Annotated in this window: 51 protein-coding genes and 1 pseudogene (2 of these 52 cut by a window edge); all 52 read right to left on the bottom strand. The window is 42.2% G+C overall.

Features of this window, described 5'->3' with window-relative positions; all coding sequences use genetic code 11:
* On the bottom strand, positions 1 to 365 hold the 5' end (the start) of the coding sequence (locus tag Selli1_RS01795; RefSeq protein ID WP_117576643.1) for a sensor histidine kinase. It extends 931 nt beyond the left edge of the window; only the first 365 of its 1,296 coding nucleotides appear in the window; its start codon is at positions 363 to 365; the stop codon falls past the left edge of the window.
* The gene (locus Selli1_RS01790) at positions 362 to 1,099 is read right to left on the bottom strand and encodes a LytR/AlgR family response regulator transcription factor (protein WP_281872163.1); all 738 of its coding nucleotides are present in this window, start codon (positions 1,097 to 1,099) and stop codon (positions 362 to 364) included. Before Selli1_RS01790 ends, Selli1_RS01795 begins: the two co-directional genes overlap by 4 nt.
* An 88-nt stretch (positions 1,100 to 1,187) precedes the next feature.
* Positions 1,188 to 1,427: a helix-turn-helix domain-containing protein gene (locus Selli1_RS01785; RefSeq protein WP_008688092.1), complete on the bottom strand. Its 240-nt coding sequence runs from the start codon at positions 1,425 to 1,427 to the stop codon at positions 1,188 to 1,190.
* A gap of 284 nt (positions 1,428 to 1,711) precedes the next feature.
* Complete coding sequence (locus Selli1_RS01780; protein ID WP_024728263.1) at positions 1,712 to 1,918, bottom strand: PIN domain-containing protein; 207 nt, start codon at positions 1,916 to 1,918, stop codon at positions 1,712 to 1,714.
* 27 nt (positions 1,919 to 1,945) lie between these two features.
* Positions 1,946 to 4,705 carry a YodL domain-containing protein gene (locus tag Selli1_RS01775; RefSeq protein ID WP_281872162.1) on the bottom strand — a complete coding sequence of 920 codons (2,760 nt, stop codon included), beginning with the start codon at positions 4,703 to 4,705 and terminating at the stop codon, positions 1,946 to 1,948.
* An 80-nt stretch (positions 4,706 to 4,785) separates the two neighbouring features.
* A complete protein-coding gene (locus tag Selli1_RS18750) occupies positions 4,786 to 12,468 on the bottom strand; it encodes a helicase-like domain-containing protein (protein ID WP_281872161.1) in 7,683 nt (2,560 codons plus the stop codon).
* A gap of 68 nt (positions 12,469 to 12,536) precedes the next feature.
* On the bottom strand, positions 12,537 to 13,625 hold the full coding sequence (locus Selli1_RS01765) for a DUF5688 family protein (RefSeq protein WP_118018855.1): 1,089 nt from the start codon (positions 13,623 to 13,625) through the stop codon (positions 12,537 to 12,539).
* 6 nt (positions 13,626 to 13,631) lie between these two features.
* Positions 13,632 to 13,772 carry a hypothetical protein gene (locus Selli1_RS01760; RefSeq protein ID WP_166460071.1) on the bottom strand — a complete coding sequence of 47 codons (141 nt, stop codon included), beginning with the start codon at positions 13,770 to 13,772 and terminating at the stop codon, positions 13,632 to 13,634.
* Between the two features lie 88 nt (positions 13,773 to 13,860).
* Positions 13,861 to 20,154 (bottom strand): SpaA isopeptide-forming pilin-related protein, encoded by a 6,294-nt coding sequence (locus tag Selli1_RS01755; RefSeq protein ID WP_281872160.1) that lies wholly within the window; start codon positions 20,152 to 20,154, stop codon positions 13,861 to 13,863.
* 68 nt (positions 20,155 to 20,222) lie between these two features.
* Entirely contained in the window at positions 20,223 to 22,295 is a 2,073-nt protein-coding gene (locus Selli1_RS01750; protein ID WP_012744292.1) for a DNA topoisomerase 3, read from the bottom strand.
* Positions 22,296 to 23,726, bottom strand: a complete 1,431-nt coding sequence (locus Selli1_RS01745; RefSeq protein WP_023922641.1) for a CD1107 family mobile element protein — start codon at positions 23,724 to 23,726, stop codon at positions 22,296 to 22,298.
* A complete protein-coding gene (locus tag Selli1_RS01740; RefSeq protein ID WP_023922642.1) occupies positions 23,680 to 23,982 on the bottom strand; it encodes a DUF4315 family protein in 303 nt (100 codons plus the stop codon). The genes Selli1_RS01745 and Selli1_RS01740 overlap by 47 nt, the downstream gene beginning before the upstream one ends.
* Before the next feature lie 42 nt (positions 23,983 to 24,024).
* Positions 24,025 to 26,826, bottom strand: a complete 2,802-nt coding sequence (locus tag Selli1_RS01735; RefSeq protein WP_117910154.1) for a CD1108 family mobile element protein — start codon at positions 26,824 to 26,826, stop codon at positions 24,025 to 24,027.
* An 18-nt stretch (positions 26,827 to 26,844) separates the two neighbouring features.
* Complete coding sequence (locus Selli1_RS01730) at positions 26,845 to 26,955, bottom strand: hypothetical protein (RefSeq protein WP_008688066.1); 111 nt, start codon at positions 26,953 to 26,955, stop codon at positions 26,845 to 26,847.
* 16 nt (positions 26,956 to 26,971) lie between these two features.
* Positions 26,972 to 29,428 (bottom strand): VirB4-like conjugal transfer ATPase, CD1110 family, encoded by a 2,457-nt coding sequence (locus tag Selli1_RS01725; RefSeq protein WP_281872159.1) that lies wholly within the window; start codon positions 29,426 to 29,428, stop codon positions 26,972 to 26,974.
* Positions 29,310 to 29,774, bottom strand: coding sequence for a PrgI family protein (locus Selli1_RS01720; protein WP_227165427.1), 465 nt, complete (start codon positions 29,772 to 29,774; stop codon positions 29,310 to 29,312). Before Selli1_RS01720 ends, Selli1_RS01725 begins: the two co-directional genes overlap by 119 nt.
* A 23-nt stretch (positions 29,775 to 29,797) precedes the next feature.
* Positions 29,798 to 30,667, bottom strand: a complete 870-nt coding sequence (locus tag Selli1_RS01715; RefSeq protein WP_118383792.1) for a VirB6/TrbL-like conjugal transfer protein, CD1112 family — start codon at positions 30,665 to 30,667, stop codon at positions 29,798 to 29,800.
* Between the two features lie 12 nt (positions 30,668 to 30,679).
* A complete protein-coding gene (locus tag Selli1_RS01710; RefSeq protein WP_255626455.1) occupies positions 30,680 to 30,751 on the bottom strand; it encodes a hypothetical protein in 72 nt (23 codons plus the stop codon).
* Positions 30,752 to 30,835: 84 nt separating this feature from the next.
* The gene (locus tag Selli1_RS01705; protein WP_117557740.1) at positions 30,836 to 32,539 is read right to left on the bottom strand and encodes a recombinase family protein; all 1,704 of its coding nucleotides are present in this window, start codon (positions 32,537 to 32,539) and stop codon (positions 30,836 to 30,838) included.
* Between the two features lie 26 nt (positions 32,540 to 32,565).
* Positions 32,566 to 32,748 (bottom strand): hypothetical protein, encoded by a 183-nt coding sequence (locus tag Selli1_RS01700; RefSeq protein ID WP_281872157.1) that lies wholly within the window; start codon positions 32,746 to 32,748, stop codon positions 32,566 to 32,568.
* A gap of 205 nt (positions 32,749 to 32,953) precedes the next feature.
* On the bottom strand, positions 32,954 to 34,828 hold the full coding sequence (locus Selli1_RS01695) for an AAA family ATPase (RefSeq protein WP_281872156.1): 1,875 nt from the start codon (positions 34,826 to 34,828) through the stop codon (positions 32,954 to 32,956).
* 38 nt (positions 34,829 to 34,866) lie between these two features.
* Positions 34,867 to 36,594, bottom strand: a complete 1,728-nt coding sequence (gene mobQ / locus Selli1_RS01690) for a MobQ family relaxase (RefSeq protein ID WP_281872155.1) — start codon at positions 36,592 to 36,594, stop codon at positions 34,867 to 34,869.
* Positions 36,594 to 36,959, bottom strand: coding sequence for a DUF3847 domain-containing protein (locus tag Selli1_RS01685; RefSeq protein WP_281872154.1), 366 nt, complete (start codon positions 36,957 to 36,959; stop codon positions 36,594 to 36,596). Before Selli1_RS01685 ends, mobQ begins: the two co-directional genes overlap by 1 nt.
* 190 nt (positions 36,960 to 37,149) lie before the next feature.
* Positions 37,150 to 37,392, bottom strand: coding sequence for a hypothetical protein (locus Selli1_RS01680; protein ID WP_055158449.1), 243 nt, complete (start codon positions 37,390 to 37,392; stop codon positions 37,150 to 37,152).
* Positions 37,380 to 37,946 carry a DUF3990 domain-containing protein gene (locus Selli1_RS01675; RefSeq protein WP_118700264.1) on the bottom strand — a complete coding sequence of 189 codons (567 nt, stop codon included), beginning with the start codon at positions 37,944 to 37,946 and terminating at the stop codon, positions 37,380 to 37,382. Before Selli1_RS01675 ends, Selli1_RS01680 begins: the two co-directional genes overlap by 13 nt.
* On the bottom strand, positions 37,939 to 38,163 hold the full coding sequence (locus Selli1_RS01670) for a DUF3791 domain-containing protein (protein ID WP_015553412.1): 225 nt from the start codon (positions 38,161 to 38,163) through the stop codon (positions 37,939 to 37,941). Before Selli1_RS01670 ends, Selli1_RS01675 begins: the two co-directional genes overlap by 8 nt.
* A gap of 52 nt (positions 38,164 to 38,215) precedes the next feature.
* Complete coding sequence (locus tag Selli1_RS01665) at positions 38,216 to 38,428, bottom strand: glycine zipper domain-containing protein (RefSeq protein ID WP_118050420.1); 213 nt, start codon at positions 38,426 to 38,428, stop codon at positions 38,216 to 38,218.
* Positions 38,429 to 38,476: 48 nt separating this feature from the next.
* On the bottom strand, positions 38,477 to 39,058 hold the full coding sequence (locus tag Selli1_RS01660) for a helix-turn-helix domain-containing protein (protein ID WP_118050421.1): 582 nt from the start codon (positions 39,056 to 39,058) through the stop codon (positions 38,477 to 38,479).
* A gap of 124 nt (positions 39,059 to 39,182) precedes the next feature.
* Positions 39,183 to 39,998: an alpha/beta fold hydrolase gene (locus Selli1_RS01655; protein ID WP_118050422.1), complete on the bottom strand. Its 816-nt coding sequence runs from the start codon at positions 39,996 to 39,998 to the stop codon at positions 39,183 to 39,185.
* 270 nt (positions 39,999 to 40,268) lie between these two features.
* A complete protein-coding gene (locus Selli1_RS01650) occupies positions 40,269 to 43,070 on the bottom strand; it encodes a DNA methyltransferase (RefSeq protein ID WP_281872153.1) in 2,802 nt (933 codons plus the stop codon).
* Positions 43,071 to 43,085: 15 nt separating this feature from the next.
* Positions 43,086 to 43,292 carry a helix-turn-helix domain-containing protein gene (locus Selli1_RS01645; RefSeq protein WP_005341250.1) on the bottom strand — a complete coding sequence of 69 codons (207 nt, stop codon included), beginning with the start codon at positions 43,290 to 43,292 and terminating at the stop codon, positions 43,086 to 43,088.
* Between the two features lie 145 nt (positions 43,293 to 43,437).
* A complete protein-coding gene (locus Selli1_RS01640; RefSeq protein ID WP_281872151.1) occupies positions 43,438 to 43,848 on the bottom strand; it encodes a single-stranded DNA-binding protein in 411 nt (136 codons plus the stop codon).
* Positions 43,849 to 43,871: 23 nt separating this feature from the next.
* On the bottom strand, positions 43,872 to 44,171 hold the full coding sequence (locus Selli1_RS01635; protein ID WP_281872150.1) for a hypothetical protein: 300 nt from the start codon (positions 44,169 to 44,171) through the stop codon (positions 43,872 to 43,874).
* 687 nt (positions 44,172 to 44,858) lie between these two features.
* Positions 44,859 to 45,140, bottom strand: coding sequence for a hypothetical protein (locus tag Selli1_RS01630; protein ID WP_270245971.1), 282 nt, complete (start codon positions 45,138 to 45,140; stop codon positions 44,859 to 44,861).
* 14 nt (positions 45,141 to 45,154) lie between these two features.
* Positions 45,155 to 45,502, bottom strand: a complete 348-nt coding sequence (locus Selli1_RS01625; protein WP_281872149.1) for a TnpV protein — start codon at positions 45,500 to 45,502, stop codon at positions 45,155 to 45,157.
* Positions 45,503 to 45,576: 74 nt separating this feature from the next.
* Positions 45,577 to 45,753 carry a Maff2 family mobile element protein gene (locus Selli1_RS01620; RefSeq protein WP_430393042.1) on the bottom strand — a complete coding sequence of 59 codons (177 nt, stop codon included), beginning with the start codon at positions 45,751 to 45,753 and terminating at the stop codon, positions 45,577 to 45,579.
* Positions 45,754 to 45,861: 108 nt separating this feature from the next.
* Positions 45,862 to 47,748 (bottom strand): VirD4-like conjugal transfer protein, CD1115 family, encoded by a 1,887-nt coding sequence (locus Selli1_RS01615; RefSeq protein ID WP_281872148.1) that lies wholly within the window; start codon positions 47,746 to 47,748, stop codon positions 45,862 to 45,864.
* Positions 47,745 to 48,236, bottom strand: coding sequence for a PcfB family protein (locus Selli1_RS01610; RefSeq protein WP_024720793.1), 492 nt, complete (start codon positions 48,234 to 48,236; stop codon positions 47,745 to 47,747). Before Selli1_RS01610 ends, Selli1_RS01615 begins: the two co-directional genes overlap by 4 nt.
* Positions 48,237 to 48,318: 82 nt before the next feature.
* Positions 48,319 to 49,113, bottom strand: a complete 795-nt coding sequence (locus tag Selli1_RS01605; RefSeq protein WP_281872147.1) for an ATP-binding protein — start codon at positions 49,111 to 49,113, stop codon at positions 48,319 to 48,321.
* Complete coding sequence (locus tag Selli1_RS01600; protein ID WP_055156955.1) at positions 49,113 to 49,931, bottom strand: replication initiator protein A; 819 nt, start codon at positions 49,929 to 49,931, stop codon at positions 49,113 to 49,115. The genes Selli1_RS01605 and Selli1_RS01600 overlap by 1 nt, the downstream gene beginning before the upstream one ends.
* Positions 49,932 to 49,940: 9 nt before the next feature.
* Positions 49,941 to 50,819, bottom strand: coding sequence for a replication initiator protein A (locus Selli1_RS01595; protein ID WP_024728267.1), 879 nt, complete (start codon positions 50,817 to 50,819; stop codon positions 49,941 to 49,943).
* Positions 50,812 to 51,204: a hypothetical protein gene (locus Selli1_RS01590; protein ID WP_008688048.1), complete on the bottom strand. Its 393-nt coding sequence runs from the start codon at positions 51,202 to 51,204 to the stop codon at positions 50,812 to 50,814. Before Selli1_RS01590 ends, Selli1_RS01595 begins: the two co-directional genes overlap by 8 nt.
* 13 nt (positions 51,205 to 51,217) lie before the next feature.
* Entirely contained in the window at positions 51,218 to 51,616 is a 399-nt protein-coding gene (locus tag Selli1_RS01585; protein WP_005344165.1) for a single-stranded DNA-binding protein, read from the bottom strand.
* Between the two features lie 13 nt (positions 51,617 to 51,629).
* Positions 51,630 to 52,028, bottom strand: a complete 399-nt coding sequence (locus Selli1_RS01580) for a hypothetical protein (protein ID WP_008688044.1) — start codon at positions 52,026 to 52,028, stop codon at positions 51,630 to 51,632.
* A 131-nt stretch (positions 52,029 to 52,159) separates the two neighbouring features.
* Entirely contained in the window at positions 52,160 to 52,471 is a 312-nt protein-coding gene (locus Selli1_RS01575; protein WP_008688043.1) for a DUF6050 family protein, read from the bottom strand.
* Between the two features lie 112 nt (positions 52,472 to 52,583).
* Positions 52,584 to 53,513, bottom strand: a complete 930-nt coding sequence (locus Selli1_RS01570; RefSeq protein ID WP_008688042.1) for a ParB/RepB/Spo0J family partition protein — start codon at positions 53,511 to 53,513, stop codon at positions 52,584 to 52,586.
* A complete protein-coding gene (locus Selli1_RS01565; protein ID WP_117457753.1) occupies positions 53,494 to 54,288 on the bottom strand; it encodes a ParA family protein in 795 nt (264 codons plus the stop codon). The genes Selli1_RS01570 and Selli1_RS01565 overlap by 20 nt, the downstream gene beginning before the upstream one ends.
* 2 nt (positions 54,289 to 54,290) lie before the next feature.
* Positions 54,291 to 55,037: a hypothetical protein gene (locus Selli1_RS01560; RefSeq protein WP_008688040.1), complete on the bottom strand. Its 747-nt coding sequence runs from the start codon at positions 55,035 to 55,037 to the stop codon at positions 54,291 to 54,293.
* A 206-nt stretch (positions 55,038 to 55,243) separates the two neighbouring features.
* A pseudogene (locus tag Selli1_RS01555) lies at positions 55,244 to 55,474 on the bottom strand (sigma-70 family RNA polymerase sigma factor); the annotation flags it as partial.
* Positions 55,453 to 55,911 (bottom strand): anti-sigma F factor, encoded by a 459-nt coding sequence (gene spoIIAB, locus Selli1_RS01550; protein WP_138373325.1) that lies wholly within the window; start codon positions 55,909 to 55,911, stop codon positions 55,453 to 55,455. The gene spoIIAB and the pseudogene Selli1_RS01555, both read right to left, overlap by 22 nt.
* Positions 55,908 to 56,222 carry an STAS domain-containing protein gene (locus Selli1_RS01545; protein WP_087167746.1) on the bottom strand — a complete coding sequence of 105 codons (315 nt, stop codon included), beginning with the start codon at positions 56,220 to 56,222 and terminating at the stop codon, positions 55,908 to 55,910. Before Selli1_RS01545 ends, spoIIAB begins: the two co-directional genes overlap by 4 nt.
* 137 nt (positions 56,223 to 56,359) lie before the next feature.
* A protein-coding gene (locus Selli1_RS01540) for a tetratricopeptide repeat protein (protein ID WP_281872146.1) crosses the window boundary here: on the bottom strand, positions 56,360 to 57,671 show its 3' portion. 32 nt of this gene lie beyond the right edge of the window; the window shows 1,312 of its 1,344 coding nt (coding positions 33–1,344); its start codon lies off the right edge, out of view; its stop codon occupies positions 56,360 to 56,362.

Genomic DNA, 57,671 nt, shown 5'->3' with positions numbered 1-57,671 from the left:
AATGTCTTTTCTGTTTCAGTCCTGAAGCCCTCGGACGCACCAGTCACGCCATATGCATTCGTAAGTGCCGCAAAGAGAAATTCGGGAATAATTGCCAGCACATAATAGCAGCATACCGTAACCAGCTTCTTCCATATATTTCCCCGGAACACAACCATAGACGCAATCATATAGATTACCGGAATCATTACCATATTAAGTATTGAGGATTCCAGGCGGTTGGTTCCGAACATTGCCAGTGCTGCGATACAATATACGAGAAATTTTTCCCAGAATCTTTCTCTTCTGTATGGGAGTATGTTCTTTTCCAAGTCCTCCAACAGATACATCTGAAGAAGACAAATCAAATAATCTCTTATTATCATACCATGCCGTTCCTTTCCCCAAGAAATGTTATCAGTGCGTCGGCAAACTGTCCTTTTCTCGACCTCGAAACATTCGACTGGATTCCAAACGGCAGCAACGCAACGTTCTTTTCCAATCCTTCCACTTTTGCCAAATTCACAATATAGCTGTTGTGTGCATACTCAAATCCCCTTCCGGCCAGACACTCATACAGATCACTTAAAGATTCCTTGCAATGCATCTCTTCTATCTTTCCCTGTCTGGCAATGTATATCGTACAGCCCCTTTTCGCCAGACAGATATATAAAATGTCTTCCGTATGGATGCGCATTATCCTTCCCGCCGATGTAACTGTCACGGAAGAATCTCCACAGCACAATTTCACTTTTAATAAAATCATAGGTATTTCCTTTTTCAGACTTCTGTCATGCAGATCCTTCATGATGTACCGGAACGGTTGTCCAACATTAATGCTGTCAGGAGTCGGTTCAAAACAGCCGGAGCAGAACACCAATATCGCTGCTTCATTATATTCCCTCAGCTTCAGTACTGTTTTATTTCCATCCAATCCAGGCATACGCATATCCATAAAAATCAGATCATGCAAAATATCCGCATCTTCCAATAATTCTTTTCCTGATTCATATTCATAAAACCGTATCTCATTCGAAGACAGAATCCCTTCCGTTTCTATGACCGTCTTTATTTTCTCCCTGTATTCTTTATCATCGTCGCAAATTGCTATTTTACACATATTCATCCTCCAGTGTTAGTTTCTTCTAACCCTTTCCCATAAAAAAACCATCTTGCAGAATCTGAATCCTAAGATTATTTGCCTGTTCCTATAACTCCGGTTCCAAATCTGCAAAGATGGGATCTTCAAAAAATTCCTGTATTGTAATATCCAATCCATCGCATATCTTTTTAATTGTAACTACGCCAGCATTCCTGCTTTGTCCATACAAAATATTTTTCAGTGTTGAAGGCGGGACGCCTGAGCGCACCGCCGCTTCATTCACTGTGATATCTTTCTGCTTAATCAGATCGTTTAACCGATATATGACCGCTGTTTTTATATCCACGGTATCGACCACCTTTTTTTCTTCTATTTTATATAAATCGGCTTTAAAAGGTCGCCCATATATAGTCTTTTTGATCTATGCACGATATTTTTTTAACAGTTTTTCTTATTCTAGCAGAAATCCGCTAAATTTCTATATTTTATTAGATACATGAAACCCTGTGAGAACATTTCTGATCCTACGCAGGGTTTTCCACTTTGTTATAAAACTTTTATATTTTGCAGTATGCTGGATCGGAGTTATCATTCAACTTTCCTTCTGCTGCCGATTGTAAAAACATATTTTTACGAATAAATATTCAGCAGTTCTTCCGGAGAAAGCAGTGTAATCCAAAAGGAAAGAAAATCCTTTTTATTCCTTGTCACAATCGCATCACACTGATTCTCCTTCGTACAAGTTGCAAGTAGGCAGTCTTCAAAATCAGATACTCTCTGCAAATAAGCAGGCAGCACATCTTCGTTCGTCACTGTCAGCACTTTTGCTATGTCCAAAACGGAGCCAAGTGCCTTTCTATAAATTTATACCGTTCTTACATCCCGATCAGCTCCTCTCTCCAGCTCATCTTTTCCCTGCTTTTCTTGGATTTTTCTCTTATTGATTTCCAGTCGTTCATGAATAGATGGCTTCTTTGCCTTCGTAGTTGCTTTATTCTTTTCTGTTTGCATACTCGAAACTACCTTTTTCACAGCTTTGTCATTATCCCCTTTTGTCACATTCGCTGCTCTTGACGCTTCTACTCTGCTGTCCTGCTTTTCTGCAACCTGCCGTTCCTGCTTTTCCTGCACACTTTTTTCTTCCAGACTGCAAAAGCTCTGCAAATATGGCAGCACATGGTTCTGCATATCGGTCAGATCTTCCATACACTTCTGAAACTCTTCATTTCCCTTGTTTTTCAGATAACCAATCCAGCTTTCATCCGTAAGTTTCAGTTCATTTTGGAGTTTCAGCTGACTTAAAATACCGCCATTTCCTGTTCCAATATCTATTTTCCCTTTGAAATGTTGCATCATTTTATCGCCTTTTTCCGCATAATATATAGTAAAAAACATCTGGGCTGTTACCATCGGCTCATCCGTCCTCGGATTACGGTCTGCGTACCATTCCTTATCCTTCTGTGCAGTACGGGAATCCAGATCTGAGAGCTTCTGACAGCGTGGTTCCATCAGCTCTCGCTTTTCACAGTAATTCACATACACCATCGGCTCTGTTTCTTTGGATATATCTGGTTCGTAGGATTTCAGCCGTTCCAGCAAAACACCTGCCCACACGGACTGCTCACAGTCTTCTTCAATCACATCCTTCAGAAAGGAAATATAAGAACCAACATTTCCACTTTGCAGATCCAGCATGACTTCCTGTATGGTATCCTGCCCTGGCTCTACATGGTCCCGATAGTCATACGGATCGAAGTCTTCCGCAATCTCATCCAATGCTGCTGCCAGTTCTTCTGTTGTCATTTTTTTCGGATACATTGCCTCACGCACATCCTGAATCGGGATATATTTATAATCAGGCAATGCTTTATGAATCTTCTCCAAACCTTCACGCACCACCGGCTGATCTTTTAAAAACCGCACATTATCCAAGAAGTCGCCGTGTATCGTTGTTCCCATTACAATTAACAGTTCTGTTTCATCAAACAAGCTATCCTCCGGATCACGATAAATAATCCCCATTCCACTGCCTTTATAAGCGTTTTCCGGATCTTCTCTGTACTTCTCATAGATTGCTGCGATTTCTTTCACATCTGTGCTTTTCTCATAAGCTCCCATATCATGAATTTCATCACATTCTGCAGCATAATATTCCAGATAAGCTTCTTTCTTAGGCGGCATATTATTGAGTACATTATCAATCATGTTATAATTGGCCTCTTCCAGTTCCTCCACCTTTGCCAATGGCTTATATTCGCCCTGGCTTTTCTGAATCTCTGCCATTACAACTTCATCCATTTCTTCTACTTTCTCCATCAACCGATCATAATCTCCACGGATGCGTTCTCCAGTCCAGCCTTCGTCTTCCAAAAGTTCCTCCGCCGCTTCTTCAATAGAAATTTCATCATTCTCATAAACGCCACCATCCATCAAGCGGAAATCTTCATCGTAAAAGGAATAATCATATCCTTCTTCTGTTCTCTGAATAGCAAAGTAACGTTCTCCTACCTCATATGCCAGTTCACTAAGGACCTGTTCTTCCAGATTCAGGAAGGAATCCAGCTGTTCAAAACTGATACTGTCTACAAAATGGGCAGTTACCTTTTCCCCGTCATTCAGAACTACGATATCACTGACAGACAGGGAGTGACCACGGAAGTCTTCCGGTCTGTCAATGTTGAACCTTTCAAAAATATCATCCAGTGACATATTTCCCAGTAATTCTCCAACATAGACCAGCTTATAATCTTCTTTTTTTATCTGCATACCATGACTTTCAATAAAGCGAATGTTCATAAATGCATAGTTTTCGCCCGGTGAATCATCCCGGATCTGATAAATTCCAAATGTCTTTCTTGTTCCTAACAACAGGTTTGCTTCTTTCAATGACTGAATCTGTGGATATTTCTGCATTTCCCATTCTAGATTACGGAAACGCTCCAGTTCTGTCATAGACATCTGATAATGCTCTGGTCCTCGTTCAATTTCCATGCGTTCCGTGACATACATCGGTGATGAAAAATTAGTGATCAGATAGATATCTGCTCCGGCATCGTATAATTTCAGTGCTTCTTCCTGCTCAATGACACTCATAGACTCCTGAAATGCTCCTAAATTTTCTTCTGCATAATCTAGGTTGTTATCCTTTATCCGTTCCCACATCTGCAATTCCATTCCAAACAAACCGTCGTGTGCCTGTATCATTTCTTTACTCGCATATTCACCTTTACTGCCATCACTTCCAAGGCAATAAATCTTAGAACCCATTCTGTGATAATCCAAGGCTGCTTCTTTTCTAAGTGGCACCATATCTTCTGCTGTATATCCATAGTCACGTAATTCCAGCTTACCTATGGTTGGATCCAGCAGTTCCTGAATATCCATTCTTGCGTCATCCAGCAAATCCTCTACACCTTCTTGATCTGCCTGACTCACTGCATCTGCCAGATTTCTTACCAAATTCCTAACTTTCTCTTCCTCGCCGATCAGATTCGCATATTCAAAAATCTGTTCTTTTACATCTGTTGAAAATTCTATATCTCTACGCTCTGCCTGAGCAATCCGTTCCTGCGTATATTCCTGCATTTTCTGCGTTTCTTTTCCTGTTATCATATTTCTCGCCATTCAAATTCCTCCTGTGTTCTAAAAAATGGCATAACAGGCAGAACCTTCTTCTACCAAATTATGCCATCTTTCCTGTTTATTTATTCCAGACCGAAGTCCCGTTTTCTGTTTTCCTTGCCAGTTTCACTTTCCCGCTGACTCTTTTCTTTATAAATCTGCAGTTTTTCATGGATAGAACCACGTGTCGGTCTTTCTTCTTTCTCATCTGATTCAGACACCTCTGTTTCTGCATCTTCCCGTTCATCCATATTGAGCAATGCATTTAATTCTGACAGTCGCTCCAGTTTCTGGTTCAACTCCTCTTCTTTTGGAAATAGCTTTCCAACCTCTTCTTTTGCATTTGCAAGCTGTTCATATACTGTTTCCAGTCTTTGTTGTGCTTCTGAAAGCTTCTCCGGATAACTGTCCAACAGATTGTTGATACGAGTAATATTTCCAAGTGCATCTGCTCCAAGATGAACTTTCGAGACAGCCTCATGTTTGACAGATAGAATAAATTCTTTACTCCATCCATCAAACTGAATCCTCATATTGAATCCCTGATAGTTTCCGATATCCATCGCAGCATCTACAGTTTTAATATCTTTACATACCGCCAGAAGTGCTGCTCCTGCCTCTTTCTTTTCTGTGAACACTTTGCCACCAATCTCCATAGTAAACAGCTCTGGATCTGTGCTTTTATGCTCAGAATAATGAGCGATATCTGCCTTGTAGCTGTCAATGATTTCTGTCAGTTTTGCAATCTGTTGTGGAAAATTCCTTGCAATATCATCTTCCAGGCGGTACTGGTTATTCATGTGGTTGGCTTTTAAAAGCTTTAATTTTGCCACATCAACATCCAATGCCATCTTCTCTTTTACTGCTGGATTTCCGGTTGCAAGAGCTTTGACCTCTGCATAGGAAAGTGCCGCTTCGTCCACATCTTCACAGCTTCGCACAGGTGCTTTACTGGTCATAATCTGAGAAATGAATTTCTGCTTGTTCTCAATCAACTGCCACATGTAGCTGTCAAATGTGGATTCTGTTACATATCGGAAGATATGAACCTTTTTATTATGATTTCCCTGGCGGATAATACGCCCTTCTCTCTGTTCCAAGTCAGATGGTTTCCAACCAATATCCAGATGATGCAACGCAATCAGACGATCCTGCACATTGGTCCCGGCACCCATCTTTGCTGTTGAGCCAATCAAAAAACGAACCTGCCCGGATTTCACTTTTCCAAACAGCTCCGTCTTCTTTGCTTCTGTATTTGCATCATGAATAAAAGCAATCTCTTTTTCCGGCACTCCTTTTTCCATCAGTTTCCGTTTCAGGTCATCGTAGACATTAAAACTGCCATCGCCTTTCGGTGTGCTCAAGTCACAGAAAATCAATTGTGCAGATTTCTGTGCTGCTGTGTCTTTCCAGATCTCATAGCTTTTCTCTGCACAAACTGATATTTTGCTTTCCGGATTGTCTGGCAATAATTCGTTCACCAAACGCTGATCCAAAGCTAATTTTCTTCCATCATTGGTGATTTTCAGCATATTATCAACCGAGGCATCTACCCCTCCGTTTCTGACAACTTCTGCACGTTCCCCCAGACTTTCTACGATTTCTTTCTGCTGTTCCGTTGGTTTCAGCACCACTGTTTCATATTCTGCTTCCGGCACAGGAAGTTTTAACTGATCGGAAGTCTTGATATCTGCAATCTCCTTAAACATATTCATCAGTTCCGGAATATTATAAAACCGTGCAAATCTTGATTTTGCACGATAACCTGTTCCTTCCGGTGAAAGCTCAATGCTGGTGACTACCTCGCCAAAGGTGGAGGCCCAGGAATCAAACAATCCAAGTCCCATATTTTGCAATTTACTGTTCTGCAGATACCGTTGCATAACATACAATTCCGTCATACTATTGCTGATCGGTGTGCCCGTAGCAAAGGTAATGCCTTTCCCTCCGGTAATCTCGTCCAGATACTGACATTTATTGAACATATCCGCCGACTTCTGTGCTTCATTCTGTGCAATTCCGGCTACATTTCTCATTTTTGTATAAAGAAATGCGTTTTTATAACTGTGTGCTTCATCTACATATAAATGATCCACTCCCAGTTCTTCAAACGTAACTACCTGATCTTTTTTCTCTTTCTGATTCAGTTTCTCCAGCCTTGTCTGCAATGTTTTTCTTGTCTTTTCAATCTGTTTGACGGTATAACGTCCACCATCCTGTTCATACCTTGCACTCTGGATTGCCATTTCCAGATCATCAATCTGCCTCTGAAGCATGGCTTCCTGTTTCTCATCAGAGATTGGAATACGCTCAAACTGGGAATGACCAATAATAACAGCATCGTAATTTCCCATAGCGATTCTGGCACAGAACTTCTTTCGATTTGCCGGTTCAAAATCCTTTTTCGTTGCTACCAGAATGTTCGCCCCTGGATATAGCTGCAGGAACTCAGCTCCCCACTGCTCTGTCAGATGGTTCGGAACTACAAAAAGATTTTTCTGAGATAATCCCAGACGTTTGCTCTCCATTGCCGCCGCTACCATTTCATAGGTCTTCCCAGCACCTACCACATGAGCAAGAAGCACATTATCACCATATAGCTGATGTGCGACTGCATTTTTCTGATGCGGTCGAAGTTCTATTTCCGGATTCATCCCTGGGAAAGTCAGATGACTTCCATCGTATTCACGGGGGCGGATACTATTGAAACGTTCATTGTACACGCTTACCAGCCTTTCTCTCCTCTGCTGATCCTTAAAAATCCAATCTTGGAATGCAGCCTTCAAGGCATCCTGCTTTTGTGATGCCAACATAGTTTCTTTTTTATTCAAAACTCGCACTTCATCCCCATTGTCATTTACAACTTTATCATAGATTCTAACATCTTTTAGATTCAAGGTTTCTTCCAAAATCCGGTAGGCATTTGCTCTCTCCGTTCCATACGTTGCATAGGCAAACGCATTTCTTGGACTGTCGGCGTTCTTTCCTGTAATCCTCCACTCACCATTTACCTCAGAGAATTTTACCTGTATTTCCTTCTGTGCAAGATACCTCGGCGTATGAAGCAGTTCCACCATAAAATCCTGATAATCCGAAGGTTCAATCCAGGTGGCTCCAATACGCACTTCAATCTCCGACGCTTCCAGATCTCTTGGCTGAACTGCCTCCAATGCACGCACATTCGGTGTGAATTCCGGATGATTCTCTGCAAAAGTTCTCGCTGTATTTAATTTATCTCTGACGTTTCCAGACAGATATTCATCTCCGCTTTCCCACTGGTCTGTCAGTGGATTTTTGAAGATAACTCCAACCAGCTCTTCTGTGATTTTCTCTTCGGTCTTTCCGGTCAACTGTGCCATATATGGGAGATCTACTTTAGCCTTTTCATTTAGGGACAAAGCAAGTGCTTCTGTGGCTGTCTCCACACTTGTCACAGCGACCGCCTTTTTAATAGTTCGTTTGGTGAACATGTCTGCTTTCCGCTTCAATGTTCCATCTTCATTCAAGTCTTCCAGGGAACACAGCAGACAATAAGAAGAGTCATCAGAAAATGCACGTTTGTTAGCATTACTTCCAATAACTCCATACTTTGCTGTGTAGGTATCATACACCTGATTCAGTTTTTTCTGCTGTTTCTGGATTTCTTCGTCTGTGACAAATTCTTCCATCTGCATGGCGATCAGTTCACGAACGGTATCACGGATTGCAACCATGCCTTTTACACGTTCTGCAGTGGCTGCGGGCATTTTCACCTGATTCATCAAAGAATTGACACGGTAATACACCTGATCATCTACCACTGTATAGCTGTAATTTCGAACATTCGGATCTGCCGGAATACTCTCTGGCATCTCATCCAGTTCTGCCTCTATATCTACTGCCGCTACCATGCTTCCCTTGATGTGTTTTACAGCTTCTTGTAACTGTAATTCCAGATCAGCTCCTTCCATTGGAGCACAGGTTGTTTCCATACCATACGGACCGGACACTTCTTTCATCTCACCAAGAATCAATCCCGGATGCTGAACAAAATACTTGTTAATGGTAATCCCATTTGCATCACTCTCCAAATTCACCCAGTCTGGCATCTCTTTTGTGAAACTCTCACGCTTCTGGAAAAACAAAATATCAGCACTGACTTCTGTTCCTGCATTTGCCTTAAAAGCTGTGTTCGGCAGTCGGATTGCCCCCAGCAGGTCTGCACGCTCTGCCAAATATTTCCGGACTTCCGGTGATGCCTTGTCCATAGTTCCCTTTGTTGTGATCAACGCAGCTACACCACCTGGACGTAACTGATCTATAGTCTTGGCAAGAAAGTAATCATGAATCATAAAATTGTAGCGGTCATATTGACGGTCATTGACCTTATATGCACCGAATGGCACATTTCCGATTGTCACGTCAAAGAAATCATTGGGATAATCCGTCTTCTCAAAGCCTTTGATCTGGATATTGGCATCTGGATAGAGAAGTTTAGCAATTCTGCCACTGATGCTGTCCAGTTCCACTCCATAGAGTTTGGACTGGTTTAGATTCTCTGGAAGCTTTCCAAAGAAGTTCCCGACTCCCATAGATGGCTCCAGGATATTTCCCTTTGTAAATCCCAGATTCTCCAACACCTGATACATACTTTCAATCACAATCGGCTGTGTATAATGAGCATTTAATGTGGAAGCTCTGGCTGCAGCATATTCTTCCGGTGTAAGGACGGTCTTTAATTCCAGATATTCTGTCTCCCATGCAGATTTTGTCTCATCAAATGCATCTGCAAGACCTCCCCAGCCGACGTACCTGGATAAGATTTCCTGTTCCTCTGGTGTCGCATTGCGGTTCTCATCCTCACATTTTTTTAACAGCTGAATAGCCATAATATTGGCTCGGAATTTCTCCTTCGGTGTTCCCTGTCCAAGTTCATCATCTGTGATATGGAAGTTCGTTGCTGGAATCAGTTCTGCTATTCCGTTAATCTCTTCCAATGATTCTTTTTCTTCCGATACCTCAACTTCTCCCGACAGTTCTTTTTCTTTTTTATCATAATCTGTCCACACACGTTTAGAAATAGCAGTAAAATAGGAAGACTCTTCCTCCATGATTTCTTCCTTGATTTCCCGTAATTTATCTAAGGTATCCGCATTTACAGTTTTGTTGTGATAATGATAATAAAGTACTTCTTGTCCGAGTTTTACATCCAGACGTTCCAATTCTTGTGTTGACATTCGATTCCAAATATCATCTTTTTCCGTATGAATCGTGAAACCTTCTCCATCATCATGATATTCTAATGTGTATTGAAGTCGATTCGCTTCTCCCTTAACTTTGCAATCAAAATCGTGGATTTTTGTTCTGGTACCAGACATATATTCTGAATCAACTAATCGCAAATCAGTTATATCTTCCGCTGTCAAAGTATCCTGCTCCAGCTGTTCTCCTAACATCTGCTGTGCTTCTTCCAAATCTGCCAGTCTTTGTGCTTCCTGTCGTTCTTCGTACTTTTCCATTTCTTCCGGTGACAAATAATCATCTGTGCGGATTAACTGGCGAACACGTTCTGCAACCTTGTTCCACTTTAATAAAACTTCTACCTCTGGACTGCCAATTTTCCCTTTTGCAAGTTTTAATCCTTTTGCATCATGGGATGCGTCGGAAGCATCTGCTCCTGGTATTCCGGGTGAGGAACCACCTGTTCCATACTCATTTTTCAGGAACTCAGCTGCATCTTTCATATCATGATGTTCCATGAAATACTCATAGATTCGGTTACGTCCTCCTGCAGTAATGCCGCCTCTTCTTAACACTGCGTCAATTTCATCCTGTGTGATAAAGGATAGTGCCGGACGTTCGACCGTAAATTTCTGGTCTACCCAGGAACGCTCCCTCTGAAGATCCTGAAAGCGTTGGAAATATTCCGGATTATGCTGAATCTCCCAGCGGTGATAATCTCCCGGATTCTCATCCATATATTTCTGTAGCCATTCAAAACGATAGACAATCGCATCTGCTTCCTCTTGATCTGTCCATGCTCCACTCACTACATCCTGCCAGTCTGAATATGATTGTTTCTTTTCCCAGTTTCTGCAAGTATCCCGAAAATGAAGTGCAAGAAGATTGGTCATTTCTTCCTGCTCCTGTTCAATGGCATTATTGGAAATCAAATTATCCACGTAATTTCCATCCTCATACATATCCCGAATTCTGTTCGCTGCTTCTTCCCACGTAACCATGCGGTCAAAGTTTCTTCTGGCAGAGTCCCCTCGCCGGATACGGATACCATCATTGTCATACCAGATACTGATTTTCCGACCATCTATGGTAAATCCTTTGCCACCAGTTCCATATTCATCTTTCAGAAAACTCCGCATTTCTTCATTATCCAGACCTTCAATCAGTCTTGCTGTAATATGAAACAGTGTATTTTTCTGTCCGCTTCCCGTGCGGAGAATATCATTTACCACTTCATCGGAAATAAGAAAAGCGGCTGGCTGTTCCAATGCAGCTGCCGCTTTCCTTATTTCTCCTAACTGTTCCTCTTCTGTTGGGAACAGACTTAACTGTAAATAATCTCCTGAATCACCAGCTCCTCTGCCTGTGCCTTGATCTGGTTCATGTGTCTGGTCCATGCCATCCCGTCTGCCATTTTGTCCGGTGCCGGATCTTTCTCCAGAAGTTCGTTCATCAGGTCGTCTACTCTCTGTCTTGCCTGGCTGTCGATCTCCATCAGATGACTGTCCAGACGGTTCTGCAGTGTCAGAATGTTGAACCTGGCTACCTTGTGATTTCTCAGATACTCTTTCCGCATCATTCCGTACTTGCCGATGGTTCCTCTCGTCTCTTCCAGGCTGATATCTGGAATCTGATACTCTCCGTTCTGGCTGTAACTGATCTCTCTCATAGTCTGTTTCCTCCTTTTTTTCTTCTTTATCTTCTGTGTTATCTGTATTACTTTCACGAATTAACGTGTTAAATTCATTATAAGCTACTTCTTTTTCTTTTGCAACCGTTTTCAGGTCATTTTCCAGATCATTCAGAACATATCGTCCAATCTGCATCAGAACTGGTCTGCTGATCTCGTTGACTGCACTTCCCAGATGTCCTAATACTTTCAGCTGATTGAAGTCCGTAATATGCCGAAAATCCTCTGCATCCAGATATTCCTGTACATCCAGTCCACACCGCTTTAGTAATACATACCAGACACTATTGGTCATCAGTTCCCGGAATTCTACTTCCTGATTCTGTTCGTCCAGTTCTTCCAAAAATGTCCCTGTCACATCCAGTCTCAGTTCTTCCAATGCATCTGGAAGCCATTCCTGCATACTCTCCTTCGCTGCCTGATGCAGACTTTCAGCAAGTCCTCCTTCTGTATCTTCCAGTGATAACTGCTCCTGCAGATAATCTGCCACCAGATGTTCTCCTTCTACTGGAAGATTCCATAACTGAGGATCCTTTCCAAGATTCCGCACTTTATAAGTGTCCTGCACATCAAATACATACCGAAGTTTTGTTTTCGGTCCGGAAGTGTTGTCAATCAAGGCAATCCCCTTGGATCCCTTTTTGATCCAGCGGTACATCTTCTGATTCCATATTTCCATGGATGCTACGGCAGTTGCTTCCGGTCGCTGTGCATAAATTAAAAGCTGTTCTGGAAAAGTGTATTTGTACAATCTGGATGCAGTGTTTAGGAATCGCATCCATTCCTGCGGACTGGCAGCTACATCTTTTGCCACCTCTTCCGTCAGCTGTTCCATTGCATATAATTTATTTGCCATGCGCTACTCCTTTTCATAAAATCAGGGACTGCTTAGCACAGTCCCCTTAAAATCATCGTTGTTACTCTTTATAATGCTGTGGCAAGCTCTTTTGACTTATTCTTTGGCACTTTGTCTCCCTCTTTTGCCTTGATTTCTGCCTTAGCTTTCTCCAGTCTTCCATGGATTCCACCTTTTACTTCCGCTTTTTCGGCTGCTTTTTCTTTCTCCAAACGAGCTTCCCTACGCTCAGCATTTTCCATAACTGCCGTTTTCCCATCACAAAACTGAACTTTATCGGAAAGCTGCTCCTGTCTCTCCACCTTTGTCTCATTGACTTCCTGTACCATCGCATTTAATTCCGGAACCTGAAAAATGCCGTTATCAGGAAGAATCAGCACTTCATGAATGGAAGATGGGATGACAAAGTAATCACTTCCCAGGCATTCCCCAATCTGTTTACGAATATCTTCCTGCAGTAACAGGGAAGCTCCATTCATCTTAGCTTTGTTTGTCAGACAGAACATTGGGTTTTCCATGGCTTCCATATCCATTTTTTCATTCAGCAGGTTTTCTGGTTCTTCACCAAAAATCATAGATTTGATAATCTCATTCATATCCATAAGTGTGACACCACGTTTTCGGTCTGCCACCATCGCATCCGCTTGAATCTGTTCGGCAGATACTCCCCACTCGTTCATCAGAGAAACAGTTACCGGAATACTGCTGATCCCTTCTCCATTTTCCTCCAGATTTACTGCATAATAAGCTGCAAAATCTCCGTGTTCTGTGACTACTTTATCTGCAAGAAGATCGGTATTCCATTCCTTATCACAAATTCTCATCTGTAATTTGTCCTTCATCTTTTCATAATCCAGAATATCCGTAACTCCCATATCAAAAAATTCTGCTTTTCCCTGTGCCTCAATACGCATATCAGCCACATCGCCAACACAAGAGTCTACATCTTTTCCATGGATATATTCCTGGTAGAGGGAATCCAGATAGACTGTCGGTACGATTCTCTGATCTCCGTTTGGAATCGTAATACCTGTCAACTTCAACCCGTTGTTTTTTTCTACTTCCTGCAGTTTAATTTCTGCGTCCTTGTAAGACTCTGGCAGATACTCCTTTACATTGTCTTTGACATATTCATAAAATTCTTTTCTGTTCATCATACGCTTTTACCCCTTTCTGATCATGTGATGGTTCATTCTTTTTCTGCTGATCATCTGCTCGGCTTTCTTCTGATAAGCCATCATTCTCTTTAAAGTTTTCTCCTGGTTTTTTCGTGCTTCCTGTCTTTTTTCCATTGCTTTCATCATAGTTTTCTATTCCTTTCTGTGATTTTTTTGTATGAAAAAGGGAGCCTCACATAGAAGCTCCCAATCATAACCATTGATTTTGGTTTCCTTATTTGCTTTTCCTTTTTCTGCTGATATAAAGTCCTGCCATACCTCCTGTGGAAGTTACAAGAAGTAGGATCGGCAGCCAGATATTCGTGCTGTCACCTGTTTTCGGTGCATTTGATATCTTTGTCTCTTCATGGGACTGTGGTGTATCCGGTGTGTTCGGTGTTTCTGGAACTTCCGGTTTCTCGTTTGTCAGATTGAAAGTGACTTCCACGACCGGTGTACTGTCATCTGCATAGGCAAACGTCACTTCATGCTTGCTCTGATCCAGTGTGTATCCGTCCAGTGTCTTTGTTTCCACCAGATAATACTTGATCGCCGCATCATATTTGCCGTTCTTAAATGTGGCAATCTCATACAGCTTACTTTCCGCATGACCTGCAGCATCTGTCTTTAAGGTTTCCAGAACTTTTCCCTTACTGTCACGGAGTTCAAATTCTACCCCTTTCAGTGGTTCTCCTGACGATTTATCTGTCTTATTGAGAATCACTTTTCCCTTGGCAGTATCATCTTTCATAGCCACTTTCTGGATTTCTCCGGTGTCTTTCACCTCAAACGTCACATCGGCTGTCAGAAGATATCCTTTCGGTGCCTGCTCTTCACGTAAGGTATATTTACCGATTGGCAGTTTTTCGATATAGTGTGCTTCCTCTGTGGAAGTCCAGCTCTCTACTACCTGATCATCCTTATCGAGAATCGTCAGTTTCGCACCCGGAATCTCAGTTTCTCCTGTGATATCCGTCTTACTGATCTCTACTTTTGTCACATCATCTTTCATATCATGCTTCTGAACCTCTGCTGTATTCTCTACTGTAAAGGTAATACTTTCTGCAGTAACATATCCATCTGCCGGTTTTGTCTCTGTCATGGTGTATTTCTTACCAACAACCAGTTCTTTGATCACATGGGATTCTTCCGTAGAAGTCCATTCATCTACTGTATTGCCATCTGAATCCGTTACTTTCAGGTGTGCACCTGGAAGTTCTTTACCTGTTGTCAGGTCTGTTTTGGACAACTCCACTGTGGTTGGCTGATTTTCAAAAGTAAAGTCGTAGCTTACTTCTGCCTGGTCTTCTCCGGCATATTCAAAGGTAAACTCCTGTACTTCATCTGTTGTAACAAATCCGTCCGGTGCAAAGATCTCTTTCACATAGTATTTTCCGTCTATCGGAAGATCTGCCGTAAAAGTAATCTGTCCTTTTTCATCCGTTACTCGCTGCTCGATCAGACTTTCCTTCTCAAGGAGTACCTCACCCTTTGCATTTTTGATATCTTCACTGGTATAAAGACCGAAGACACCACCTGCAAGAACACGTTCTGTATCTTTTTCTTTCTTCAGAACCGTAACCTTTACTTTCTGACGGGCATTCTGCCATTTCTCATCATAAGTGATAACTGGTGTATCCTGATCACGATAGGAAAGGTCAACATATCTCGGCTCTTTGTCCAGCACATAACCATGGGCTGTTTTTACTTCCTTCACATAGTACTTGCCAGCCGGGAGATCTCCCATCTGTGCAATACCATTAGAATCTGTGGTAATGGTTCCCACTTTTTCATCTGCTTTAAAATAATCTTCGCTGACACCATCTGCCGCTTTGATATCTTCCGCAGCAAATACATCGAAAGTTACATCTGTAAGACTTCCAGTTACATATTCAAAGAGATGCTTCACAGTACCTTTTACATTGTCCAGAAGTGTCACTTTATCCAAAAACTCTCCATTTTTGTTGATGATCAGAAGTCCTGTCGGTACTTCATCTTTCATCTCTACTTTCTGAATCTCTTCGGTATCTTCCAGCGTGAACTTCACATCCATTGCTTTCAGATAACCATAAGGTGCCATTTCCTCACGAAGAGTGTATTCCTCACCAACTGTCAGTCGTTTGATCACATGTGGCTGATCTTTTACAGAAGTCCACTGATCCACAACATTTCCTTCTTTATCAAGAACGGTGAGTTTTGCCCCATCCAGTTCCACACCTGTTGTTACATCAGATTTCGTAATTTCTACTGTTGTTGGCTGGTTCTTTTTCACTGTTTTCAGTTTTACTGTCTTCACATCCTGTCCCTGGTAAGAAGCATTCAGATTCAGAACTTCATCAGAGGACACAAATCCAGCCGGTGCTTTTAACTCTTTCACATAATACTGTCCAAGTGGCAGATCCAGCGTACATACTGCAAGACCATTATTATCAGAGGTCATTTCCTGTAAGAGTGTGTCTACTTTCACGATTACTTTTCCATCTGCCTTGATATCCGCTTTGTTATAGATACCAAAGACAGCTCCTGCTACGGTTGCACCATTTTCTGCATCCTGTTTTTCTACCTGAATCGCAACTTTCTGTCGGTCATCGCCAACAGTCACTTCTTGTTCAATCACCGGTGTATCCTGATTGGCATAGACAAATGCGACTTCTGATCTGTCATGGTTCAGGACAAATCCTTCCGGTGCAGTCTCTTCTACCACATAGTAAGAACCAAGCGGCAGGTTATCAGCAACTGCTTTTCCGTCTTCCCCAGTCGTTACCGTTGTTACCAGTGCATCTTTTGCATAGATCAGCTGTCTGTTTCTGTTTTCATCTTTCTGGTAATCCGGTGTATAAATATTTTCAGCTGCATAGACATTAAATTCTGCACCCTTCAGGTATCTTTCTTCATAAACAAAATCCTTCTTGAATCCGGTCAGCATCTCACCTTTTTTATAGATCGTCAGCTTTCCTTTTACCGGATGGTTCTCGTAATCTACCGTAATAATGGCATCTCCGCTTTCAGAATCCATCTGGTATGCTGTGTTTGCATCCACTGCAATCTCTACATAATTCTTGTTGATTGTGTACCCTTCCGGTGCGTTGACTTCCTCAATCCGGTAATGTCCGATCTTCAGATTCTTCGGCATGATCAGATACCCCTGACTGTCCGTAAAATAGGACTTATGGGTTGTTGTCACTGGGTAAGTTGTTACCTGTTCCACATACTTTTTATTATCCAGGTCATATACCTTAAATTCTGTTCCTGCAATCAGGACGGATTTCTTTGTTTCATCGTCTTTTTTCACGATTTTCAGTTTTGCCTTAAACTCTTCATCCAGAAGCACTCGCCAGATCTGTGGCTCATTTGGATGATGCTCTGTGATATTCACTTCAAAATCATCAACTGGCTTGTAATTGTGCGGTGTTGTTGTCTCACGCACGATATAGCTTCCAAATGATAATGGAATACTGCAGGCATAACCTTTTTCATCTGTGAAAATCTCAGTTGCTCCATTTTCTCCACTCACTACAGGTTTTGCAGAATCAAAGTCGTAGCTTCCATCTGCTTTCTTTGTAAGGGAAGATTTCAGATAAACTGTGAATCCCGCTCCGGATAACAGATCTGCATCGGTCTTTCCATTGTTGGCTGCTTTGATGATCTGAAATGGCTGCTTGATGACCTGCTCACTGGAAGTGCACTCTCTTTTTACTTCTGCTGTCATATCTCCTTCATAACTACACGTAAGATCATGCTCTTCTGTATCTGCCAGGTATCCGGTCGGCGGTGTAATCTCTTTGATATAATATTTGCCAAGATACAAGCCATTTACAGAAGCCTGTCCTTTGTCATCTGTTGTAAGAGAAGCTACCTGTTCTCCTGCTTTATAAATAGTTCCGGTTGCTCCGTCCGGATGCACGATATCTTCACGGGCATACAGTCCATAAACTGCACTTTTCAATGTGGCATCTCCCTGCGGTACTGCTTTTCCTGTCTCTTTATCCACTTTATAAAGATTGATCTTTGCTGTCACACGGTCATTGCTGAAAGTATGGGCAAAAGATACGGTTGCTTCTTTATCATTAGTGTAAGAAAACTTGAACGTATACACATCTTCTGTATTTCTTACATAGCCTTCCGGTGCCTGATCTTCTTTTACAGAATAGGAGTATCCAATCGGCAGGTCTGCTGTGAATTTGGCAGTTCCGTCTGCACCAGTAGTTGCTTTCTCAATCAGCGTTCCTTTTTTCACAACAACGGTTCCGTCTGCATTTCTGATATCATCGGATGCATACAGAGCAAAAATACCGCCTTTCAGTGGTTTCTTGGTGTCTTTATCCTGTTTTACTACGGAAACATCTGCTTTCTGTCTCTCGTTGTTAAAAGTCACATCTGCAAATACAACTTCTTTATTCTGACCAGCATAAGTTAGAGTCACTGACTTTTCTTCACTGCCGTTATAGAAATTGTCCGGTGCTTTTGCTTCTTTTACCACATAGGTTCCAAGATGCAGGTTTTTCAGTGTGACAGAACCATTCTCACCTGTTGTCAGGTTCTCTTTTACCAGATCACCTTTGCTGTACACTTTTGTGCCATAAGCAGTTACGATATCCGCTCCGGCATACACGTTATATACTGCATTTTTCTGTCTGCGGTTTTCATACTGAAATACCGTTCCATTTTCACTGACATCTGCTCTGGTAAGAACCTGTCCTTCTTTATAAATGGTAAGCTCTGCCAGCTGTTCCTTATTTTCCACGGTTACCGATGATGTCTTACTTGCTACCAGTTTTACATTTGTTGCCGTTGCATTTACTACATATCCCTGTGGCGCTGTGATCTCTTTCAGATAAACGGTATCCTGTGTCTTGATGATTGTAACAGAGGATTTTCCATTCTTATCTGTTGCCGGCATCTGAGTGATCAGCTTTGTACATGCCTCATCGCTGTATATACCGAATACTGCACCAGAAAGATTGACATCCGCTGTATCGTCTTTCTTTACGATTTCGATCGTAGCCTGTTCAATCCAGGACACTTTTAAGCTTACATATTTTTCATCAGCAACACCTTCTCCAAACACAAATGCCAGATCCTGAACACTTGCATTCGTAGTCAGTTTATATGCTGAATAATCTTTTGTAATACTTCCCTTCATTTTTGCAGAAAAAGTAGCACTTACATCTTTTGTCTGTGTCAGAGGCGCTGAAAGATAAAACGTGGTTCCTCCTCCAATTGTTACGCTTGCACCTGCCGCACTTACATTTCCAGTAGATACATTATGGAGCTTTACTCCTTTTGGTAAGTCCATGGTAATTTTCTGCTGGGAAGATGCGTTGAACTTAATGTTCTCCGTTCTCTGAACATTTCCATCTACATAAGCCTTTACACTCGGCTTTGAAAATGACATCGCTACATCTGGTATTTCTGGCTTATTCACACAATAATTATAGAGTTCTTTTGCCAAAGCCTCTCCTGTAGCATTGGTTCCGTAAAAAGCATCACTGCTTCCATTGGCATACGATGCAGCCATGTGAATAATGATGAATCTTTTTCCTTCTGAAAAATCCGTGTGTTTATTCGCAAAAAAGCTTTCGCTTCCTGCGGCATCTGTACCGTAATAACACACTTTTGCTAACGCCTGATTGTCTCCAATCTTTGTGATTGTATAATTTCCAGATCCAGGTCCTGGCTTAGCAGGCTGTACACAATACGCAACTGCTCTGACGCTTCCGTAGCTGATATAGTACGGCTCTGTCAGATAGGTTCCAAGATTATAATCTGCATATCTATACAGTGGTCCTTTTTCAATTGTTACCTGCTGTGTACTTCTTGCTGAATAAGCCGAAACTGCTTCAAATGTTGCAATCTCTCCCTCTTCCATAGCTTCAAGATCCACGCCTTCTTCTCCTGCCTGTTCCAAAACATCATGAAGCTCTAACCCTGATTCTTCATCATAGGTATCCTGATTCTGTGCCTGCTCTACTAAATCATCAAATTCATCAGCGTCAATATCGGTAATCTCCGAGTCTGTTTCTGAATCCTCCGCTTCCTCTGTCTGCTGTTCACTGCCAGCTGTTTCGGATTCGGTCATTGCTTCACTCCCAGACGCCTCTTTCTGCGCTTCTGTTTCTTTCTCACGCACAATCAGTTTTCGGCTGATCTGGTACTTCGGATGCTCCTGATTTACCGGTTCCACATAATAGACCGCTTTGTAAGTGTCCGCATGATCTGTCGTAAAATCCTCATTCTTATCATTCTTTGCTTCCTCAAATGTGACTTTAACCTTGTTATCATCCTTGATTTCCAGTCCGGTATAATCTGATTTCACATTAAATACACTGCCTGTTTCGATTTCATAATCTTTGGCAGTCACCACCTCATCTTCATCCAGAAGGTCTTTCACTTCCTCATAAAGTGGAGGTTTCTCCTCTGGCTGGATCTCCGCTGCATATGCCGTCATCGGAGATAGCACTGTACTAAGCATTGTCATGCCTGCCAGCAAGCCAGATACTACTTTTCTAAAATTACCTTTTTTCTTCATGCTAAGGTCCTCTCTTTCATATATTTGTATTAAAACAGACAGTCCTTAGACTGCCTGCAATACACTACTTATCGTTGTGGAAAAATCAGATTGAACTGTACATTTCCCTCTCCGGGATCAACCATCTCCACAGTTGCTTCGTACTGTCTCCCTGTTTTTCTTGATACCAGATCCTTATAATGGATTTTTCCTTTAGACAGGAACTTCTTTGCTGCCGTCTTATCCATCTTTTTTCCCTGACTCGCAAGGAATTTATCATTCTTCCATAAGGTAAAAGTACAGTTCCGGTCAGAACAGTAAAAGTTTACTTTCCCTTCCTGGACATCTGCTCCACATCGGGGACATTTGCCAATGACTTCTCCTTTTGCCTTTCCCTGAAACTGATTTTTCTTTTCTTCTGAAATTCCCTGATACCTGGCAACCAGTTCCTGCATCAGTTCTGTAATCCCATTTAGGAATTCATCTGCTGTCTCTGTATTCTGGGCAATGTGATTCAATGCCATTTCCCACTCTGCGGTCATCTTCGGAGATTTAATCTCATCTGGCAGAACTGTAATCAATACATTACCATCATCTGTCGGCACCAGATTTTTCTTTTCCCTTTTCACAAAACCAGACTGAATCAGTTTTTCAATGATTGCTGCCCTTGTTGCCGGAGTACCAAGTCCTTTCTTTTCTGTATCTTCGGTCAGTTCTTCATTCCCTGCACGTTCCATCGCAGAAAGCAGGGTATCTTCTGTGTACTGTTTCGGTGGCTGTGTGAAATGCTCCGATACCAAAGAATCACAGGGACCATAATGCTTGCCTGCCCAGATATCCAGCTCCGGCTCTTCTTTCTCAATCTTTACGCCAAAGAACTGTTTCAATTTATTTTCGATCGCCTTGAATCCTTCCTGCTTTGTTTTCTTTGCTGTGAGATAAAACGTATGATAATTGCAGGTGATCTGGCATTTATGGCTTTCATAAATATAAGGATCTGCAGTTGCTGTCAGAACCCTGGCACTGATCAGATACAAAATCTTGCGGTTTCGTTCTTTCAGTTCACCAATATCTGCTTTGGCTACTTCCATGGTTGGGATAATCGCATGGTGATCGGATACTTTCTTTGAATTTAATACCTTACTCACGTCTGGGTGATATTCCAGACCTTCAGCATAAGGCATTTTCCCAAGTAACATCTGAATCAGTGTTTCAGTGCTTTCTCCCATCTCATCTGTCAGATACTGGCTGTCTGTTCTCGGATAAGTGACCAGCTTCTGCTCATACATCTCCTGCACGGCATCCAATGTTTGCTGTGCGGTATAACCAAACATTCTGTTTGCTTCCCTCTGCAGAGTGGTCAAATCATAGAGCTTCGGAGGACGGACCGTTTTTTCTTTCACATCATCCTTTTCCACTTCGCACATACGCTCCATACAGTCCGCAGCCACTCTATCTGCATCTTCTTTTTTCTGAAAATGCTCTGTGACCGCATCCATCTCGTCAAACTTGATATGAGCCATATAATATTTTTCTTTGGTAAATTCCTTGATCTTCTGATTTCGATCCACGATCATGGCAAGTGTTGGTGTCTGTACTCTTCCAACTTTCAGATTCTGGTTATACAGAACGGAAAAAAGACGGCTCGCATTGATTCCCACCAGCCAGTCTGCCTTTGCCCTGCAAAGTGCTGACTGATAGAGACTGTCATAACACGAACCGTCTTTTAATGACGCAAATCCATCTTTAATTGCCTGTTCCTCCATGGAAGAGATCCAGAGCCGCTTCATCGGCTTTTTGCATCCTGCCTGCTCATACACCAGACGGAAGATTAGTTCTCCTTCCCGCCCGGCATCTGTAGCACAGATTACTTCATCTACTTTGGAATCTCGCATCAGTTTTTTCAAGATTCCAAACTGCTTTTTCGTGCCTTCCAATACCCTGTGTTTCCAACATTCCGGCACAATCGGCAGATCTTCATATCTCCATTTTTTATATTTTTCATCGTATTCTGATGCATCACATAATCCAACCAGATGTCCTACGCACCAGGAAACGAGATAACCGTTTCCTTCCACGTAGCCATCTTTTCTTGTTCTGGCTCCAATCACGGAAGCCAGTGCCATCGCAACCGATGGCTTTTCTGCAATCACTAATTTCATTTACTCCTGCTCCTCTTCTTCATCTTCCAGCACAGCATCATCAAAATCCTCGTCTCTCAGGATTTCTGGTTCTATACTTTCTTCCTGCTCATCTGCATCGTCTACTTCCCGCTTTTCAGATTCTGAATCTTCGGATTCATCTTCATCCTCTTCCATCTCATCCTCGTCATCATATTCATGCTTTGGTTTATAGACTTTGAAGTAATATCCTCCTGCCGCAGCTCCTACTGCAACCAGTGCAATCAGAAGATACGTTCCAAATGGACTTTTATCTTCTGGCATCTGGATTTCATCCTCTACCTTATCTTTCTCAGCTGTCTCAGTTGTTTCCGGCTTTTCTTCTTCAGCCTGTTTCTCTGGTTCTGCATAAACAGTATCTACTTCCGGAAGTGTCACGGAATCAGAAAGTGTGAAGTTCATCAGATCTTTCTCGCTGACTTCTGTAAGGAAATACACATTATCCTGAGATTTTGAATTGTCGATGATCAGATAAAAAATCTTACCACTCTTAGTTGAAATGGTATAAAACTCTTTTGTGCCTTCCGTAGCTGTTTTAGTAACAGAATCTGCTGTCTCGCCTTCTTTATTAAGCTGTTCCTCAATACCTGTCACTGTCCGATCATCCACAGTTCCTTTTGCATCTGTTGGCTCAGAAGCTTGTGCATCCTGCGGAAGCGGAGAAGTCGTTGTTTTTTCAGTTCCCGTTGCATCTGCACTGGTCGTAGTTGCCATTGCACCATTGCTGTCACTGGAGGTTTTCTGTTTCTCTGCCTGCTTCTTTGCCCATTCATAATAAGGATTCTGCAACACATACTTTTCAGAAGTATTTCCGGCACCGTCTGTTACCGTAATCTCAATCTGTTTTGTAGTAAAATCTTTCTGTGTCAGTTGCACTCTCAGCATTCCATCCTTCAGATCTGTATAAGTGGTGCCATTAACTGTTACTGCAGTAATCCCGGATACTGTATCATTCCCCTGAATCGTCAGCACACCATCTGTCAGGGAAGCAGAGAGTGTCGGCTTTTCCGTGTCATAACACTTAATAGAACGATTCTGCTCATACACCTTTCCATCACCATCTGTCACACGCACATACACTGTCTGATTTCCTGTGATCGTGATACTTCCGCTTCCAGTTACATCCTGCCAGCTTCCATCTTTTCCTGCTTTTGCTTCAATCTTTGCTATTGAGAAACCTTCCGGCATATGGCTGGCATCTACCGTAACAGCAATGGTTGTTTCTCCCTGTTTCCATCCATCCGGTTTCTCAATCGTGATTGCAGGCGTGGTATTCTCAGCTGCATAAGCAGTCTGTGTCTGGAGCAAAGGTGTTGTCAGGCAAAGAAATGTCGTTGCTGCAAGCAGACTCTTTTTTACCCTGCTTTTAGTATTTGTTCTCTTCTTCTGTTTCATTTTTTCCAGATTCATCATCGGCTTTTATTTCCTCCTTCTGTATTTCTACCCTGCCGGGCAACTCATTTTTCATTTTCTTTTTAAAAGCTTCCAATTCCGGAATACTCATATCCATTGCACGGATAATTCTTACAATTTCCAGATTTTCCGCTTCTGTTTTTGCAATCTCCGCAGCCTTGAACCGCTTTAAGTCTGCTTCATATCTGGCTTTGGATGCTTCCATTTTTTCCTTGGCTTTCTCATAATCCGCCGTTGCTTTTTCAAGACTTTTCATCGCTTCTCCTTTCCGGACGGCTGATGCAGCCGCCCTTTTTTCTTACCATCGTCCAAATCCATAGAAATGGCTCTGCCAGTATGGTGAATTGATGGACGTGTACTGCACCGGATGACCGCAATGGATCATCTGACCATTGCCTACATAGATTCCAATGTGCGTTACCGGAACTCCTGCATCATAAGTGCCTGTAAAAAAGATCAGATCTCCCGGCTGTGCTTCTGACTGAGATACCGGCGTGCAGATGTCATACAGTCCCTGTGCAGTCAATCTTCCTGTATTCCTTACACCAGAGTTTGTCAGGCAGTAACTTACAAATCCAGAACAGTCAAATCCACTTGGAGAATATCCACCCCACACATACGGTGTTCCTAGATATCTCGCTGCTTCGTTCAACAAACGCTGTGCCGCTTCACTGGTGTATTCATTGCCGCCAAAGCCTGCCCCTTCTCCAGTTTCCAGATAAAAGATCGGGTTTAAGCGCTCTCCATTTTTCAGAAGTTCAATATGAAGATGGCTTCCTGTAGAATTTCCAGTATTTCCTACAAGACCAATCTCATCACCTTTCGTGACGGATACACCTGCAGATACACTCCGGCTGCTTAAATGTGCATACCGCAGTTCATAGCCTTTACTGTCCTTGATCACAACATAATTGCCATAGCTGTCGTTATAAGCAGAAGTTGTAACCGTTCCGGTCAGCCCTGCCATTACTTTTGTTCCCTCCGGCGCTCCGATATCCATACCATTATGAAGCTGATTTGCTCCTGAAATTGGATGAATCCGATATCCATAATAACTTGTCACACTGGAATACCAGTTAAAATCAACCGGTGTCGCAAACATCTGTAAATTACCTTTCGTATCGTTATAGGCACTGAACAGTTCTTTCTGGAAAAATCCCAGCCTGTCCTGACAGATCGACATCAGATTTCCGCTGTTTAAGGTGACATTCAGCACATCTACATCTCTTGTCCTGGTCACTTCCACTTCCTGGCTTCCATTATCATCTGCCAGATAGCATTCCCAGGTCTTATGACCATGTGCGGATGCTGCCGCATGACTGTCATAATAGACATCAAACTGTACACCGTATCTTGCGAAAGCTCCGGTATCTTCTACCGTATATTCGACACCATTCATGACCACCTTTGTTCCCATTGGAACAAACGGATTGGAAGCATCTACTGCTAAGGTATGATTGGCTGTTGGATATGCTCCACTGGCAGTCGGTCCTCCACTCCAAATACCACAACAGATTGGACAGTTACAATATCCGCTTGTTACAACCTGTCCCAACGATTCTCCAACTCTTACTGTTGCTGTCTCTGTCACAGTTTCATTGACTGCTTCAGTAGTCAGATGATATTGCTCTGCAAACAATGCATCCAGTTCAGGCTTGACCTGTTCAAAAGTAAACTCCTCATACTTTGCTGACAGATAACTGATTAGGATAAACGGATCATGCTCAATAGGTCCGATGTTATATCGGTATTCCTCATGTCCCGGTTCTTCAGACTCCATGTTGTTAATCCGCTCCTGCAGATTAGCTTCCAGCTGTGTATAATACAGTTCCGCTTCCCGGATTGCTTGATCCGATGACAGATAACTGGTTCCCGTGTAAGTGATCACATTTTGTAAAAACACTGCAGAGCATGACGTGACATTCGTTATAATCAGAAACATCAATCCGATCAGAACTGCCACACTGATATACACCTTCCGGTTTTCTTTAAAGAAGTTGGTGACTTTGCCGCCAATCTTCTTGATATAATCAATCGTACCTTTTGTAGCTGTACCTACGGTCTGTTCACTTCGCTTTGCTTTGGCATAATCCCGTTTGATCTGTTGCTTCTGAATCTGTTTTTTTAGCTTCTTCTGCTCCTGACGGGCTGCCGCCTGTGTCTGTTTCTCTGCCTGTCTCTCCAGTCTGCTTCTCTTTCTGGAAGCCCTCTGTTTCCTTCGTCTGGCACTTCTCTGTTCCAGCCGGTAAATACCTTCGCAGCCTTCTTCCAACTTATGGGCACCTTCTACTGCCGCATTATCGTCTTCATTTTTACTGATCTCACGGTGCAATGCTGCGGAAGTTGCACTTCCTGCTTTCTTAACAACAAAAGCTTTTTCTGTTTTCACAGATTCCCCTTCGCCAAACTTCAGGCGGGATTTCTTCTTTCCAGAACCCTCTCCTTCATTTGCCTGATAAACCTGTGCCTTCTTGGAATGCTGCTTTGCTTCCTTTTTCTTTCTTGCTTCCTCATAAGAAAACTTTTTGGCTTTTTCCTTCTGTTTCTGATGACGGAAATTGACCCCATCCGTATCCATCTGGTTCAATTTCTCCATATCTTTGTCATTTTTCACAGAAGCACCAGTCTCTTCATAAGCAAATTTCAGACGCTGTTTCTGCTTTGGTTTCTTACTTCCACCATTCTTCTTACTCCGGCTGTCTCCTCTGTTTTCTGAAAGATCCGCACGTTTTTCTTTCAGTCTCCCTGACTGGCTGGCTTCGGATTTTTCCGCAAATCTTGATTCTTTTCTGTTCTCAGCACGGATTCTTTTCCGGTTTTGTTGCTTTCTATTTTGTCCAAAATCCTCACTTTGGTTCTCCGTTCGCATCAGTTCCGGTGCATCCCTGGATTTTTGCACAGAGGGACGGATATTTTTCCCACTCCGCTTAGACTGGCGGGGAGACTTATCCACAAGGTTTTCTGCTTTTTCCCCCTGTTTTATTCCCATCTGCACATCACTGGCACGGTTACTGACACGAACAGAAGATTTATCCGTCAGGTTTTCTTCCACCAGACCATCTTTGGTCATCTTCTGGACCTTCTTATCCCTGACTTTCATTCTCTGTTCTGCCACTGATTACTCCTCCTTCTTCGGATACCCTTTCCCTGCCTGTAATAAACAGAGAAAAGCGATGCCAAATACAGCACCGCCACTAAAAGTTAATACATATGAAATTGCTCGTAACATTGTCTTCTCCTTTGATTTAACCTGCTTCGGAAGTTTCCTCCAAGCGGGTTGTCATGATTTTATAGAGGGAATTCTTCGGGAATCTGTCTACGAATGGAATAATGACATTTCCATAGAACAGAAGTCCTTCCCCCTCATTACTGTTGGTTACATAGGACAGCTGGGTTGGTGAGATATTCAGCTGTTTTGCAAGAATCTGCCGGTCACCGGAAGCCTGGTTGAGCATATAAATAAAATCTGAATTTTCAAATATATTCTCTATCTCCCTGGAAGACAACAAATCCTTAATATTCTGGGTGATACCAGTTGGAATACCACCCCATTTACGAAATCTCTTCCAGATTTCCACACTATAAGCTGCAGTCTGCTCTTCCTTCAAAAGAAGATGGAACTCATCCACATAGTATCTGGTGGACTTATGGGCAGAACGGTTCATCGTTACCCTGTTCCAGACCTGATCCTGGATTACGAGCATCCCAATCTTTTTCAGCTGTTTGCCAAGTTCTTTGATGTCAAAGCAGACAATACGGTTATTGATATCCACGTTCGTCTGATGGTTAAATACATTCAAAGAACCTGTAACATAGATCTCCAATGAAGTGGCCAGTCGCTGTGCTTCTGGCTCTTCCTGTTTTCTCAGAAGGTTGTATAAGTCCTCCAGGATTGGCATCTTCTCCGGTATTGGATCGGCAAGGTATTCCTGATATACTAACCGAACACAACGGTCAATAATCGTTTTTTCTACTGGCTCCAGTCCATTCTTTCCACCAACAATCAACTCACACAGAGATAAAATAAAATCTGCTTTTAATGACAGCGGATTATCTTCCTCGGAATAATTCAGGTTCAGATCCATCGGATTGATATACTGGTCAGATACCGGAGAAACCCGTACCACCTGTCCGTGCAGTGCCTGCACAAGTGCCGAATATTCGGCTTCTGGATCGCAGACGATGATATCATCTTCTGTGATCAGGAAGCAGTTTGTAATTTCTCTCTTTGCTGAGAAGGACTTACCGGAACCTGGTGTACCAAGAATCAGTCCATTCGGGTTCTTCAGACGTTTCCGATCAACCATAATCATGTTGTTGGATAATGCATTCAGTCCATAATAAAGAGCCTCCCCTTCCTGAAACAGTTCCTGTGTCGTAAACGGCACGAAGATCGCTGTTGAAGATGTGGTAAGCCCTCTTTGAATTTCAATCCGATTGACTCCCAGCGGAATACAGGACATGAGTGCTGCTTCCTGCTGATAATCCAGCTGTTTTAAGGAACAGTTATATTTCTGTGCGATTCCCTGCACCTGGAAAATATTGTTATCCAGCTTCTGACGCTTCTTTGCGGTATTCATTACCAGAACCGTCACGAGGAACATTCTCTCATTTCTGGACTGCAGATCTTCCAGCAGGTTTTTCGCCTCTTCTCCATAAGTCACAAGGTCCGACGGAAGCACGTCCATATCATAACCGGAACGTACTGCTCGCTTCTGCTCTTCAATCTTCATCTTATCCAAATCTGAAATCTTACTCTTGATCATCTTGATCGCAGAACTCTGGTCAATGGACTGGATATGAATGTTGACATTGATGCTGTCATCCACATCCAGGAAGTCTGCAAGCATCCGGTCTGTAAGCTCTGGTGCCAAAATCTGCAGATAACTCACACTTCCCATCGTTCTTCCCATCAAAAATGTCTGATTCTTGGAAAAGTTAAAGGAAGTCGGTGCAATAAAATCTTTGGTCTTTAATCCTGTTTCTGGAAGCATCTTATACTGGAACTTAAATGGTTCAATCCGATCCTGGTTGAACACATGATACATAATCTCCAGCCTTTCCAAACCATTCAAGGAATGTGCCTGTGCTCCCAGGACCTTAAAGTTATTTAAGATATCTGTTTCGATTCTTTCAAGCCTTGGCCTTGCCGCCTTCAGGCTTTCTGCTTCGATTCCAAAAGTAATATACTTTGTCTTCACCAGACCATTATTTCCTTTGGAAAGCTGATTTTTCAGCATAGTACGATACTCTTCACGAATGGCATTGAAGTCATCGTTCTGATCCGGAATATCAATACTTTTTTCAAATTCTGCCACATCCACCTGCTGATTGATGAAGGACAGCTGCACACTGATGGAAGAATCAAAGTAATTTAAGAAATCACAGTAATTCTCAAATATCGTGGTCTTATCCTCGTTTAAAGCAAGCTGATAATTGATGTCGTAAAACTGAATCGTCTTGGAGAAAAAGGTCTTTGTCACCTGGCAGATACCATCCTGCAACATCCGAATATACGGAATACTCTGCTGTGCAGTTGTAGGAATGCTTTTCTGTTTCCTGCGGTCCCGTTCCTGTTTCTTCTTACGCTTTTCCTGTTCTCTTTCTTTTCTGCTTTTTTTGTTTCTTCTTTCCTGACGGTTTCTTTTTTCCGCCAGGGACAGACGCTCCTGCTGAGTCTCCTGCTTTGTCTTTTTTGCCATCCAGCACACCCTCCTTTTTTACAAGGGTGGAAATCTCCTGATAAAAATTTTCTGTCTTATATGGTCTTACTGCCGGACAGATAAACTTCTGTCGAATGATATTTGCCACCACTTTTTCAAAGGGAAGTCCGTCTTTTTCATACATTGCCATGAAGAAAAACGGAAGCATGATCGTTACCATCAAAATGGCAGCAATACTGGAACCGATTGGTTTTCTCATGAACAGATAAAACGGAATTCCCACAACTGCGGCAAGTGAAAAGAAAATCAGCTGCCGCTTTGTCAGATTTAATGCTACTTTTGTTTTGACCTTGGTAAGGTCTTTTGGTACTGGTACATACGCCATGGTATGCGCTCCTTTCCTGCCCGCTAGTGGGCATTGAATATAGATTTGCTAAGGCTTCCGGTCTTGAATAATGAAAATGCAAGAATCACGGTATAAGCCGCTACTGAAAACATAGCTGCATGAAGATCACTGGATATGGTCATTGCATTTACTAAAACTGCATAAATTCCCACACAGACCATCATGAAGAATCCCTGAAATGCCAGTGCGAACAAGCCTTTTAAATAGTTGTTTCCGATATTGCCCCATTCCTTATTGGTCATGGTGGCAAACGGAATTGGTGCTATGGAAGTATAAAGGTAAATTTCTATCATTCTTCCGAACAAGATTACCGTAATGATAATTGACAGAATGTGCATGGTAACACTGATCAACATCGTTTCCATGGATAGCAGGAACAAATCCCCTAACTCCATATCCTCCAGGGCATCCACAATCCGTGAAATTGCTTCTGTTGCATCCACCGCAGTGTTTCCTGATATCACCCCGGCGGCATTGTTGACCACATGCTGGCCAACATCAAAGACCGCCATCGTGATATTGAACGTATTTGTCACCAGATAAATGGCTACATACGCTTTGAAGATCCAGAGGAAAATGTTATAAGTCTCAAATTCATGGAAATTGTTTTTCTGTGTTACCATCGTGATCAATTCATAGCACAGGACAAAGGTGATGATCAGTCCCGCAATGGGGACAATCACCGTTTGGGATATATTCTGAATCAGATTAAAAATCCCTGCATTCCATCCCTGCGGTGTCTGTCCCACCTGCCCGGCTATGGTTCCCACCTGCTCATTGACAGACGTGAACATGTTATCCAAACATGACTTGATAAGTCCAATCAGGATATCCTTTATCGCTTCCGTAATTCTCTCAATGATGGTGTTCATCTACCACTCCTCTTAAGAGAACAATGTTGCCAGCTGTGGAATCAGGGTAGTTCCCAGCAGCATGATTCCGGCACCAGCCATCAGCTGTTTTATGTCTTTTATGAGAAAATATTGGCTCGAAATGAGCCTTGAAAAGATTAAAATAGATTAAATTTTGATAGATTTTTCTTATTTATGGGAGCCGGAACCTCTTTCGATGGTTCCAAGCTCCGGTATTGGTTTTAAATTGAAATGAATTTCCATTGTGACCGTTTCAGGAGTTCGGCGGTAATTCTCTGTTCCGTCTTTCTCCTGTGGTTCTGAGATAACGATTTTACTGATCAGCCGGTTCAAAAGATTGGCATCCAGTTCTTTAATGTCCACATACTCGCTGATATCCTCGTTCCACTGCTGTGACTGTGCATCCAGTTTTTCTTCTGTATTCAGCACATTCTGGTTCTGGGAAAGTTCCTTTTTGATGTCTGCCTGCTCTTTCTGTGTCTTCTCCAACATCTTATCAAAAACAGATTCTGTAATCTTGTCATTGATCAGATCGTCATACAGTTTTGCAATCAACCGGTCTAATGTCTCCAGGCGGTCTTTCTGTTTTGATACCAGCTTCTCCAGACTGTCTCTGTGTCCCTGTGTATCTTCTTCGCATAACTCCTTCACTCGATTTTCCAGTTCTGTTCCATCTCCGGTGACTGCTTTTGCACATTCCTGGATTCTGGTAAGAACTGCATCATACAAATCATCAGCGTCCACCCGGTGCTGGGTGCAGTGTGCTTTTCCCTTATGAATATAAGTGGAACAGGTATAAACTTCATGCTGATCTTTGGTATGCGTCTTCTTTAATGTTAATGCACCGCCACACTCTGCACAACGGAGTAAACCGGCAAACATACTGTATTCTCCCTGTTCTGTCTGGCGTTTCCTGCCTTTCATCTTCGCCTGCACCAGAGCAAATACATCCTGTGGAATGATTGCTTCATGGGTATCCCTGACTGTAATCCAATCCTCCGGTGCTTTATCTCCCTGATTGCCAATCTTAAAACGGTAGTACCGTTTCTGGGAAGCCATGTCTCCACAGTAAACGGGATTCATCAGCAGGGATTTCAGATAGGATTCATCCCATACATATTTCCCATTCTCCGGATCTTTCTTTTCCCATTTGGTGTAGTAAGTGCGAAGTCCCCGTTTCCTGTGCCACCAGGTAGGGCATGGAATCTGCTGGCGTTCCAGTTCTCTGGATATGAAGTTGATTCCATGACCATCCACCGCCCACTGAAAAATTTTCCGGACAATCGGTGCTGTCTCCTCATCAATCAGAAGATGTCCCTTTTCCTCCGGGTCTTTCTGATATCCCAATGGTGGAACAACGCCTGTAAACTTCCCCTTGGTTGCCTGCAGGTGGTAGGAAGCATGAACTTTCTTGGAAATATCCCTGGAATACATCTCATTCAGCACGTTCTTGAACGGAGCAATCTCATTATCTCCGTCAAAGGTATCTACATTATCATACAATGCGATATACCTTACGCCATGCTTCGGGAAAAATTCCTCCATCAGAAATCCGGTCTGCACATGGTTACGTCCTAGACGGCTCTGATCCTTCGTGATCACAAGGTTTACCAGACCTTTCTCGCAGGCTTTGAGAAGTCTCTGCAAATCCGGGCGGTCAGTGTTCAGACCTGTATAACCGTCATCCTGAAAAACATCCACGACCTGCCATCCCTGCGACTGGCAATAATTCACAAGAATATCCCTCTGGTTGGAAATACTGGCACTCTCGCCTGTCAGCTCGTCATCCTTGGAAAGTCGGCAGTATACGCCAACTCTCCATGTTGCATTTCTGTCTGTATTGCTGTTTTGATTTATATATCTGTTGTTCATCTGATACCTCCGCTACTTTGCACATCCTACGCAGATTTCAGATTACTGAGCTCATAATCATTATACTGCTTATCTTTCATTATTGCAAGTTTATCTTTTGTTTTCGTGTCACGTATTTTCTGTGCAATCACCTCGGCAAATACTTCTTTTGCGTCCTGATTACCGTCAAAATACACTTTGATATTGATGATTTTCTTCTTCGCTGCCATTGTAAAACCTCCGTTTTTTGCAAAAAAAGAGCAGCTAATCCATTTTTCAGATTAACTGCCCAGACTGTTGGTTGCATTTTTTTATTTTCGTATGGATACCTACTGTTTTCGTTCGATTGCCTTGCACTGGCAGACGGCAGGCGGCAGATAGGGTATCTATAAAGACTGCCGTCCGCTCTCAAATCCTGCCGTCACCTATTTCTTTTTATTTTCTTAATCGAATGGTATTTTCCTGCTTTTCATTCATCTGATAATCCAGTTCTTCTTTCATCCGGCTTCTGGCTTCACGCATGGTTCTCTGGGAGATTCCCTGTACTTTTGCCTTTTCATCCAGTTCCCGGATTGTAACGGCATTTCCGTCTGCAAGAAGTTCATAAATCAGTTTCGTTCCCCGTTGCAGCTTTGTTTCTGTCGGCTTTCCTTCCTTTCCATCCAGAAGATCATCGGCAGAAATCTCATAAGCTCCCACCCATCGGAAGCCTTCTTCATCTCCAAGTTTAAATGCCATAGTCTCACCCGGAGGTGCAAGGGAACTTTTCTCATGGATCAGTACTCTTGTTGTCGGATCTTTCTTTACTTTTCCGATGAAAAGCAGGCTCCTCACTGCCGCCATGATGTCAATGGAACCAAGTCCCCGGTAGGTGCTCTGTGTCCCGGAAGATTTGTTCAGATGTCCGATCAGCACAATGGCACAGCCTGTCTGCTCTGCGATCATCCCTAGTTTCCGGAATACCGGACGAACTTCATTTGCCCGGTTCATATCCACATCTGCACCGATAAAAGCCTGTACTGGATCAATGATTAAAAGTCTGACCTGATTCTGACGGATAGCCTTTTCAATACGGTCATCGGATAATGTCAGTGCTTCCTCTGTATCATCAATGACCATAACCCGGCTCAGGTCGGCACCTGCTTCTACCAGTCTCGGCTTGATCGTATCTCCCATGCCATCTTCGGCGGTCTGATAGATCACATTGAAAGGTTCAATTTCTTCCATATTCGGGAAAGTCTTCCGGTTCGTGCAGGTTGCGGTCAGCATCATGGCAAAATAAGTTTTTCCCTCTCCCGGATTACCCTGAATAATTGTCAGCTTTCCAAATGGCAGATAGGGAAACCACAGCCATTCTACACTGGTCTGTTCAATATCTTCGTAACACAGCATCGGCACCAGTGCTTCCTTCTCCGGTGCTTTCATTGTAACTGTTTCTGCGATTGCTTTCTTCCTGTCTACATTTTTATCACAGAGGATTTCATTCCAGTCCTTTCGGGACGGTTTCAGACGGACGACACTGTATCCGTCCGGGATTTCTTCTGCCAGTTTCTCACAGGCTTCATTCCCTGCCCGGTCATTATCCAGACACAGGAATACAGAAGTAATCTGAGGGCGTTCAGAAAGAAAAGCCATCAGTGCCGCACTGGAAATGCCACCCAGACTCAGGTAGCTCCGCTTTTTCCAGTCTTTGGGAAATAATTGTATAAAAGAAAGCAAATCAATGGCTGCTTCAAACACAAACAACTGAGTATCCGTCCCTCTGTGACAGAATCCGCAAGATTTATCAGATCCAGCCACATCTCCCCTGTATTTTATTTCACTTGTTCCCCTGCAATGGGCATATCTAGGAATACCGTCTGCATCTCTGCCAACAAACACCACATTATGGTGCTTCTTTTCTTCATAAACATCCCCACTGCTGATCCATTCCTCCACCAGATTCTTTTCAATCCCTCTGTTTTCTGTCAGATATCTGATGATTCTATCATTATTCTCCTCTTTCTCTGGTAAACGAAAGTCAGGGGACGGGGCGGGGCAGGTACTGTTCCTGCCTTCGCCTTCCTCCCCGATCAGCTTTTTAACTGCTTCCGGAAATGTAGCGTTGTAAAATTCCATCACAAAATCCACCGGATAGCCGCCCCTGCCCTGGCTGTGCCGGTACCACCGGTTTCCGGATACCGTTACACTGTCATGCTTTTTCCAGCGGTATTCCCTGCCACTTTTCACCAACTGTTCCCCCTGTGCGTTCAGAAAAGAAACAAGATTGGTCTGGTTGGCTCTTGTAATCTGTTCTTCTGTATACTGCATTTTTATCATCCTTTCCCATCTGTCCTGCTGACAGACTGTTATAAATTCATCTCATGGTTCCGTTTTTTCTTCACTGCCTGTTGTTTTGCATCACGCTCTGCACACTCTTTCTTCTTTTCATCCAGTTTTCTCAGAAGAGAAGTCTTCTTTTCTGGCTTCTGCTCCGACTGCTTCACCGGCTGTTGCTCTGCCTTCCCATTTTCTTCAAGAATACCTTCCGTCTGAACTCCATGAAATACCGGGAAATTCACCTGCTTCTCCCTTTTTTCTTCTGAACGCCCGGAAGTATCTGCTTCTGCCATTTCCCGGTCACGTCTGGCAATGTCCGCACAGCTCTGTACCTTTTTTACAAACGCAAGTTCCTCCTGATACGGCTGATTATCTGCTTTCAGCTCTTCGATCACCGCCTGGAGTTCTTCTTTCTCCCGTTTCCATCTGGCAGTAGGCACCTTTCCATTTTGATCCAGATGTTGTTTCAGTTCCCGTTCACATTTGCGGTAATAATTGATTTCTTTTTTGTGCTGCTGATAGTATTTCTCCCGTCTTTTCTGAAAATAGAAACGATTATACTCATCAATCAATGGCTGGTTTGTTTTTATTACCTCTGCCATCTTTTCCAGATTCTCCAGTTCCTTTAACTGTTTCCGCTTTTCAGAAATTTCTTTTTTGCTGACAGAAACAACACCGTTCAGTTCCTCAATCCGTTCCTGCAAGTCATCCATCGTCTCTATCTGATGGGTCTGAAGATAATTGATGGATTTTGAAAACTCCTGTAAATTGGAGAGATTCTTCCCTCTTCGTTTCATTTCCTCATAGAAATTTGGAAGTGACGGTCTGCCCTGTGTCTTCTTATCATAATAATCCTGCAAACTCTCCAGAAGTGTAGGGTTCTGCCTACGATCCAGCTCTGCTTTCATTTCCTCATAAGCTGTCTTCATCCACTGAATGGATTCTTTCAGGGAAATGAACATCTGGTTGAACTGCCGGATTGCCCGGTTCAATTCTCCAATAACTGTTTTGATTCCCTTTTTCTCCATTGCCCGGACTTCATATCCCTCATGGATGGTCGGGATCAGTTCAATCCCCTGTTCTTTGTAGGAACGGTGGTCGATTCTGGCTGCCATGTGACATTCCCGGAATTTCCCATTTACTTTCTCTGTCCATGCTCTCCGCCACTCCTTTAAAAGCTCCGGATCATTCCAACCGGTAGTAGAAACAGCATTGAACATATCTTTTCCTTTCGCATCCTTCACCCGGTTTCCATCCTCATCAAGAATATATTCCCGTCTCTGTTTATTGCCCCAGATTCCTTCCTCTGTAAAAGGACGGATTGGGGCAAGCACATGGAAATGGGGATTATCCGGCTCTTCTTCATTATCCGATTTTCCCTCATGGACTGCCAGATCCACGATCATGCCACGTGCCACAAACTGCTCCTGGCAGAACTCTTTCGCCAGTCTTATATTTTCCTCAAGTGTCAATTCATTCTGCAGGGCAATGTCAAACGAATAGGCAAGCTGCGCCTTGTTGTTCCTTTCCACATGCTCCACCTCGTTCCAGAGGGTTTCCCTGTCAGTCAGACGCTCCGGCACATACTCCGGTGTCAGGATTTCTGTAAATATCACACCCGATTTGCTTGTATAATCGTGTATCTTGTTGTAATAACTGTCAAAAATCCTTTGCCCGGAAATATAGGCTGCGGAAGCGACCACCATCTGTCCTTTCCCTCTGGATACATGTCTTACTGAAAAATGATACAGTGCCATTAGCTGTCATCTCCCTTCTCTGTTTTTTTAACTGCTTCGGCAATCTCTTGTCTGTCTTTTTGTGAAGCAGCTATATAATTCTGCCGCACAACACTCTTGTTGTAACTGCTGTTACGCATCTGGTTCATTACCTCCTGAAATTCTTCCTGTTCCAGATCTCTTGACAATGGAAACGCTTTCTCAAACTCTGCCCCTTTGACAATCAGCCGGTGGGAACGTTCTCTGCGTTCCACCACCTTTTTCCTCTGCTCCAGAAGGTTTTTGTTGTGGATCGCAACTTCCAGTTCCTGTCTGCTCTTTTCCATATTTGCCTTTAATTCTTCCAGCGACATGGATTCGTATTTCGGATTTTTTACTCTGCCCACTCTGTCGTCCTCCTTCTTTTCTGTAAATAAAAAGAACCGGCTTATTCATAAATGCCGATTCCTGGGTATAAAAAAACTGAGGTCGTTGTCCTATGATTAGGAAATGCTGACCTCAGCGTTTTTGAAATATTTGGTTGTCACAACGATATAATAGCGGAAGTTTTTAACACCATCCGGATATACTATCATCTCAAATCTGATATCCGGATTTCTTTAACTCTTCCCTATACAATTCAGCTATATATGCCGGACCATTGCACCACAGCTTTGTGTTCTCATCATACAGTGCTTTTCCTGTCTTTGAACATAGAAAATCTGTCAATATCTCTTTTCTGTCCTTGCCCGTTTCTTCTGCAATCTCATCTGTCACCATAGTGATAAGAAGATCTATTGTATAATTCATTTTTTCCTTTGGAATTGTTACTTCAGCCATATCTTCTCACCTTTCACAAATTTCAGACACTTAATGGCGGCTTCTGTTTTGAAGCAATATTGATCTTTTAGTTTATTGGGCAACAACTGTCTGATGCAGAAATCGTCTGCCTCCTTATCGCCTGCTGTCCCGAAAGCCCCGGCAAGGTAAGCAGTAAGGGTAGCGTTTGTTGCATCATCCGCAATCTTTCCTGCAATGATATCATACCTCGCCATTTCACGTTCAACTTCGATGAACATTTTTTTCTTTCGATGAGCTGCAATGCAATGTAACCAGTCTACATCTGCATTTTCAAAAATATGCGTTTCAAGATTTCCTGAAAGGTTAAATTCAAAAGTTGAAATATATCCAAACTTCTGTCCCTCTTCAATTGTTCCTGTTGCGATTGCTTTGGCTATTGAGGTTCTTAGAAAACTTTCTGCCTGCTCCTTGGATGTGGTTAAATAAAATCCCTGCCCAAAATCTTTTCGCTTTGCACATTTGGCAAGATCTGGCTCTTTTACTTCACAATAGCTTCCATGATAGAGAACAAATCCATCTTTTAACTCAAGCACTGATCTCTATCCCCTTTCCTTGCAAAAATTCAGTAATATCTTCAAGCACAGCTTCATCGCCTTCACAATGAAAAATCCCATAACATTTTTCTATATATCCAAGAACATCAGCTTCTTTAAACAAGTGGATAATCTGTTCAACAGGTAAATGCCACTCTTCTGAAGCAAGCCGGATTAATCTTGTTTGCATGAAAGTAATCTCTGTTTTCTCACTCATTACGAGTCCTCCTTAACTTCTTGGTCAATAAAACTGGAATTTACTCGGTTGATTATTCTTCTTCGTCATCCTTTTGAGATTCATCACTTTCCCTATTTCGATTTTGACCATCGAGAGCAGATCCTATGCCCACACCAATCGCAAAACCGACAAGCATATAGAGTGGAAAATTGTTGGTTGCTACACCAATAGCCGCACCGATAGAAATTCCTATGCTCATAAAAGTCGGTAAATAGTGAGGCTTATCATCTTTTTTATTTCTCATATAGCTATACATTCCTTTCCAAATTATAAGATTTATTGAGTGTCGTTATCAAAATGATTGCAGCAAAATGCCCAATACATAACTAACAATTGCTCCTACTGTAGCACTTCCGATAAACCATAAAACCTTTTGATAAGGACGTTTGCCGTATTCTCTGGCTCTCTGGATTTCATCCAGCCTTTTACCTTCACAAAATGCTACTATTTCCTTGTACGTTTGAACATCATTGCCCTTTTTTATTTGTTCAACCTTTGTTGCAAAATACATAGCCGCTAAAGCAATGACACACCAAAGAATCACTGTCCATTTATTACCAATGTAAAATAACGGAGCTGCTGAAATAACAGCAATAACGAGAAAAACCGTATAGATTGCGCCGTAGTGATTGAACTTTTTGATTTCTTCTTGTTTGATTACTTCTTTCATAGTATCAATATCTCCTTTGATTAGTTTATCAAGTGAGATTTGAAAGACTTCACTCAATAATACCAAGCTGGTTACATCTGGATAGCTTTTGTCATTTTCCCAATTTGAGATTGTTTGTCTTGAAACATAAACACGATTGGCTAACTCCTCTTGAGACAGTTGTGATTCCTGACGATACTTTTTTATTTGCTTTCCGAGTTCCATCTCTTCACCTCCTTGCATACTCATACTAATCAAAAGATCGTATTTTCGCTATCAAAGGACATTGACATCTATATTTTCCGTGTGTCAAAGGTCTTTTACATACCATCAAATTAGAAGTTATCCGTTATGAAATATTTGCAACAAATTCCTCTATCAAGCGATTCACCTGTTCGGGTCTGTCTGTGTTGGAATTATGTCCAGCTCCTTCAATCCATGTCAAAGGAATTTTCGTATTGTGATACCATGCTTTGTTGTACCGTATACACGAACCAGCATGATCTTGTGTGCCGCACATCAATAATGCAGGACACTTAATCTCATACGGCAAATCCTTTTCCATAGCCGTTGCCAAAATACGATAACCATGTCCGGCAATTTGTGCATAGCGTTTCTGCTTGCCGTCATAAGTCAGCATCATTTCACGCATGAGGTTTCTACCATAATCAGTCGTGGCAACACCTTCTGACCCCGATTTCAGGAGACATTTCCACGGATAGTGAGCATATACCGGTTCCATCCGTTTCAGAAGCCAGATTTCAACTGCCGTCACATAGCTTCGTTGCAACGGTGCAGAGTCAATAGAGATGAACCCTGTCATTTTGTCTGGGTAAAGCTGTGCATAAGCCTGTCCCACATATCCACCCATAGACTGCCCGATAATAACAGGCCTTGTGATTCCTTCTTGGTTCAATATATCGTTCAGCCATTTTGCCTTATCGAACAAGTCAAAATCAAACCGAAACGGCCATGAAGAAGCGTGTGCCGGCGCATCCCAGACGATAACATTATATCTGTTCTTAAAATACTGAATTTGCTTATCAAACAATCGATGATCCGCAGTCAATCCTGGCAGAAAAACGAGAGTAATTGTGTCCGGGTTTGATACGCTTGCCCAATAGTGAATCGTTCCGCAACGAGTTTGACAAGTCTTTTCTTTCATCTGGCTTACCTCCACAATCCCGATTTCACGCTTTCTTTCACCCCATATGTTTGTATCTGAGGTATTCACTCACAAACTTCGGGGATAGGCACCTGTGCCGCAAGGGGAAACAGCCCCTTATACGAAATCTCTGATTTCGCTGTATTTCCTATTTTGAGATTTTTCAAAACTGGGAATGGCACCGCAGGTCGCACGATACAGGCAAATGTAATTGCCTGTATAGAAGTGCGCTCTTAGCTTTGCTAAGAGATTTTTGCCGTATCCGGCGTGTTATCTTTTTTCGATTTCTTCTACTTTCTTCTGATAAAGTTTCATCAATTCTGCAACACAGGCAGCTTCGCTTTTATAGGCTTCACTGCCTTTTGTAAATCCGTATGCCTGCATGACAGCCATATCGTTCTGGTGATGTGCTTTTCGCAACTCCAGCGGCATGGTCAGTTCATCATAAAGATCTGCAAGGCTACTGTCTGGATATAATGCTCTTGCATCAAGAATTGCCTGTGCAGTCTGTTCGATTTTTTTCCGTTGCTGAGCGGTCGGCTCAGGCCATGGGAAGTTATTATAAACAATATTAGCAGAATACCTATAATCACTTTTCATTCTGCCACAAACAGCTCGCATCCATGCCATATGAATATTTGACGTTAATATTGCAAATTGATACATCGTTGCCTCTGGTATGATAAAGTTAAGATCTGTTGAGATTGTATTATAATCTAAAAATCCCATTGGTACATATCTTCTTCTCTCAGAACTTACTTTTGGCACAAGAATAAATGATGCAGGATTATTCAATTCCCTGAATAGCGTCGGTGTTTCTGCAAGTTTTCTTCTTCCTGCATCTGGCGAATTTTCTCTGTCCTGTTTACAAGCTTCTACCCGCTTAAGTACAAGCGGCATTTTTCTTAACTCTGCTGGTTTAACATCTACCAGCCATAAGCACCACCGCTCTTTATTGTTGATGAACTCAGTTGAACCAACTAATTTTTTAATATAAGGTTTGGCTTGTGGTTCTTTTCTTATAAATTCTTCATAGTCTTCTTTTTCAATAATCAGATTACCGCCATCTGCTGGTCTGTTTCCCGTCGTCATTTGTGGAACATTCCATAATGGCTTGCTGCGATTGCAGATAAATTCATTAGGTGCGTCCAACAAATACGCATTGACATTATTTACTTCTTTAAATCTTCCATCAACATAGATTCTGCGTTTTGCTTGATTTGGTGCAATGCTGAATCCAACAATCACACAATGTACATGCGCTTTCATATTGGCTTCGCTGTCCCAGATAAATGTCCGGTGTGCAAAATCTATATGGATCCCAAATCGGTCATATAAAGGTTTCCAGACACCTGCCACCTGTTCTCCCTGCGTAATGGAATTAGTTGATACAAATGCTGTCCGTATAGTTGTTCCCTGCATAAACTGCGCAGCTTTAAAATACCAGCCCGCAACATAATCAATTTTCCCTGCAGTCTTATATGGCTTTCCTTTTTCATCCACGTAAACCGATAAAATATCATTTTTCTGTTCTTTGTTCTGTAGTGAATAACCCACAAACGGAGGATTTCCCATAATATACGAAACCTGATATTTTGGTACAACGCTCTCCCAGTCAATCTGTAAAGAATTGCCTTCCACAATAAACGCATTTGTCGTCAACGGCAGGAAATCCAGATTCATGTGAACGATGTCTTCCGTCTCTTTCATCATCTGTGATTCTGCAATCCACAATGCAGTCTTTGCAACTGTGACAGCAAAATCATTGATCTCGATTCCATAAAACTGATCAATAGAGACATGAATTGGTGAGGATTCATCAAATCCAAAAGTAATCTGTCCTCTCTGCAATTCTTTTATGACTTCATTTTCTAATCGGCGGATACTGATATATGTCTCTGTAAGAAAGTTTCCACTTCCAGATGCCGGATCAAGCCATCGGAGATTTGACAACTTTTTCTGGAAGTCTCTCAGCTTTTTATCTTTTGTTCTCTGAACCGTTATCTGCTGAATTTCTTTCAATTCATTTTTCAGTTCATCCAGAAACAGCGGATCAATGACTTTATGAATATTTTCAATGCTGGTGTAGTGCATACCGCCGGAGCGTCTTGTCTCAGGATTCAGTGTACTCTCAAATACCGCACCAAATATAGTCGGACTAATTTCTGACCAGTCAAAATCTGCTGAGGCTTTTTCCAGTAAAAGGTTTCTGATTTCATCTGTAAACTGTGGAATTTCAATATCCTCATTTGCAAACAGCCCACCATTTACATATGGGAACTGTGCCAGAGATTCTTCCATGTATGGATCTCTGTCTTCTGGTTTTGTATCAAGCACCTGGAACAGCTCAATCACGGCTTTTCTCATGTGCCTTGTATCAAATTCTTCCAGATAGTCATGGAACATGCCATGCTGTCCAAAAATACCGGCATCCTCTGCATACAGGCAGAATACGATTCTGACACAAAGGATATTCAGACTTTTCATTGCCCGCTCTGTTGTCGAATCAACATATTGTTTTGCCAGTGCATCATACAAAAGCCCTACAATTTCACCTGCGGCAATGGAAACTTCCATTTCTCTCTGAAGATTTGTGTTTCCCTCGTCCACAAGGAACTGTAACCGATAATATTCTTTTTCCAGATCTTCCAACTGGATAATCTCCGGATCGCCACCCGGCTTTTCCATATCGTAAATATAAAATGACTGGAAATTACTGGTTACGATCCATCTTGGTCTTTTTGAATATGGCAATTCGGAAGAATATCTTTTTGCCTGTTCAAATGGTGTCAGCATAGAGCCGTCGGCCTGCCGGATAGCAGCCGTCAGGCTCTTATTTATACTTTTCTGTTCAATCATGACATGGGTTTTCTCAATATACCCATCAATAAAACTGGTGTGGTCAAGGTGTACCTGATCCTCAAAAGAAATAAACTGTGATATTTCCGTTACACCAAATACCGTTGTCAGAAGCTCCACCCAAAAGATCTGACTGTCGCCTTTTTCATATCCACGGTCTTTCCAGTTTTTTGCAAATGCTTTCGCCGCTGCTCTTTGCTGTGTATCTGTCATTGCAGCAACCTCCTGTTATTCATCATCTGTAAATTCCATCATCTCATCAACAGTACAGTCCAGCTTCTTGCAGATCTTCTCAATCGTCTCCATTGATACATACTGGTTTTTTCCCATCCGGGCAAGAATATTACCACTGATCCCGGTGAGGTACTGCATCTCTATCCGCTTCATATTTTTATCTATGAGCATTTTCCATAATCTGTTATAACTTACGCCCATAAGCTGCCTCCATATTTCTCATTCAAACATATTTTGATTATATCACGTTTTCGTTAGGTTGAATACCTGTAATTTTTGATTTCCTCTTTAAAATGGAAAAGAGAATGCCCGGCAAAGAGCGGCCTCTCCAACCATTTATTCCGGTTTAGTCAAATGGAATCTCACCTTCCGGTGCTTCCATAAATCCGTCCTTATCTGTTTTCTGTGTTTCTGACAAATCTGCACCGGCACCGTTATCCTTGTTCTGAGCAAATTCATGTTCTTCGACGATCACATCTGTGGTGTAAATTGTTTTCCCGTCCTTATCCTTATAATTACCGGTGCTGATACGACCGCCGATCACAATTCTCGTTCCCTTGTGAAGATATTTCTGTGCAAACTCTGCACTCTTTCCAAATGTGACACAGGAGATAAAATCTGCTTCCTGTTCTCCGTCACGTTTATATCTTCTATTTACCGCAAGTGTATATCTTGCTACTGCCATATCATTATCTTTTCCGGCATATTTGGTCTCCGGGTTCTTTGTCAGTCTTCCCATTAAAATCACTTTATTCATAATCGTTATCGTCCTTTCCGCAGCTACGCTGCCATTGCATATTCTTCATCATCTGGTTCATTGTCTGGCATAAACATTGTACATGCTTCCGGTGGATTGGTATCATCCGGCGAAAACATTTTCTGAATCATTTCATATATGATCGGATACCGATATGCAATTTCTTCTCTTGCGAGGAATCTACATACCTTGTAAAGATTCTTTTTCATCTCTGCATCCGTTGCAAGCATAGCAACCAGATGGATTCTCTCCCTTGTACAGTTCAGATTCGGGCATCCAAACCAGTGGATTATCTGCATTTCTTTCATTTTCAGTTCTGTCATAAACTGCTCCTTTCCAGGCATTTCACCCTGTAAACATTGTTATCATTTTCATTCGTCCGGCGGTCTGGCGTGCGTTTTCCTGTCATCTGCAGTCGTCTCAGACTGCCTCTGCCTGCATCAGCAGGTCACTGACCATAAGGCTTTGGTCAGCCGCCCATCATCGGGAGTGTCATTATGATTCCGCTCACTCTCTGAAAAAGAAAGGTCATGGCAGAACTCCTGGTAGACTTTCAGGGTGCACTTATCGGTTGTCAAGGTTCAACGAAGGAACATTCCAAAACGTCCTCTGATTACTAAAGTCAAATGACTTGGCATGATGCAAAAAATTCGTGATATTTTTTTGCATTTTTATCATTTTTTCTTTTACTTTTGTTAGTCCCTTCACTTACTCTGTATTGGGAGAGATAAAAGCGGACATGATTTTGAAAAATTATGAAAAAATTTTGTCCCTCTACCTATAAAGCTTTTGAAAAGATATTTACCAACCCCCTTTTGCAAGTTTTTTTCGCAAAAATGAACTATTCTCTCACTAATTGCAAGTTTCAGAGTATCTTTGGACGGTACTTTCGCAGAAAAATTTATTTTTCTTACTAATCACACGTGGGGACTTGAAGAATGTCAGATGATTTTTTAAAAAATCAAAAAAGAAGCACCGACCGTTACAGTCAGTGCTTGTAAGATGAATATTTAAATTTTACAGTCCTTTTCACACACCAGCCTTTCATAATCCAGAAATCCTCGGATATACATTTCTTTTGCCACAATCCCTTCCATGGCATTTTTCGCTGAAATAATTCTGTCCAATGTCTGCCACATCTCCTGTCCGGCATCTCTGAGGACTGGTTCCAGTATATCTATGTAATGATGAATTTCTGCTTCCAGAGAAATCATCTCCGGATCAGATTCAAGAAATCTTTCCAATTCCCGCTGGTATTCTTCATAATAACTTTCAATCAATTCTCTTCTCATATCTGGAATCCCCCTTATATATAAATCAGTTCCTGCTTGATGATTTCAGCAGCCCGGTTGCGGATATTGTTGCAGTGGCGTACCCATTCCATAGAATTCTGTCTCTTCAGTTCCTCGGTAACTCTCTCCGCACTTCGCATTTGAGCTTCAATCAGCTCAAAGCGTTCCTGTGCCTGTTCATTCAGATCTGCCAGATAGCTGTCCAGTCTGGCGGTCAGAAGAAGATATGTATAAGTTCCAGATTTATGTTCTTTCAGATATTCCTTCCGAAGCATTCCCCAGCAGCCAATCGGTCTGATTTCCTCTGGATAGTATAGATTCGGTAAATAATAGTCTCCAACTTTTGTGTATTCGATTTTCATAATGATTTCCTTTCGCTTTTCATGAAATTGTCATGTTATCTGCGTAGGATGTGCATTTTTCCTTTAAAATCTTTTCACATAGAAGACATTAAGTGTTTGATGCCCTGGCTCTTAGCGCCGGGATTGTCATTTCCATATCCTTCCAGAAGGTTTACGACACCCCACACACCAAGACCTGCGCCGATTGCGACTACAAGAGTTTTTAAAGTTGTAATTGCACTGCTAAAAAATGCCATATATTCATAAACCAAAACTGACTTCTTTCAGGTGTTTACGGGAATGAAAAAACACCGACTAAAAAGCCGGCGCACCTAATGTCAGTTATTCCTTTCCTCATTATTTTTCGTTCATTCCCAAGGTTACTCCGACAGTTCTACATGAATCACTTCCACCTCTTCTTCGGGTTTCGGTGTGTACTGCGGATTTAACTCTTTCTCTACTTTGTACCGGTTCTTCTCGTTTTCATCTGCAAGAAGCCGATAGTTTTTGTGTTTCGTGATATCATATTTATCCGAGAAAAATGGTCTGGCACCACGGATCTGCAGGATACATTTTCCTCCATCCATGACTGCAATCTCATCTTCCGTCATCAGCTGTTTGCCTGTTTTCTGGTAATTCAATCCAAAGGACTTCTGATTACTCCTCGTCTCCGAAGTGTTATACAGGTCAATGGTTTCCTTCCCCAGAAGCTCACTCATTTCCTTTAAGGTAGTTTTCTCTTTTCCACCAAGGAATAGTGTGGTATCACAGTTGCCCAGAATGGTATCTGCACTATCCTTATACATTGCCTTTAACTGACTCTGGGACTGCAAAATAATAGAAGCAGAGATTTCCCTGCTTCGTATGGTTGCAATCAGCTTGTCAAACTGAGGAATCTGTCCGATGTTGGCAAACTCATCAGCGATGACACGCACATGCACCGGAAGTCTTCCACCATATTCATCATCTGCCTTATCGCAAAGCAGATTGAAAAGCTGTGACTGTAACATGGCAATCACAAAGTTAAAGGTTGTATCTGTGTCGGACATAATCAAGAACAAGGCTGTTTTCCTGTCTCCGATCTTATCCAGTTCCATTTCATCGTAAGACATGATCTCACGAAGTTCTGCGATATCAAATGGGGCAAGTCTGGCTCCACAGGATATCAAAATACTTTTCGCTGTCTTTCCAGCCGCCATTTTATATTTTTTATACTGTCTGACCGCAAAGTGCTGCGGATCTCTTTCTTCCAGTTCCTGGAACATCATATCCACCGGATTCTGATAAGTTTCATCCTCTTCACGGGTTTCGCTTTCGTTCAAAAGATCCAGAAGGGTATTCAGATTCTTTTCCTCTTCATCCCCTTCATACCAGATAAAAGCAATCAGTGCTGTGTACAGCAATTTCTCTGCTTTCACCCAAAAATCTTCGGAAGCTTTTTCCCCTTCGCCTTTGGTATTCACAATGATTGTTGTCACCAGCTTCAGGATATCTTTTTCAGACCGTATATAAGCAAATGGATTGTAATGAAGCGATTTGGAAAAATTGATGGTATTCAGAACCTTAATCACATATGGCTCATGAACCACTTTTCCAGATTTATCTTTCATAATATTTCCATTCTTATCTTTCTTAGGTGGTCCCTTTGCTAACATCTTCCCGCACTCTTCGATCAGAGTACCTTTCGGATCTGTAATGACCATGGAACAATTCATCTGCATGACCGACGGCTTTACAAAAAATCGTGTCTTTCCGGAACCACTGCCACCAATGACCACGATATTTTTATTTCTCGCATACTTCGGCTGCTTTGGTCTGCTCTCCATGGTCAGTGCTTCTGTTGCTGTCAACGGAATATTCATCCAGGGATCATCTGACATATAAGGCTTGATATCCTCTGCAGTTCCCCATCTGGCTGAACCATACTCGATTCCTTTCCGAAGTTTCTTTGCATCTGACTGTTTCTGCCAAACTAATAGTTTCAAAACAACTGCGACAGTAACTCCAACCAATAGATCTCTCAGGTCAAGACTCAACAGAATCCCTGTAAAAATCCGATCTGCATGTTCCATCGCATATAACAGTTTGTTCCCTATATCTTCTCCGGGACTGCTCCTGTATAGGCAGGATGCTCGGTCCGCATAAAAAGCGGTCAGAACATAGGGAAGATTCGTAAGAACCAGTTTCTTTTTATCCAGGGCGGACAGCCTGACCCCAGCTTTATTCTTCCACTTCTGCATCAGATTATTGCCGTTTTGTTTCTTCATCGGCTCTGTTCCTGATGTCGGCTCTTTACTTTGTCCTTCGTCTTCTTTGGCATCATTGCCCGGTAAGCTGCAAGACGCTTATGAATGGAAGGTTTATTCGCTTTTTGAATCTGTTTCTGGGAAAACTCACGGAAAGCAGCATTGAGGGCATCCTGATCACGTCCCTTGAAAAATACCAGATAAACCGGCGGCTCTTTGCTCTTGTCTTTTTTCAGAGCATAATTGATCCCATATTTTCTGGCATACCGTTCAAAGGACTTGATATTTTTGTCCGTGATCTCGATATTGACCATCCCGGCATTCTGTTTTGCCAGCTCTTTTACCGTGACCTTTCCCTGTTTCGGCTGATTTTTCTGTGCTTTCTTCTCTACTGATTTCTGCTTCTGATGACGCAGATACGCAACAAGAACCTTTTTCAACAGGTCTGCCGTAATCTTAGTAGCCCGAATACAGAACGTGACCGTTTTCTGAGTTACCTCTTCCTGCATGACTTTTCCCTCCTTTCAGCGATTCAACTGCTGTCCAAATCTGTAATCATGGCAATCACCCCCTTTAATGAAAAAAGACAGATTAACCGGTAATCAGGTTCTGCACCTGTACGAGTTTTTCTGTCCCTTCTTCTTTTCTCTTATCTTCTCCACCACAATAGATGGGAACACACATTTCAAGTATTCTACTGTAAATACGCTGATGGGCAGTATCCAAATCTGTGGACTTCATTTCATTCAGTCCCAGATTCGTTGTTATGATCAGCGGAAGCATTTTACAATAGCGGCTGTCTATCACATTATAGACCTGCTCCAAAGCAAACTCGGAATTTCGTTCTATTCCCAAGTCATCAATAATCAGCAGCGGATAATCCACAAGATTTTGTATAATCTGGTTCTTATCTGCCTGATAGCTGGTCATTTCATTTAAAATCCTGGAAAAGTTTGTCATCATGACTCGTTCTCCCTGTTCCAAAAGTGCATTTGCAATACAGCCTGCAAAAAAGCTCTTCCCGGTTCCAACCGGTCCCATCAAAAGCAATCCTACATTTTTTCTCTTCATATCTGTCCAGTTTTCTACATACTGCCTGGCGATTAGTATCTTCTGGTTGCTTCTATTGTCATTTTCAAATTTCCATTCCCAGAATCTTCTTTCCCGAAGTCCGACGGATTTTCTCTGATAAAGCTGCCGCTGTTCTTCTTCCCGCTGCATCTTCTCATCCAGTTCCTGCCTGGCTTTTACCTCGCATTCGCACAAACAGGACACTACATGCTCAAAACCTATCAGACTGACTTTCATCTGTTTTCTTTTTCCACAGGTGCCACAATGAAGACATCCCTCTTCGTCCAGATAATCTGCTGTTACTTTGTTTTCCATCACAGGCTTTCTCCTTCCTGAAATTCATATTTATCCATTCCTATCCTGGTTCCATCCCTTTCTGCCCAAAGACAGATTGTTGCAAAATGGTTTTGATACTCTTTTCCACTGGATTTCATATAAACAGAAAGATGATCAATCCGTTTCTGGTAATCCCATGGAAATAGCGTCGTCAACTCCTGTAGTTCAGCTTCCGACAGAACAACATTTTTAAATCTACCATATTGACTGAATTTTTCTTCCAAAGCGGGTGTATTGCCCTTACTCTTATCAGTATGATTCTTTTCAGTCTTATTTATCTTAGTATTACTTCCATCCAGATTCTTGCAGTCCGGACTTCTATTTTTTTGCGTTCCGGACTTCCAGTTTCTTGCAATCCGGATTTCCAATTCTTTGCAGTCTGGATTTCCAGTTTCTGGCATTCCAGAAACAAAGTATCTTACTGGCTTTCCTCTACTCCGTTTTACAAAATTTTTCACATATATGACAGAGGGACGATTATTCCCCTGCCGATACCGCTCGATCAATCCAATCCCATGCACACTATCCAGCTCATATAGAAGCTTTGTCACTGTCGTATGCGACATTCGCAACAGCTCCTGCAATTCTGCGATCGTGTAAATGATATAGACATAACCCTCACTGTCAATCCAGCCATTTTTCTTGGACAGGCTGATTCGATCAAGCAGAATTCCATAAAGGAGCTTTGCGTCTGTGGACAGGCTTGCAAACTCTTTTTCTGTGAACAGAGCTTTTGGTATCCGAAAAAAAGAAAACTGGTCAGATTCTTCTGCTCTGAAATATTCAAAATCTGCCATAATATTTTCCTACTCTTCTACATCAAAATCACAATTTGCTGCACTGCCTGTACCATGGCACATCTCATCAAATACAAAATTGAATGATTGAATCATTTCGTCCAAATAATAATTTCTGGCCTTCTTGTTACAAGCATACATATCACCAATAAAGCCTTCATCATTCCCCATCGCATGAACAAGGGTTTCCAGGACCTTCATAAACTTCTTTTTTGAACAGCTTTCATACTGTCTGTTCACATATTTCTGGATATCTAACACACGAGCAGGATTATTTTCATTTTCCTCCAGAATTCCAAATGCAAGATCCATACCAAACTCATATCCATCAGCCTTAATTTGATCAATATCCATCTCTCCAAGCTCATCCTGGTATCCTCGCTTTTCCATTGCAGTTAAAGACGTTTCATATTGATCAATATATCCCATATCCGCAATAGTTTCAAAAATATCTCTGGATGCTTTCACCATCTTATCCATAATAATTTCTCTTTCAGCCAGCGGCATATTTGCCATGATAGTATCTAATGTCATCATTGATTCTTCCTCCATCTCATTTTCATAAATACCATTGATATAAAAGTGGTTCGCCTTTCCATTGTTTGGAATGATACGCACCAGTTTACCAACCTGAACCAGTTCCTGTACTGCCTGATCTACTCCATACCGAGTCGTATTCAGGTCTTTCTTTATTTCACTTTTGGGATAGATAACAAACAGATTCCCGTTATGATCTACCCAGCCATTTTGCACCGCAAATTTCAAACGATCCAGAAATAAGCTGTATAGAATCTTTGCTGTATTTGACAGATTTTTGTATTTTTCCATCTGAAACAGCACCTTTGGCACCTGCAGACAATCTACCGGCATATACTCCATCTTACTCATTGATTGTTTCCTCCTTCTGTTTGTACAGCACTTCGGCTGAATTAATATTGATTTCCAGCATCCCTACAAACACCTGATAGTACAGCAGGCATATCTGTTCATCCTCTCTTGCCAGATACAATCCTTCCAGTTCATTGGACGGATGTTTCATTCCGTATACTGCCTGACAGATATCATGGATTTTCTCACATTCCACACTTCTAAGATGCATCTCCAAGGTGTGATTAAATCTCTGCCAGTCCTCCAGTTTCTGATTTACTGCCATCATGCACTGGAACAGTTCCGCTGCTTCACATGCTGCTGACAGCACTACATTTTTGTTGTTGATACTTCCATCGGCATTTTTCATATGCCCTACCATATACGCCTGATCTACTGAAACCATCTTTTATCCTCCTCTATCTAAACGGCATTTCTTCTTCCATACCCTCTGGGATCTCTAAGAACCCTTCCGCATCTTCTGGAAACGGTGGTCTGTCAACCATTTTTGCACCTGCGAATTCAATCCGGTTTGCATACACTTCGGTGGTATAGATCTTTTTCCCAGTATCCTTATCTTCATAATTACCTGTGACAATCTCGCCTTCCACCATGACCTTCGTTCCCTGCATCAGATAATCTCTGGCAAATTCTGCTTTCTTTGCAAAAGCCTTTACCGGAATGAAACTGACTTCATCGGAATAATTTCTTCTGACTGCCAGAACAAACTTGGCAATCTTATGAAGTCCTTTTTCATTCTCCACTTCGTTGTATCCGGGATTTCTTACTAATCGCCCGGAAATAACTGTTGTATTCATTGGCTTACCCCTCCTATGCTTTCATTGATTTGTAACAGATACCGATACATGGTCCACATTTTCCATAGGCACATCCGTAACATTCATCTTTTTCCAACTCTTCTTGCTTCATTTCATCGGCAAACATTCCTAACAGTGTTGTGTAAATCTTTTTCATTGCCAGGAATTTTTCTTCTGCTTTTTCCATCTTCTCTTTGTAAAATGGGATCAGTTCACGAAGAACTGGATGGAAACGTTCATTTTCATCATCCCAGGCACAGGTTTTCATCATACAGCGTGGCTGTTTCTCATAATTGCCCAGATAATATGGACAGAACGTACAGCCTCTTTCTTTAACAATTGCCACCGGAATCACTGGCATCTGACTTTTGATTTCCTTTGTTACATGCTTACTTTCAATTCGCTCTCTCATCTTAAAAATCCTCCAAGAATATATATATTTGCAAAAGGGAATTCCCCTGAATTGCCTGTTTTTAAGCACAAAAAAAGAGGCAGACTTACGATTTTTATTTTCGCAAGCCTGCCTCTTATCAATCTAATATTCTATTTTCCAATGACATACCGTATAAACACGTATATCGCTCTGATCACATACACTGGAATCATGATGCTTCCAATCAATGCTCCAATAATGACACTTAATGCAGCCATCCCAAGTGTTGCTGTGGTATCCATTCCTCTCGGAATTAGAATCAACCGCATTTTATGTATTCCAAATGGAAGTCCGGCAATAAATACCCACCAGAACCAATCCGTCTGCCCACTGACCTTCATAATTGTTTTTGTCATCCAAAACCAGAATACCATAAATGCCAGTGGCAGAATTGATTTTTTAATTACATCTCCAATCGTCATTTCTTTCGTCCTCTTATCTAATCTGTTTATCTTCTGTACTTTAGAAAGATATGCCTGATATCTTTGCATCTGTCTATCATTATATCTTATTTGCTTTTCATATTCCACTTTATCATCCCCTTTGCTCTGTTTGTGCTTTCCACGAATCTAATAACTGGAAAATTATTTTTTCGATTTGCTCTTTCTTGTAATCTGGTGGAAAATATTTTTGCAGTTGCTTTTCTGAAAAACTGATTTTCTGATAATTCACTTTTGCTTCTCCTCTAAGAATTTTCTCTATATCTTCTCCAGTCAATTCTTTTTGCTGGCTAAGTTCTTTCAGTTTTTTTGCCTGAGATCCATTTGGCATTTTCTTTGTTGTTCCTATAAACGCCAGTAACAATGACTGCTCATTACTTTTCAAATAAGATAAATCAACTGCAACAGTAAATGGCAATTCATTTTTATCTACAAACTCCAGCAAGTAATTCGACAAGTAGGTCAAGCGTATATATCGTTTGATCGTACTCATTGTCTCTCCGACTTCTGTGCCAACCATCTCAGCTGCCCATCTTTTTTTCAACTTTGGTTCAACTTGGACCAAAGTTAAATCAGTCCGTCTACCCTGACGTTTCAATGCTTCATACTTCATGCGGTATGCAAATGCCTTCTCACTATATAGCAGATTTTCTCTTTGAATGTTGGAATCGACCATAACCACAGTTGCTTCATCATCAGACATATCTCTGATAATGACCGGCATTGTTTTCAGTCCTAATTCCCTGCAAGCATATTTTCTTCTGTGTCCCACAACTAATTCATAATCCTTTTCCCCTGAATTTGAAGGTCTTGCAATTCCTGGCACAAGAACTCCATATTCTGAAATACTTTCAATCATTTCCTCCATTTTATCATCCCTAAACACTTTAAACGGATGATTCTTGAATGTATCCAACTCGTCCAGCGGAATTTCTCGCACACACTCCTGCTCCTCTGACAATCCGAATAATGCATCTACCCCTTTGAATTTTATCTTTGAAGCACTACTTTCTTTCACTGCCATCACCAATCACCTCCTCTACCAGTTTTTTATAAGCTTCGGCAACACGACCTTTCGGATCGTGTTTATAAATACTTACTCCCTCAGCACTCGTCTCTGCTGCCCTTATCGAAAACGGGATTGCAGTCTTGAAAATATTGATATATTCGCCATAATTATCATGAAGCAACTCTATAATCTCTTTTGAAAAATTCGTTCTTCGATCTACCATGGTAAGTAAGATTCCGTCAATCTGAAGCTTTCGATTTATCTGCTTTCTAACTTTATATATGGTCTGCATCAACTGTTCCAATCCTTTAACAGGAAGATAATGTGCCATAACCGGAATGATAACCGAATCAGCTGCTGCAAGAGCATTTACAGTAAGCATTCCTAGCGATGGCATATTATCAATCAGGATATAATCATATTCTGGCGAAATTGTCTTGATAAACTGTTTTAACACATATTCTCTGCTCATAACATTTACCAGACTAACTTCTACCCCAGACAGTTCAATATTTGCCGGAAGAATGTCCATTCCCTCTTCATGGTGAAGAATTCCATATCCTTCTGGTAATTCAAGACCATTCATTTCACAATGAAGAATTGTCGCTACTGTTATTTCTAATTCATCTGGATTCTGATATCCAAGACTTTCTGTTAAACTTCCCTGTGGATCAAAATCTATTGCCAGAACTTTATATCCTTTTTTTACCAATCCGATTCCTAAATTCACACAGGAAGTTGACTTTGCGACACCACCTTTTTGATTGACTATTGCTATAACTTTTGCCATCTCTATTTCCTCCCGATTCGTAATGTATGTTTTGAAACTGCTTTTTCTGCCTTTTTCTGATTTTCAGCCTGCAATGTTAAATCATGCGTCTTTATCAGCAATGCCTCAAATCTTTCTTTTTCTTCCTGCTGTTCGTGTGCTGTCAAATCCGTTTCCAAATTCGTTTTTTGTGAAACGCTCAACTTATTTCTAATATTATATGTGTCATATCTTCTTCTAATGCAATTCGCTTCTACACCGGACAGTGTAACCAACTCTGACCAGGAAGACACTTTACATCTTCTTGCAATCGTTCCCCATGATGGTGTTTCTGGATTTCTACAAGCATCATATATTTTTGACGTTGCCGGTTGTATCCGTTCAAATTCGTTTTTAAATATTTCCAAAAAATCATATTGATCATCCACACACCTTGTTCCATGACGTCCAATCCTTACGTATTCCATCTCACCATAATAATCATTTAGAAATTCTCTGGCTGTTTTTCCAAAAAGCTTTTCAAAGACCATATGGCTTGGTAGCTCTTTATGGCTGTCACACTCTTTTATTCTCGGTGGTATACCATTATGAGATTCTGTCCATTCATCTAATGCTTCATATACACTGGCTGCATCCCATCTATCCAATGGCGTGGAAGAATATTTTTTTAGTGCCTGTATCACTTCCACAACTTCCTCCGTCTGTGGCAGACATTGCAGTAATTCGATTGCCTTAGGTATGGCTTTTCTTCTTGTCATAATTCTTGCCATAAAAAAACCTCCTTTGAATGGTCATCATCTCATTCAAGAAGGTTCCTATCAGAAACAATTCCGAATTATTTTCAATATCTTATCTATACTGTTATTTCAACATAAGATATCGAAATGTACATCTGACAGCACTGTTTTTTTATCCAATGCCTTTATCAGAAATCCCTTATTTTAAGGCTTTTCCGGTCATTTCCTTTATCGTACTCTATTGGTACCGCGTAGGTCGAAAAACGAACGTCGTATGTCAGATCAAACTTGTCAATCGCCTTTAACAGACCGATACTCCCGATCTGGAACAGGTCCTCTGCCTCGGTTCCCCGTCCACTGTATCTTCGAACAATGCACCAGACAAGCCCGACGTTTTCTTCTACAAGAAGTGCTCTTGCATCCGCGTCACCCTGATGTGCCTTTTCAATCAGCTCTGCGGTATGATCCATCCGTCACGTCCTTTGCCGATGATTTTCTTCATACGGACGGTTGTCCCGCATCCGGGACTTGATTCCACCGCCAGCTCATCCATAAAGGCCTCCATAAAGGCAAATCCCATCCCGGAACGGTCCAGTTCCGGCCGTGTCGTAAACATCGGCTGCATTGCTTCTTCAATATTTTCAATTCCTTTTCCTTCGTCCCGTACTTCGATTTCCAGCGCATGTCCTGCTGTCACACATCGGATGTAGATTTTATGTATTTCCTGATTGTAGCCATGAATCACCGCATTGGTGACCGCCTCGGAGACAGCGGTCTTGACATCCGCCACTTCCTCCAGTGTTGGATTGAGCTGTGTCATGAACGATGCCACTGCCACCCTGGCAAATCCTTCGTTTTCCGAGCAGCTGTCAAATATAATCTCCATTTCATTCGTATCCTGTTTCATTGTCTTTCCTCCTCGTAAATTCGAATAATCTTTGCAGCTCCTGACATTTTCAGGATCTTTTTCATCCGGTCATTCAGATTCGCCGCCCAGACTTCTCCTCCGGTCAGGCTCAGTTTTCTGTATCTTCCCATCATCACCCCGATTCCGGAGCTGTCCATAAAGCTTGTCTCCCCAAAATCAAAAATCACATATTTCACATGATTTCTTTCAATCTGCCGGTCTGCCTCCCTGCGGATTTCTTCCGTCTGATGATGGTCCAGCTCCTTTGGCAGAAAGATTGTCAGACAGTTTTCTTCTATCTGATATTTCATGCGGTCTCTCCCCTTTCCGTTGTTTCCTTTCCGGTTTTTCACGACACCGCCTTCCCGGGGTGTCCGCCGGAACAAAAAGAGGATGATGCACACTGTGCACCATCCTCTTTTGTAGTATCGGATCTTTTATCCGGCTGTTATTCTCCTGTATTTCCCGAACCGGCTGCATTCAGGCTCTCAAGAGCCGACTGCGCCTCCTCCGCCAGAGATGTACCGGAGAACTGCTCCGTTACTTTCTGATAATAGTTCTTTGCATTTTCCGTGTCGCCTGTCTCCTCATAAGCCTGAGCAAGAAGATACATGGCGTTTCCATCGTCATAAGTCTCGTCCATCCTGACAACTTTCGACAGATTCTCGATTGCCGCCTCGTAGTTTTCCACATCCGAGTTGGCCACTCCCCGGTTGTACTGTCTCCGGCAGGCTGACGGGTAAATGCTCTCTGTCAGTTCTGTAAACTGTTCTTTTCCCAGATCTCCAAGACAATCCTGATTGATGGCCAGAAGCTCATCCGCCAGGTTTTCATTCGACTCCGAGCCGTTGCGGTATTTGGTCTGAATATCCATCAAAGACTCGTAGCTGCTCTTTGTGGACTCCGCGGTCTCTTTTGCCGTCTGTGCCTCATCACTCTGGGTCCGGTAGCTTTCCAGCTCCTTTTCCAGGGCGCTGATCTCAGACTCCTGGGAAGCGATCTGGTCGCTTGCCTCCACAATGCTTTCATTCATCTGTCTTGCCTGGGACTCATTGACCGCCGGCATAATCAGGAACCACATCACTGCCGCTCCGACCACAAGGCCGATGACAATATTGGCAATCGTAAACGCCATTCCTTTTTCCCGTTCTTTTGTTTCCACCGGCTGGATGATTGTTTCATTGCCGAGTTTATAGCTTACGGTCTGCTGTTCCTTCACATCCTTCTGTCCGGACGTACGTTTTCTGTGCATCCGGTTCAGCTCGTAAATATAGTTCAGCGTGATCGGATCTGTCGTATCCAGCTTCTGTGCCTTTCTGAGCACCTGTCTCGCCTTAGCATACTGCTCCGTGTGCAGATACAACAGTGCCAGAAGCTGATATGCTTTCAGAAAATCAGGGTGTTCGGTTACGATCTTTTTCAGCTGGATGACAGCCAGATCTTCCCCTCCCTGTCTGCAGTACTGCAGGCACTGGTTGTACTTCTTCGCAGTCTGATCGACTGCTTCCAGATCCCCCCTGGAAGATTTGAATTCATCGATATAGTCGGATGCGATATTGTCAGCAGGAACCAGCTTCAGGCTCACTGTCCAGACAACAAGCGCACGCGTCACATCTCCTCTGCCATAATAGACAAGTCCCAGAAGATTCCTTGCATCCTTATTATATTTATCAAATTGAATACTTTTTTTCAGTGAGTTTTCTGCTCCTGTCAGGTCCCGTATTTTCGCTTTTCTCAATCCATCATTATACCAGTACAGG

The organism is Sellimonas catena (assembly GCF_027924685.1).
Lineage (GTDB): Bacteria > Bacillota > Clostridia > Lachnospirales > Lachnospiraceae > Sellimonas > Sellimonas catena.
Note: the sequence above shows the minus strand (reverse complement) of the source record. Positions and strands in the feature narration are given on the sequence as shown.

Coding starts and splice junctions, on each gene's coding strand:
- Selli1_RS01790 (WP_281872163.1), bottom strand. CDS start 1,099: ATGTGTAAAATAGCAATTTGCGACGATGATAAAGAATACAGGGAGAAA.
- Selli1_RS01775 (WP_281872162.1), bottom strand. CDS start 4,705: ATGGCGAGAAATATGATAACAGGAAAAGAAACGCAGAAAATGCAGGAA.
- Selli1_RS18750 (WP_281872161.1), bottom strand. CDS start 12,468: ATGGCAAATAAATTATATGCAATGGAACAGCTGACGGAAGAGGTGGCA.
- Selli1_RS01765 (WP_118018855.1), bottom strand. CDS start 13,625: ATGATGAACAGAAAAGAATTTTATGAATATGTCAAAGACAATGTAAAG.
- Selli1_RS01760 (WP_166460071.1), bottom strand. CDS start 13,772: ATGATGAAAGCAATGGAAAAAAGACAGGAAGCACGAAAAAACCAGGAG.
- Selli1_RS01755 (WP_281872160.1), bottom strand. CDS start 20,154: ATGAAGAAAAAAGGTAATTTTAGAAAAGTAGTATCTGGCTTGCTGGCA.
- Selli1_RS01750 (WP_012744292.1), bottom strand. CDS start 22,295: ATGAAATTAGTGATTGCAGAAAAGCCATCGGTTGCGATGGCACTGGCT.
- Selli1_RS01745 (WP_023922641.1), bottom strand. CDS start 23,726: ATGATGAATCTGGAAAAAATGAAACAGAAGAAGAGAACAAATACTAAA.
- Selli1_RS01740 (WP_023922642.1), bottom strand. CDS start 23,982: ATGAAAAGTCTTGAAAAAGCAACGGCGGATTATGAGAAAGCCAAGGAA.
- Selli1_RS01735 (WP_117910154.1), bottom strand. CDS start 26,826: ATGAAAGTCAGGGATAAGAAGGTCCAGAAGATGACCAAAGATGGTCTG.
- Selli1_RS01730 (WP_008688066.1), bottom strand. CDS start 26,955: ATGTTACGAGCAATTTCATATGTATTAACTTTTAGTGGCGGTGCTGTA.
- Selli1_RS01725 (WP_281872159.1), bottom strand. CDS start 29,428: ATGGCAAAAAAGACAAAGCAGGAGACTCAGCAGGAGCGTCTGTCCCTG.
- Selli1_RS01720 (WP_227165427.1), bottom strand. CDS start 29,774: ATGGCGTATGTACCAGTACCAAAAGACCTTACCAAGGTCAAAACAAAA.
- Selli1_RS01715 (WP_118383792.1), bottom strand. CDS start 30,667: ATGAACACCATCATTGAGAGAATTACGGAAGCGATAAAGGATATCCTG.
- Selli1_RS01705 (WP_117557740.1), bottom strand. CDS start 32,539: ATGAACAACAGATATATAAATCAAAACAGCAATACAGACAGAAATGCA.
- Selli1_RS01700 (WP_281872157.1), bottom strand. CDS start 32,748: ATGGCAGCGAAGAAGAAAATCATCAATATCAAAGTGTATTTTGACGGT.
- Selli1_RS01695 (WP_281872156.1), bottom strand. CDS start 34,828: ATGCAGTATACAGAAGAACAGATTACAAGAGCCAACCAGACCAATCTT.
- mobQ (WP_281872155.1), bottom strand. CDS start 36,594: ATGGCACTGTATCATTTTTCAGTAAGACATGTATCCAGAGGGAAAGGA.
- Selli1_RS01680 (WP_055158449.1), bottom strand. CDS start 37,392: ATGGCTGAAGTAACAATTCCAAAGGAAAAAATGAATTATACAATAGAT.
- Selli1_RS01670 (WP_015553412.1), bottom strand. CDS start 38,163: ATGAGTGAGAAAACAGAGATTACTTTCATGCAAACAAGATTAATCCGG.
- Selli1_RS01665 (WP_118050420.1), bottom strand. CDS start 38,428: ATGAGAAATAAAAAAGATGATAAGCCTCACTATTTACCGACTTTTATG.
- Selli1_RS01660 (WP_118050421.1), bottom strand. CDS start 39,058: ATGGAACTCGGAAAGCAAATAAAAAAGTATCGTCAGGAATCACAACTG.
- Selli1_RS01655 (WP_118050422.1), bottom strand. CDS start 39,998: ATGAAAGAAAAGACTTGTCAAACTCGTTGCGGAACGATTCACTATTGG.
- Selli1_RS01650 (WP_281872153.1), bottom strand. CDS start 43,070: ATGACAGATACACAGCAAAGAGCAGCGGCGAAAGCATTTGCAAAAAAC.
- Selli1_RS01645 (WP_005341250.1), bottom strand. CDS start 43,292: ATGGGCGTAAGTTATAACAGATTATGGAAAATGCTCATAGATAAAAAT.
- Selli1_RS01640 (WP_281872151.1), bottom strand. CDS start 43,848: ATGAATAAAGTGATTTTAATGGGAAGACTGACAAAGAACCCGGAGACC.
- Selli1_RS01635 (WP_281872150.1), bottom strand. CDS start 44,171: ATGACAGAACTGAAAATGAAAGAAATGCAGATAATCCACTGGTTTGGA.
- Selli1_RS01630 (WP_270245971.1), bottom strand. CDS start 45,140: ATGAGAAGAGAATTGATTGAAAGTTATTATGAAGAATACCAGCGGGAA.
- Selli1_RS01625 (WP_281872149.1), bottom strand. CDS start 45,502: ATGAAAATCGAATACACAAAAGTTGGAGACTATTATTTACCGAATCTA.
- Selli1_RS01615 (WP_281872148.1), bottom strand. CDS start 47,748: ATGAAGAAACAAAACGGCAATAATCTGATGCAGAAGTGGAAGAATAAA.
- Selli1_RS01610 (WP_024720793.1), bottom strand. CDS start 48,236: ATGCAGGAAGAGGTAACTCAGAAAACGGTCACGTTCTGTATTCGGGCT.
- Selli1_RS01605 (WP_281872147.1), bottom strand. CDS start 49,113: ATGGAAAACAAAGTAACAGCAGATTATCTGGACGAAGAGGGATGTCTT.
- Selli1_RS01600 (WP_055156955.1), bottom strand. CDS start 49,931: ATGGCAGATTTTGAATATTTCAGAGCAGAAGAATCTGACCAGTTTTCT.
- Selli1_RS01595 (WP_024728267.1), bottom strand. CDS start 50,819: ATGAGTAAGATGGAGTATATGCCGGTAGATTGTCTGCAGGTGCCAAAG.
- Selli1_RS01590 (WP_008688048.1), bottom strand. CDS start 51,204: ATGGTTTCAGTAGATCAGGCGTATATGGTAGGGCATATGAAAAATGCC.
- Selli1_RS01585 (WP_005344165.1), bottom strand. CDS start 51,616: ATGAATACAACAGTTATTTCCGGGCGATTAGTAAGAAATCCCGGATAC.
- Selli1_RS01580 (WP_008688044.1), bottom strand. CDS start 52,028: ATGAGAGAGCGAATTGAAAGTAAGCATGTAACAAAGGAAATCAAAAGT.
- Selli1_RS01575 (WP_008688043.1), bottom strand. CDS start 52,471: ATGACGATTGGAGATGTAATTAAAAAATCAATTCTGCCACTGGCATTT.
- Selli1_RS01570 (WP_008688042.1), bottom strand. CDS start 53,513: ATGGCAGTGAAAGAAAGTAGTGCTTCAAAGATAAAATTCAAAGGGGTA.
- Selli1_RS01565 (WP_117457753.1), bottom strand. CDS start 54,288: ATGGCAAAAGTTATAGCAATAGTCAATCAAAAAGGTGGTGTCGCAAAG.
- Selli1_RS01560 (WP_008688040.1), bottom strand. CDS start 55,037: ATGGCAAGAATTATGACAAGAAGAAAAGCCATACCTAAGGCAATCGAA.
- spoIIAB (WP_138373325.1), bottom strand. CDS start 55,911: ATGAAACAGGATACGAATGAAATGGAGATTATATTTGACAGCTGCTCG.
- Selli1_RS01545 (WP_087167746.1), bottom strand. CDS start 56,222: ATGAAATATCAGATAGAAGAAAACTGTCTGACAATCTTTCTGCCAAAG.